The organism is Candidatus Rokuibacteriota bacterium (genome assembly GCA_016188005.1).
Classification (GTDB): domain Bacteria; phylum Methylomirabilota; class Methylomirabilia; order Rokubacteriales; family CSP1-6; genus UBA12499.
In genome coordinates this window covers 56,164-103,733 of the sequence record JACPIQ010000056.1, presented here as the reverse complement: position 1 = coordinate 103,733, position 47,570 = coordinate 56,164, and the positions used below count along the sequence as shown (strand labels likewise).

General features: G+C 71.0%; 46 protein-coding genes (1 of these 46 running past the window's edge). 32 read left to right on the top strand and 14 right to left on the bottom strand.

What is annotated here, in order from left to right; genetic code table 11:
• The 4 genes from HYV93_11095 to HYV93_11080 all read right to left on the bottom strand — a co-directional run.
• On the bottom strand, positions 1–450 hold a 450-nt coding region (locus HYV93_11095; protein ID MBI2526522.1), incomplete at its 3' end, for a branched-chain amino acid ABC transporter permease.
• A gap of 80 nt (positions 451–530) precedes the next feature.
• Positions 531–1,241, bottom strand: a complete 711-nt coding sequence (locus HYV93_11090; protein MBI2526521.1) for an ABC transporter ATP-binding protein — start codon at positions 1,239–1,241, stop codon at positions 531–533.
• Positions 1,238–1,969 carry an ABC transporter ATP-binding protein gene (locus HYV93_11085; GenBank protein MBI2526520.1) on the bottom strand — a complete coding sequence of 244 codons (732 nt, stop codon included), beginning with the start codon at positions 1,967–1,969 and terminating at the stop codon, positions 1,238–1,240. The genes HYV93_11090 and HYV93_11085 overlap by 4 nt, the downstream gene beginning before the upstream one ends.
• Before the next feature lie 61 nt (positions 1,970–2,030).
• On the bottom strand, positions 2,031–3,320 hold the full coding sequence (locus HYV93_11080; protein MBI2526519.1) for an ABC transporter substrate-binding protein: 1,290 nt from the start codon (positions 3,318–3,320) through the stop codon (positions 2,031–2,033).
• Positions 3,321–3,507: 187 nt separating this feature from the next.
• Between HYV93_11080 and HYV93_11075 the strand changes: the two genes are divergently transcribed.
• Positions 3,508–4,374, top strand: coding sequence for an EamA family transporter (locus tag HYV93_11075; GenBank protein ID MBI2526518.1), 867 nt, complete (start codon positions 3,508–3,510; stop codon positions 4,372–4,374).
• A 93-nt stretch (positions 4,375–4,467) separates the two neighbouring features.
• On the opposite strand, the gene HYV93_11070 is transcribed toward HYV93_11075, so the two are convergent.
• Genes HYV93_11070 through HYV93_11050 form a run of 5 tightly spaced genes read right to left on the bottom strand, consistent with a single transcriptional unit; the run spans position 4,468 to position 8,246 of the window.
• Complete coding sequence (locus HYV93_11070) at positions 4,468–5,079, bottom strand: methyltransferase domain-containing protein (GenBank protein MBI2526517.1); 612 nt, start codon at positions 5,077–5,079, stop codon at positions 4,468–4,470.
• Positions 5,076–5,729 carry an HAD family phosphatase gene (locus HYV93_11065; protein MBI2526516.1) on the bottom strand — a complete coding sequence of 218 codons (654 nt, stop codon included), beginning with the start codon at positions 5,727–5,729 and terminating at the stop codon, positions 5,076–5,078. The genes HYV93_11070 and HYV93_11065 overlap by 4 nt, the downstream gene beginning before the upstream one ends.
• Positions 5,729–6,358 (bottom strand): DUF1054 family protein, encoded by a 630-nt coding sequence (locus HYV93_11060; GenBank protein ID MBI2526515.1) that lies wholly within the window; start codon positions 6,356–6,358, stop codon positions 5,729–5,731. Before HYV93_11060 ends, HYV93_11065 begins: the two co-directional genes overlap by 1 nt.
• A 20-nt stretch (positions 6,359–6,378) precedes the next feature.
• Positions 6,379–6,771 (bottom strand): cupin domain-containing protein, encoded by a 393-nt coding sequence (locus tag HYV93_11055; protein MBI2526514.1) that lies wholly within the window; start codon positions 6,769–6,771, stop codon positions 6,379–6,381.
• A complete protein-coding gene (locus HYV93_11050) occupies positions 6,768–8,246 on the bottom strand; it encodes a M81 family metallopeptidase (GenBank protein ID MBI2526513.1) in 1,479 nt (492 codons plus the stop codon). Before HYV93_11050 ends, HYV93_11055 begins: the two co-directional genes overlap by 4 nt.
• A 194-nt stretch (positions 8,247–8,440) precedes the next feature.
• Between HYV93_11050 and HYV93_11045 the strand changes: the two genes are divergently transcribed.
• On the top strand, positions 8,441–8,806 hold the full coding sequence (locus HYV93_11045; GenBank protein MBI2526512.1) for a cupin domain-containing protein: 366 nt from the start codon (positions 8,441–8,443) through the stop codon (positions 8,804–8,806).
• Between the two features lie 69 nt (positions 8,807–8,875).
• Here HYV93_11045 and HYV93_11040 read toward each other — a convergent pair whose 3' ends face one another.
• The 3 genes from HYV93_11040 to HYV93_11030 all read right to left on the bottom strand — a co-directional run bounded on the left by HYV93_11040 (position 8,876) and on the right by HYV93_11030 (position 12,352).
• Positions 8,876–9,724, bottom strand: coding sequence for an ABC transporter permease (locus HYV93_11040; GenBank protein ID MBI2526511.1), 849 nt, complete (start codon positions 9,722–9,724; stop codon positions 8,876–8,878).
• 71 nt (positions 9,725–9,795) lie between these two features.
• A complete protein-coding gene (locus HYV93_11035) occupies positions 9,796–10,716 on the bottom strand; it encodes an ABC transporter permease (protein ID MBI2526510.1) in 921 nt (306 codons plus the stop codon).
• Between the two features lie 97 nt (positions 10,717–10,813).
• Positions 10,814–12,352, bottom strand: coding sequence for a hypothetical protein (locus HYV93_11030; GenBank protein MBI2526509.1), 1,539 nt, complete (start codon positions 12,350–12,352; stop codon positions 10,814–10,816).
• Between the two features lie 184 nt (positions 12,353–12,536).
• Between HYV93_11030 and HYV93_11025 the strand changes: the two genes are divergently transcribed.
• The 10 genes from HYV93_11025 (at position 12,537) to HYV93_10980 (ending at position 26,075) form a co-directional block, all read left to right on the top strand.
• Positions 12,537–13,499 carry an NAD-dependent epimerase/dehydratase family protein gene (locus HYV93_11025; GenBank protein ID MBI2526508.1) on the top strand — a complete coding sequence of 321 codons (963 nt, stop codon included), beginning with the start codon at positions 12,537–12,539 and terminating at the stop codon, positions 13,497–13,499.
• Positions 13,496–15,010, top strand: coding sequence for an ABC transporter substrate-binding protein (locus tag HYV93_11020; GenBank protein MBI2526507.1), 1,515 nt, complete (start codon positions 13,496–13,498; stop codon positions 15,008–15,010). Before HYV93_11025 ends, HYV93_11020 begins: the two co-directional genes overlap by 4 nt.
• Positions 15,011–15,035: 25 nt before the next feature.
• Positions 15,036–15,980: an ABC transporter permease gene (locus tag HYV93_11015; GenBank protein MBI2526506.1), complete on the top strand. Its 945-nt coding sequence runs from the start codon at positions 15,036–15,038 to the stop codon at positions 15,978–15,980.
• The gene (locus HYV93_11010) at positions 15,973–16,815 is read left to right on the top strand and encodes an ABC transporter permease (protein MBI2526505.1); all 843 of its coding nucleotides are present in this window, start codon (positions 15,973–15,975) and stop codon (positions 16,813–16,815) included. The genes HYV93_11015 and HYV93_11010 overlap by 8 nt, the downstream gene beginning before the upstream one ends.
• Positions 16,812–19,355 (top strand): hypothetical protein, encoded by a 2,544-nt coding sequence (locus HYV93_11005; GenBank protein ID MBI2526504.1) that lies wholly within the window; start codon positions 16,812–16,814, stop codon positions 19,353–19,355. The genes HYV93_11010 and HYV93_11005 overlap by 4 nt, the downstream gene beginning before the upstream one ends.
• A 127-nt stretch (positions 19,356–19,482) precedes the next feature.
• Positions 19,483–21,147 carry a hypothetical protein gene (locus tag HYV93_11000; GenBank protein ID MBI2526503.1) on the top strand — a complete coding sequence of 555 codons (1,665 nt, stop codon included), beginning with the start codon at positions 19,483–19,485 and terminating at the stop codon, positions 21,145–21,147.
• A 39-nt stretch (positions 21,148–21,186) separates the two neighbouring features.
• The gene (locus HYV93_10995; protein MBI2526502.1) at positions 21,187–22,176 is read left to right on the top strand and encodes an SDR family oxidoreductase; all 990 of its coding nucleotides are present in this window, start codon (positions 21,187–21,189) and stop codon (positions 22,174–22,176) included.
• Between the two features lie 10 nt (positions 22,177–22,186).
• Positions 22,187–23,719 (top strand): adenylyltransferase/cytidyltransferase family protein, encoded by a 1,533-nt coding sequence (locus tag HYV93_10990; GenBank protein MBI2526501.1) that lies wholly within the window; start codon positions 22,187–22,189, stop codon positions 23,717–23,719.
• A complete protein-coding gene (locus tag HYV93_10985; GenBank protein MBI2526500.1) occupies positions 23,716–24,282 on the top strand; it encodes an SIS domain-containing protein in 567 nt (188 codons plus the stop codon). Before HYV93_10990 ends, HYV93_10985 begins: the two co-directional genes overlap by 4 nt.
• A gap of 107 nt (positions 24,283–24,389) precedes the next feature.
• A complete protein-coding gene (locus HYV93_10980; protein MBI2526499.1) occupies positions 24,390–26,075 on the top strand; it encodes a B12-binding domain-containing radical SAM protein in 1,686 nt (561 codons plus the stop codon).
• A 5-nt stretch (positions 26,076–26,080) separates the two neighbouring features.
• Here HYV93_10980 and HYV93_10975 read toward each other — a convergent pair whose 3' ends face one another.
• A complete protein-coding gene (locus HYV93_10975; GenBank protein ID MBI2526498.1) occupies positions 26,081–26,956 on the bottom strand; it encodes a class I SAM-dependent methyltransferase in 876 nt (291 codons plus the stop codon).
• 101 nt (positions 26,957–27,057) lie between these two features.
• Between HYV93_10975 and HYV93_10970 the strand changes: the two genes are divergently transcribed.
• The 11 genes from HYV93_10970 to HYV93_10920 all read left to right on the top strand — a co-directional run bounded on the left by HYV93_10970 (position 27,058) and on the right by HYV93_10920 (position 37,202).
• Entirely contained in the window at positions 27,058–27,600 is a 543-nt protein-coding gene (locus HYV93_10970) for a hypothetical protein (GenBank protein ID MBI2526497.1), read from the top strand.
• Positions 27,601–27,602: 2 nt separating this feature from the next.
• Positions 27,603–28,127 carry a hypothetical protein gene (locus tag HYV93_10965; protein ID MBI2526496.1) on the top strand — a complete coding sequence of 175 codons (525 nt, stop codon included), beginning with the start codon at positions 27,603–27,605 and terminating at the stop codon, positions 28,125–28,127.
• A gap of 122 nt (positions 28,128–28,249) precedes the next feature.
• Positions 28,250–29,251: an SDR family oxidoreductase gene (locus tag HYV93_10960; protein ID MBI2526495.1), complete on the top strand. Its 1,002-nt coding sequence runs from the start codon at positions 28,250–28,252 to the stop codon at positions 29,249–29,251.
• 1 nt (position 29,252) lies between these two features.
• Positions 29,253–30,368: a DegT/DnrJ/EryC1/StrS family aminotransferase gene (locus HYV93_10955; GenBank protein MBI2526494.1), complete on the top strand. Its 1,116-nt coding sequence runs from the start codon at positions 29,253–29,255 to the stop codon at positions 30,366–30,368.
• The gene (locus HYV93_10950; protein ID MBI2526493.1) at positions 30,365–31,297 is read left to right on the top strand and encodes a DegT/DnrJ/EryC1/StrS family aminotransferase; all 933 of its coding nucleotides are present in this window, start codon (positions 30,365–30,367) and stop codon (positions 31,295–31,297) included. The genes HYV93_10955 and HYV93_10950 overlap by 4 nt, the downstream gene beginning before the upstream one ends.
• A gap of 72 nt (positions 31,298–31,369) precedes the next feature.
• Positions 31,370–31,480 carry a hypothetical protein gene (locus tag HYV93_10945; protein ID MBI2526492.1) on the top strand — a complete coding sequence of 37 codons (111 nt, stop codon included), beginning with the start codon at positions 31,370–31,372 and terminating at the stop codon, positions 31,478–31,480.
• Positions 31,481–31,602: 122 nt separating this feature from the next.
• On the top strand, positions 31,603–32,526 hold the full coding sequence (locus tag HYV93_10940) for a thiamine pyrophosphate-dependent dehydrogenase E1 component subunit alpha (GenBank protein ID MBI2526491.1): 924 nt from the start codon (positions 31,603–31,605) through the stop codon (positions 32,524–32,526).
• A gap of 16 nt (positions 32,527–32,542) precedes the next feature.
• Positions 32,543–33,586 carry an alpha-ketoacid dehydrogenase subunit beta gene (locus HYV93_10935; protein MBI2526490.1) on the top strand — a complete coding sequence of 348 codons (1,044 nt, stop codon included), beginning with the start codon at positions 32,543–32,545 and terminating at the stop codon, positions 33,584–33,586.
• A gap of 447 nt (positions 33,587–34,033) precedes the next feature.
• Complete coding sequence (locus HYV93_10930; protein MBI2526489.1) at positions 34,034–35,587, top strand: radical SAM protein; 1,554 nt, start codon at positions 34,034–34,036, stop codon at positions 35,585–35,587.
• 24 nt (positions 35,588–35,611) lie between these two features.
• Positions 35,612–36,445, top strand: coding sequence for a methyltransferase domain-containing protein (locus tag HYV93_10925; GenBank protein MBI2526488.1), 834 nt, complete (start codon positions 35,612–35,614; stop codon positions 36,443–36,445).
• Positions 36,426–37,202 (top strand): glycosyltransferase family 2 protein, encoded by a 777-nt coding sequence (locus HYV93_10920; protein ID MBI2526487.1) that lies wholly within the window; start codon positions 36,426–36,428, stop codon positions 37,200–37,202. Before HYV93_10925 ends, HYV93_10920 begins: the two co-directional genes overlap by 20 nt.
• A gap of 31 nt (positions 37,203–37,233) precedes the next feature.
• On the opposite strand, the gene HYV93_10915 is transcribed toward HYV93_10920, so the two are convergent.
• Positions 37,234–38,184, bottom strand: a complete 951-nt coding sequence (locus HYV93_10915) for a class I SAM-dependent methyltransferase (GenBank protein MBI2526486.1) — start codon at positions 38,182–38,184, stop codon at positions 37,234–37,236.
• A 164-nt stretch (positions 38,185–38,348) separates the two neighbouring features.
• Between HYV93_10915 and HYV93_10910 the strand changes: the two genes are divergently transcribed.
• The 9 genes in view from HYV93_10910 to HYV93_10870 are tightly spaced (at most 23 nt apart) and all read left to right on the top strand, a layout consistent with a single transcriptional unit that may run on beyond the window.
• Complete coding sequence (locus HYV93_10910) at positions 38,349–38,981, top strand: winged helix-turn-helix transcriptional regulator (GenBank protein MBI2526485.1); 633 nt, start codon at positions 38,349–38,351, stop codon at positions 38,979–38,981.
• A complete protein-coding gene (locus tag HYV93_10905) occupies positions 38,978–40,837 on the top strand; it encodes an ABC transporter ATP-binding protein (protein ID MBI2526484.1) in 1,860 nt (619 codons plus the stop codon). The genes HYV93_10910 and HYV93_10905 overlap by 4 nt, the downstream gene beginning before the upstream one ends.
• A 23-nt stretch (positions 40,838–40,860) precedes the next feature.
• Positions 40,861–41,175, top strand: a complete 315-nt coding sequence (locus tag HYV93_10900) for a hypothetical protein (GenBank protein ID MBI2526483.1) — start codon at positions 40,861–40,863, stop codon at positions 41,173–41,175.
• Positions 41,150–42,199, top strand: coding sequence for a DUF115 domain-containing protein (locus tag HYV93_10895; protein MBI2526482.1), 1,050 nt, complete (start codon positions 41,150–41,152; stop codon positions 42,197–42,199). The genes HYV93_10900 and HYV93_10895 overlap by 26 nt, the downstream gene beginning before the upstream one ends.
• On the top strand, positions 42,192–43,745 hold the full coding sequence (locus HYV93_10890; protein ID MBI2526481.1) for a B12-binding domain-containing radical SAM protein: 1,554 nt from the start codon (positions 42,192–42,194) through the stop codon (positions 43,743–43,745). Before HYV93_10895 ends, HYV93_10890 begins: the two co-directional genes overlap by 8 nt.
• 14 nt (positions 43,746–43,759) lie before the next feature.
• Entirely contained in the window at positions 43,760–44,743 is a 984-nt protein-coding gene (locus HYV93_10885) for a Gfo/Idh/MocA family oxidoreductase (GenBank protein ID MBI2526480.1), read from the top strand.
• Between the two features lie 4 nt (positions 44,744–44,747).
• Positions 44,748–45,476 carry an acylneuraminate cytidylyltransferase family protein gene (locus HYV93_10880; GenBank protein MBI2526479.1) on the top strand — a complete coding sequence of 243 codons (729 nt, stop codon included), beginning with the start codon at positions 44,748–44,750 and terminating at the stop codon, positions 45,474–45,476.
• Between the two features lie 7 nt (positions 45,477–45,483).
• Positions 45,484–46,128 (top strand): NeuD/PglB/VioB family sugar acetyltransferase, encoded by a 645-nt coding sequence (locus HYV93_10875; protein MBI2526478.1) that lies wholly within the window; start codon positions 45,484–45,486, stop codon positions 46,126–46,128.
• Positions 46,125–47,570, top strand: the 5' portion of a protein-coding gene (locus HYV93_10870; GenBank protein MBI2526477.1) for a hypothetical protein. Its footprint extends 519 nt past the window's final position; only the first 1,446 of its 1,965 coding nucleotides appear in the window; the start codon lies at positions 46,125–46,127; its stop codon lies off the right edge, out of view. The genes HYV93_10875 and HYV93_10870 overlap by 4 nt, the downstream gene beginning before the upstream one ends.

Sequence of the window (47,570 nt, the reverse complement as noted above, 5' to 3'; positions counted from 1 at the left end):
GATCGCCACGACGAAGGCGATCAGCCGAGCGAAGGAGAGGAACATCCCGGCCACCTCGATGATGGGCAGATTCAGGCGCACCGTCCGGTGGTCGGTGGTCCAGAGAAAGGTGGCGAAGGACTGGAGGAAGAAGAGGAGCCCGCCTGTGGCCAGGAACTGGTTGATGGCGGCGCTGGTCAGGATCGGGGAGATGATCAGCAGGTGCACGGCGACACCCAGGACGGCCCCGAGTGCCACCGAGGCGAGCCCGCCGAGCCAGATCGGCCAGCCGTAGCCCGTCACCAGGAAGTAGACCAGGTACATGCACAGCATGACGAGCTCCACGTAGGCGATCCAGACGATGTCGAGGACACCGAAGATCAGGTTGAGGCCCAGCGCCAGGAGCGCCATCACCCCGCCCAGCAGGAGGCCGTTGAGCGCCGCCTCCGCGATGAAGATCGGATCGATCACGGCTCGATCACGCTCGCGCCCTCGCTCCGCTCGGGAGGTCTCCATATCCGCTCGGCTCGCCTGCCGCTGCGCCTCGCCAATCAGATGCCCACATAGGCCTTCCTGACGAAGTCTTGCTCGGAGAGGTCGTCGGCGCGGCCTTCCATCTTGATGCGCCCCACCTCGAGGAGGTAGGCGCGGTCCACGAGCTTCAGCACCTGGCGGACGTTCTGCTCCACGACCAGGATGGTGTAGCCCTCCTCCCGCACGCGTCGGATCAGATCGAAGAGGCGCAGGACCATCACCGGCGCCAGCCCCAGGGACGGCTCGTCCAGGAGGATGATCCTGGGGCGCGACATGAGCGCCCGCCCGATGGCGAGCATCTGCTGCTCGCCGCCCGAGAGGCTCCCCGCGCGCTGCTTCTGCCGCTCCGCGAGCACCGGGAAGAGCGCGTAGACGCGCCCCAGGCTGTTGCGGTAGTCGCGGCGGGCGCTCGGGAGGAAGGCGCCCATCTTCAGGTTCTCGGCCACCGTCAGCATGGGGAAGATCCGGCGCCCCTCGGGGACGTGCGCGATCCCGTGCGCCACGATCTCGTGGGCCGGCCGGCGCACGAGCGACTGGCCGTCGAAGGTGAGATCGCCCTCGCGCGGCGGCACCAGTCCCGAGATGACGCGCATGAGCGTGGTCTTGCCGGCCCCGTTGGGCCCCACCACGGCCACGGCCTCGCCGGCCGACACGCGCAGGCTCACGCCCCACAGGGCCGTGAACTCACCGTAGCCCGCGGTGACGCCGCGCAGCTCCAGCAGGCTCATGCCAGCACGATCTTCTCGCCGAGGTAGGCCTCGATGACCTTCGGATCCTCCGCCACGTCGACCGGCCGGCCCTCGGCGATCTTCTCGCCGTGGTCGAGCACCACGACGCGATCCACCACCCGCATGAGGGTGGCCATGATGTGCTCCACCCAGACGATGGTGATCCTGAGCTCGTGACGGATCCGCCTGAGCATGTCCGCGGCGGCGGCCATCTCGCCGGGATCGAGGCCGCCGAGGATCTCGTCGGCCAGCAGCAGCGTCGGCCGCGTGGCGAGCGCCCGGGCCAGCTCGAGCTTCTTCAGCCCCGCGGCGCCCAGGAGCGCCGTGGACGCGCCGTCGTCGGTGGGCAGGCCCACCAGCGCCAGCACCTCGCGCGCGCGGCCGCGCGCCTCGCCCTCCGTGCCGCGCTCGTTGCTCCCGTAGTGGGCGGCGACGGCGACGTTCTCCAGGATCGTGAGCTTGCGGAAGGGGCGCGGGATCTGGAACGTCCGGGCGATGCCGCGGTGGCAGATCTTGTCGGGCGTGAGGGCGGAGATCTCATCGCCCCTGAACCGGATGGAGCCGGCCGTGGCCGGAAAGGCGCCCGAGATGCAGTTGAAGATGGTGGTCTTGCTCGAGCCGTTGGGGCCGATGAGACCGAGGATCTCTCCCTCGGCCACGTCGAACGACACCCGGCTCAGGGCGGTGAAGCCGCCGAACCGCTTGGTCAGGCCCGAGACGGTCAGCACGGGGCGGAGGGGGTGCCGGCGCCGGGGAAGGTTCCGCCCCCGGCGCCGGGTGGAGTTCAGTTCAGCGGGCCGCCCACGGCGAGGCGGCCGGAAGCGGCAGGATGGGCGCGGCGGTGGCGACGGTCTTGGGGTAGACGACCTCGAACTTCCCTGCCACGACCTGGAATACCACCGGGAAGGCGCGCCCGTTCTGGCCGCGCATGGGGTGCCCCTCGCCGAAGAACTTCACGCCATACCCCATCATCGTGCCGGCCTCGGGGATGTCGGTCTCCCGAGCGGCCTTGGCGAGCGCCTCAGGGCTCCACCCGCCGTGCTTCTGGATGGCCCGGGGCAGGACGTCGTTGAGCAGGATCCAGAGGTTATTGAAGCCCATGGATACGTGCGGGGCGATGGCGGCCACCGCCATGTTGGGCTCGAACTCGCCCTTGTAGCGCTTGACCATCTCGGCGGTGAGGGCGCCCACGCCGGGCTTGAGCGTCTTCGGGTCCAGGAGCTGGGAGGCCACCGGATCGACGGTATGGAAGGCCTCGATCTCGTTGCCGAAGGCCTCCTTGAGCTTGTCGAGCTGGCTGTGCCCCGCGCCGTGCCCCATGTAGGCCTTGACGCGCAGGCCCTGCTCCTTGGCCTGGCGGAGGAAGAGGGCGATGTCGGGGTTGTACCCGGTGTGGAAGAGCACGTCGACCCGGGCCGCGCGGAGCTTGGTCACCAGGGACGACAGGTCGGGGGCGCTCACGGAGTAGCCTTCCTTGAGCACCACCTGCATGCCGAGCTTCTTGGCCTCGGCCTCGTTGGAGGCCGCGACGCCGGCCCCGTAGGGGCCATCCTCGTAGATCACGGCGACGCGGAGGTCCTTGGCCGCCTTCTTGAGCTTCTCCTGCGAGTTGGCCGCGATGTACTGGACCGAGACGGCGCCGAAGAGCCCACCGTTGGGCTGAGGGCGGAACACGTACTGCAGGTTCCGGTCCTTGAAGACGGCATCCGAGATGGCCGTCGTGATCCAGAGGAACTTCTTCTGCTTGTCCACCTTCTCGGCCAGCGGCACGGCGTGGGCGCTGGAGTAGATGCCGGCCAGGATGTCCACCTTCTCGACGTTCAGCAGCCGCTCGGCCTCGTTGATGGCGACCTCCGCCTTGGACTGGCTGTCGCCGTCCACGCGGACGATCCTGTGCTTGCCGAGCACGCCGCCGCGCTCGTTCACGTAGTCGATGATCAGCTTGGCCCCGCGCCAGCAGTTGAGCGATCCGGCCGCGGAGAACGGGCCGCTCTGATCGAAGAGGACGCCGATCTTGATCGTCTGGGCCCAGGCCGGCTGCAGAGAGCCGCCCAGCAGTGCCAGGGCACCCACGAGCATGAGGGTCAGCGCGACGCGGAGAGCGATCATGGTCCGACCTCCCTCGGGCAGTGGATGCCCGCGCACGGATGACCACGGCGGCGGAAAGGTGGCCAACCTTAGCACGGGCTCCCGGAGACGGTCAACCGCCCGCCCGCTCGCGCGCGGCCGCTTGTGGGGCGGCGGCGCGGCGCCTACACTGGCGCGGATGCCCGCCTCCGCGCTCGCGCTCGTCCTCGCCGCCGCGCTCTTCCACGCGGGGTGGAACGCGCTGACCAAGCGGGCACGCGATCAGCTGGCCTTCCTCTGGTCCTCCCTGTCGCTGGCGACCGTGCTCCTCGCGCCCTTCGGGATCGCGTACCTGCCGGACGCCGGGGTGCCGGCGGCGGCGCTGCCGTACCTCGTGACGACCTCGGTCGTGCACGCCGCGTACTTCTTCGCGCTCGGGAAGGCCTATGCCACGGGGGAGCTGTCCCTCGTGTATCCGATCGCGCGGGGCCTGGGCGTGGCGCTGGTGCCGGTGGGGGCGCTCCTCGTGCTGGAAGAGCGGCTGTCGCCGCTCGGGGCGGCGGGAATCGCCCTCGTCGTGCTGGGCATCGTCACGATCACGGCCGGTCCCGCTGCGGCGGGTGGCGCGGCGAGGGTGCGCCGCCACCTCGGCGCGGGGGCGGGCTGGGCGCTGGTGACCGGCGTGACCATCGCGTCGTACTCGCTGGTGGACAAGGCGGGTGTCGCGCGGCTCCACCCCGTGCCGTACCTCGCCGTCATGGGGGTCGCCATGAGCCTGCTCCTGGCCGTGCCGGTCCTCGCGCGCCGCGGGGCCCTCCGCCGCGAGTGGCAGCTCAACTGGCGCACGATCCTGATCGCGTCCACGATGAACTTGACGAGCTATCTCCTCGTGCTCTTCGCCTTCACGCTCTCCAAGGCGGGCTACGTCGTCGCCTCACGGGAGATCTCCATCGTGCTCTCGGTGCTCATCGGCCGGCTGTGGCTCGGTGAGAGGCAGCTGGGCCGGCGGCTCGTCGGCGCCGCCGTCGTCGTGGTCGGCGTCATCTGCGTGGCGCTGGCCCGCTGATGGAACTCTCGGAATCCACTACCCGCGAGGCGCCGGGGTCCGGAGGGCGGGCCCCCTCTCCGGACCCGGTGGGCGCCGGGCCGGCGGGATCCGTCACCCGAGGCGGTGGGCGAGCACCAGCCACTCGAGGCCGCGCCGGCGCTCCACCGACTCCGCCGGCGGCCCCGCCTCGAGGATGCCGAAGTGCGGGGACAGCACGCGCTCGACCTCCGCCACCGACACGGGGAAGGGAGGCCCGTCGGTGCCCTCGCGGAGCGGATAGAAGCAGGCGAGCAGCCGGCCGCCGGGCCGCAGGATGGCGTGAATCACCCGCGCGTACTCCTCGCGGCGGGCCGGTTCGATGGCGCAGAAGCACGTGTACTCCCACACCCCGTCGAAGAGGCCTTCGCAGTCCCCCGCCAGCGTGAAGACGTCCCGCTGCTCGAGGGTGACCTCGACGCCGTCGGCCTGGGCCAGCGCCCGCGCTTCGGCGATCGCGGCGGGCGCGAAGTCGAAGCCCGAGACGCGGTAGCCCGCGCGGGCGAGGAGGCGCGCGTCGTGTCCGCGGCCGCAGCCGGGAACTGCGACGGAGGCAGGCCCGGCGCGGGCCGCCGGAAACGCGTTGCCTGCGGAGAGCCAGGAAGTCAGCGGCGGGGCGGGGTGGCCCAGCTCCCAGCCGTCGCTCCGGGAGGCGTAGAGCGCCTCCCAGAACCCCGGGGTGCTCACCGCCGGGCGATCGCTTCCCACTGGAGCCCCTCGAAATCCGCGACGACCGCAAGTGCGCCGGCGGCACGGAGTTCCTCCTCGCCGTACGCCGTCGTGACCCCGATGGCGCGCATACCCGCCAGGCGCGCCGCCTCGACGCCGACTACCGAGTCCTCGAACACCAGGCAGGCGTCCGGCGTCGCCCCGAGCCGCCGTGCGGCGAGCGCGTAGACCTCGGGATCCGGCTTGCCGCGTCGCACGTCCTCGGCGGTGACCACCACGTCGAAGTGACGCCTGAGCCCGACGGCGCCGAGCATGCGCTCGACGTCCGGCCGTGAGGCCGAGGTTCCCACGGCGCGGGGCACGCCCCGGCGCTCGAGCGACTCGACGAAGGCCGGCGCGCCGGGCACGGCGCGGAGCCCCTGGCGGGCGAGCCCCACATAGAGATCGCGCTTGCGCCGCGCGAGGCGCCACGCCTCGCTGCCGGACAGCGTCTTGCCGAGGAGCAGAGGCACCGCCTCCTCGGCGGGCCGCCCGATGGTGAGCCTCCAGAAGTCGGGCCGCGCCGGCGGCACTCCCAGCTCGGCGAGCAGGGCCTGCCAGGCGGCCCGGTGCCAGACGCCGCTGTCGATGAGGACCCCGTCCATGTCGAAGATCGCCGCGCTGTCCACTATCGCAGCCTGTACAGCGGAGCGAGCAGGTGGAACGTCTCCCGCGCGACGCGCGCGCAGTCCCCCGGCCTCCACCGTGCGGCCTCCTCGGCTGGAACGGCGCGGCCCAGGACGAGCTGCCCGTCACGCCTCCGCAGCAGCTCCTCGCCAAGGCGGGCGACCGCGTCCCCCGGCAGGTCGCTCAGGACGGCAGCGGGAGCGTCATCGTGCTCGTTCCTGAACCACGCGAGTCCCCTGGCGCGCCTCAAGACGGGCACCACCTTGGGCGCGTCCCGCTTCCACGCCGCCACCCAGCGCTTCTTCGCGGCGTGCTCGGGGCCTGCCTCGAAGAGGAAGCGCAGGGCCCCGCGCGACAGCGCGACCTTGAAGTGGCAATGCTTCTTGTATCCGCGCCGGTCCACGGCGAAGGCCACCCAGGTGTCGTCCGGCGGGTTCACGGTGCGGCGGGCGTGCCGGGCCACGTGCGCGAAGGCCTGTGCGCCGCCGACGCGCGTGACGTCCGGCAGGAGCGCACGGCCCGCCGCCTCGAGCTTCGGGCGGAGGCGCCGCCTGATGGCCTCCATGCGGGGAGCGAAGCCCTCGATCTCGAACACCTTGAAGTCCGCCGCCGTGAAGTCCGGGAACGCCATTGCGGATGTCCTCGCTCTGCTCAGTGGGCCGGGTCGAGGTGGATCGCCAGTGCCCGCGCCGGACCCGGCCCGGGGTTCCTGACATTGTGCTCGTGGCTCGCTGAACGCCAGACGGCCTGCCCTCGCTTGAGCGTATTGGTGCCCTGCCGGGTGGCCTCCGACAGCTCGCCCTCGATGACGTAGAGGATCGTCGGCCCGGGGTGCCGGTGCCAGCCGCCCTCGGCCCCGGGGTCCCAGTGATCGTCGTTGACCCGGAGGGAGACCTTGCGCGGGATCTCGCTCGTCGTCCGCGTGAGGAGCACGTCGGCCCACATCCGCGGCCCGGCCGCGGACAGCGCGCTCCCGGCGAGGAGCCCTGCGGCGGCGCCGGCCGTGAACACCGCAACGGCGCAGAGGGCGAGGCGGCGGGTCATGGGTAGGTCGCCTCCCGGTCGAGAGGGAAGATGGGCCGCCGGAGGCGCTTGAAGTCGAAGCGCTCGAGGTTCGACGAGGACAGCCCCGGAGCGTCGACCTCGATGATCTCGCTGGCGAGGGGCTCGAAGGCGGCGCGGTAGTGGATGGTGGACTTGACCACCAGGATCTTGTCCTCGAGCGGGTCCAGCCCGACGAAGCGGATCATCTCGGGGTCCAGCGTCTGCCAGCGATGGGAGATGAGGATGATCTTCACGCCGTTGACGTCGAGCACCGCGGTGGTGCCGAGCCGCCCCGGCAGCCCCCGCGCCATGGGGCCCTTGTGGACGAAGCGGCCATCCGACAGCGTCCGCACCACTCCCGTGACGCGCAGCGGGGCGCCGTGCCTGTCGTCCACCTTGCCGCCCACCTCCAGCGTCACGCTCTGGCCCACCCCGGCTCGCGCGCACTCGCGGACGGCCAGCGGATCCCAGAGGCAGGCCACGACGGCGGAGCGCGCGCCCACCCGGAGCAGCTCGCGGAGGATCTCGGTGCCGTCGCCGGCCGCGCCGCCACCGGTGTTGTCCGCCATGTCGGCGAGCACGATGGGGCGCCCCTCGGCACGGAGCGCCCGCTGCACCGCCTCGGGGACGGGAGCGCCGTGGTGGATGAACTCGTGGCGGTGCTCCCACGCGACGGCGGCCAGGCGGTCCGCCAGCTCTCCGGCGAGCGCCTGGTCTCCGTCGGTGACCACGTAGATCCCGAGCCCCGCGTCGGGGATGTCGGCGTGAGGGAAGCCCGCGAACACCGAGATGGAGATCACCCGGGGGTCCTTCTCCATCTCGCCGGCCAGATCGTAGAGGCGCCGCATCGGGCCGCGCGCCGTGCCCTGGTTGCCCAGCGGCGGCAAGAGCGGCGGTTTCCTGTGCGCGGCCGTGGGCCGGATACGCCCGGCAATTGCGTCGAGCAGCCGTTCCGTGGCCTCCACACCGCGCTCCGCCATGTCCACGTGTGGGTAGGTCTTGTACCCGTGGAGGAGATCGGCGCCCCTGACCATCCCCTCGGATAGATTGCCGTGCAGATCCAGCGTCACGGCGATGGGGACGTGCGGCCCCACTGCCTGGCGCACCGCCTCGATGACGTCGCCCTCGCCGTCGTCGATCCCCTCGGGCACCATGGCGCCGTGCAGATCGAGGAGCACGCCGTCCACGGCGCCCGCGGCCCGGAGATCGGCGAGCAGGCGGGTCCTGACGTGCGCGTAGATCTCGCTCGTGACGCACCCGGCGGGCGAGGCGGCGGCGGCCACCGAGGGGACGAGGCGGACGCCCCGCCGCTCGGCCGCCTCGATCATGCCGCCCAGGCAGGTGCCCGTGCCGCGGAAGGCCTCCACGACGTCGTCCCCGTAGTGGAGGCTGCGCGCCTCGAACTGGGCCCGATCGGCGGGCACGTTGCTGAACGTGTTCGTCTCGTGGGACAGCATGGCCAGGAACACTCTCAAGGCAGAGCCTCCAGGGTATGATACGCGATGGGCGACCGGGGGCGGGCCGGTGGTCCCGATCGAGTTGGCCCACGGTCAACATGCCGCCAGGCATGGCGCGGCTGGGGGCGGGGGATGGGGCGGGCCGGTGGTCCCGATCGAGTTGGCCCACGGTCAACATGCCGCCAGGCATGTTGAGGATAAAGGAGCCGCCCATGGGCGACGACGCGCAGCGCTTTCACAACATCACGACGGGCGGCATCCCGCGCCAGCTCACCGAGGGGATCCGCGCCCGCGTCTTCCCCGGCGTACACCTCATGCTCTCGGTGGTGGAGATCGAGCCGGGCTCGGCCTCGCCGGTGCATTCTCACCCCAACGAGCAGTGGGGGGTCTGCCTCGAGGGCGAGTGGATCCGCATCCAGGACGGCGTCGAGCACCACGTCAAGGCCGGAGACTTCTGGCAGACACCGCCCAACGTCCTCCACGGCGGCCGCGCCCTCCCCGGCACGCGGGCCCTCGTGCTGGACATCTTCTCGCCGCCCCGCGAGGAGTACAGGCAGGCTGGCTCCGGCTACAAGTAGTCCCATCACGCCGGGTTGCTCCGCTCGGGGGATTGTCATCTCCGCTCGCCTCGCCTGCGGCTCGCCCGACTAGAGTTTCATGTGCGGGTCGAGCCAGTCGCGCAGCGCATTGCCCATGAGGTTGATCACGAGCGTGGTCACGAAGATCGCGAGCCCGGGGAAGGCCGCGATCCACCACGAGTTGAGCATGTAGACGCGCCCCTCGCCCAGCATGTTGCCCCAGGCGGGCGTCGGCGGCTGGACCCCGAGCCCCAGGAAGGAGAGGAACGACTCCAGGATGATCACCTGGGCCACCTGGAGCGTCGCGATCACGACGACGGCGGAGACCAGGTTGGGGAGGATCTGCCGGAACACGATACGAAGGTGGCTCGTGCCCAGCGCCCGGCTGGCCACGACGAAGTCGCGCTCGCGGATGGACAGCGTCTCCGCCCTCACCACGCGGGCGTAGATCGGCCAGCCGGCCGCGCCCAGCACGGCGATCATGTTCGGCAGGCTCGGGCCGAGGACGGCGATCACCGCCAGGGCCAGAAGCACGAACGGGAAAGTCAGCATGACGTTGACCCCCGTCATGATGATCCAGTCCACGCGCGATCCGAAGTAGCCGGCGCCGAGCCCCAGCAGCACGCCGATGGTGGCCGACAGGAGCACGGCCGCCACGCCCACCACCAGCGACACCCGCCCTCCGTAGATCACCCGTGAGAGGAGGTCGCGGCCCACCTGGTCGGTCCCCAGCGGGTGCGTGAGCCCGCCCCCCTCCATCCAGGCGGGCGGAGCGAGCCGGTGGCGGATGTTGACGCTGATGGGGTCGTGCGGCGCCAGCCAGGGCGCCAGCACGGTGGCGCCCACGATCGCCGCCATGATGACCGCCGCCGCCACGCCCCACTTGAGCCGCCACAGGCGGCGCAGCGAGCCGTGCATCGCGCCGGGGAGCCCCGCGCGAGCGAGGTCGCCCGGCGCCACGGCCGCTCCCGTCTCCGTCCCCGTCGCACTCATCCGCCGACCCGGATCCGCGGGTCGATCACGCCGACGATGATGTCCACGATGAGGTTGACCGTGACGATGACGAGGGCGAGCAGCACCACGGCGCACTGCACCACCGGGAAGTCCTGGTTCCGGATGGACTCCACCGTGAGCGTCGCCACCCCGGGCCAGGCGAAGACGGTCTCCGTCACGATGGCGCCGCCCAGGAGCTGGCCGAACTGCAGCCCCACCACCGTGATGACCGGGATGCAGGCGTTGCGGAAGGCGTGCTTGACCACCACCATCCGTTCGGCCACGCCCTTCGCCCGGGCCGTCTTGATGTACTCCATGTTCATGACCTCGATGACGCCGGACCGCACCAGACGCATCGTGATGGGCGCCAGGAAGGTGCCGAGGCTGAAGGCGGGCATCAGAAAGTGCTGCCAGGTCCCGTAGCCCGAGGCGGGCAGCGCCTTGAGCCGCACGGCGAAGACGATGATGAGCATGATGCCGAGCCAGAAGATGGGGACCGCCTGGCCCGCCACCGCGAGCATCGTGCAGAGGTTGTCCACGAAGGAGTGACGCTTGAGCGCGGCCAGGATCCCGAGTGGGAGGGCGATCAGCATCGCCGCGGCCAGCCCGGCGAAGGTGAGGTAGACGGTGGGGGGCATACGCTCGAGCACCAGCGCGAAGGCCGGCGTGTCGGCGTACCAGGACTTGCCGAAATCGCCCTGGACGGCCCGGCTGACGAACTTCCAGTACTGGATGTGGAGTGGTTTGTCGAGGCCGAGCAGCCGGTGGTAGCGTTCGTACTCCTCCTTGCCCGCGTTCTGGGGCAGGAGGAGGAGGACGGGGTCGCCGATGACGTGGAGGATGGAGAAGGCCAGGAGGGAGATGCCGACGAGGACGACGACGAGCTGGAGCAGCTGACGAGCGATGTAGCGCCGCATCCGGGGGAAGTGCCGGCGGGGCCGCCCCGGCCGCCCGCTCCCCCGAGCACGGGGAGCGGGCGGGGTGGGGGGCCGCCCCGCGCCGGAGAGGTTCCCGCTACTTCTTGCGCGGGGTCGCGAGGAACATGCGGTCGATCTCGTCGCGCGGCGCCGCGTACTCGATGCGGTTCGAGACCCCCCAGACGCCGCGGAGGCCCCACTTGTACAGGTAGGCGGCATCGTCGAAGAGGAGCTTCTGGGCCTTGACGTAGATCTCGGCCCGCTTCTTCGGGTCGAGGCTGGAGCGCCCCGCGTGGATCAGGTCGTCCAGCTCCTTGTTGCAGTAATAGCTCCACGTCTCGCCGCACTTGAACACGTCGTAGAGGATGGCGTCGGCGTCGAAGATCGAGTAGTAGCCCCAGGACCAGTTGAACATGGGGCTCGCCTTGTTCTCCTTCACGCGGGCGACGAACACCGTGTTGTCGCCCGTGTAGTTGCGCTTGACGCGGAAGCCGGCCTTCGTGAGATCGCTCACGATGGCGTCGTTGGTCTGCTGCGTGGCCGGCTCGACGACGGGTGGGCCCTCGTGGAAGGTGATGTCCAGGCCGTTCGGGAAGCCGGCCTCGGCCAGGAGCTTCTTGGCGCGGCTCACGTCCTGCTTGTAGGGCTTGAGGGTCTGGTCCCAGCCGAAGGCCATGGGGTTGACCCCGGTCGCGGTGCGGTCGCCGAGGCCGTTCAGCACGTGCTTGATGACACCGTCGATGTCCGTGGCCAGGTTGGCCGCCTGCCGCACCCGCCGGTCCTGGAAGGGGTTCGGCCCGCCGCGCCCCGACTGGTCGAGCTGGAGCATGGCGGTGCGGAGGATGGGCGAGGTGGTCGTGCGGGAGGTGCCCGACTTGTTGATGACGTCCATCTGGTCGGGCGGCACGGCCTTGATCACATCGACGCCCCCCGAGAGGAGCTCGGCGATCTGCGTGGCCTGCTCGGGGATGATGCGGATGCGCACGTACTTGAAGTGGGGCTTGGGCCCCCAGTACTCGTCGTTGCGGACGAGCAGGTGCTCCTGCTTCCGGCTCCACTTCACGAGCTTGTAGGGACCGGTGCCGACCGGGTGCTCCTGCATCCACTCATGGCCCTTCTCGGCGATGACCTTGGCCGACTGCATCACCTGCGCGGTCATGCGCTCGACGAAGAGGGGGTAGGGGCCGTCGGTCTTGAAGCGGACCGTGGAGTCGTCCACGACCTCCACGCTCTTGATCTTGGCGTGGTTGCCGCGGGCGGTGAGCTTGTTCTTGGGGTCTAGCACCCGCTCGAAGGTGGCCTTGACGTCCTTGGCGCCGAACGGCGTGCCGTCGTGGAACCTGACGCCCCGCCGCAGCTTGACCTCCCAGGTCGTGTCGTCCAGGGCCTTCCACGAGGTGGCCAGGTTCGCGCCCACCCGACCGGTCTTGACGTCGCGCGCGGCCAGGTGGTCGAAGACGTGGTAGCCGAGGATGATGGCCTCGCGCAGCACGTCGTTGGGCGGGTCCCACGTGGCGATGTCCGACTGGAGCGCGTAGACGATCGTGTCGTCCTTGGTCTGCGCGTCGAGCGCCGCCGGGGCGGCGAGTCCGAGCGTGAGGAGCAGCGCGGTGACAGCCGTGAGGGGGGGACGCATGGCAGCCTCCTTACCTCGTCGGGGCGGAGCAGGGGGGTCACTGTGACACGAGGGCCACATCCTAGCCGCGGGGACCCCGCTTGTCAAACCGTGCTGCGGCGTTCCCGGGGCGCTCCGACCGCGAACCCAAGATTGACAATTCCGGCGCCCCGCCACCATAATTGGGCGCGTTCACGCGCCTGAGATGACAAGGAAATCACTCGCGCTGGTGACCGGCGGAGCGGGCTTCATCGGCTCCCACCTGGTGGAGCGGCTCCTCGCCGACGGCTACCGGGTGCGGGTCTTCGACAACTTCTCCACCGGGAGCCGGGCCAACCTCGACTTCGCGCGAGGCGACCGGGGCCTCGAGGTGATGCGTGGGGACCTCGTCAATCTCGCGGCGGTGAAGCGGGCGGTGGCCGGCGCCTCCGTGGTCTTCAACCAGGCGGCCATGCGCTCCGTGCCGCGCTCCGTGGCCGATCCGCTGGGCGCCAACGCCTCCAACGTCACCGGCTTCCTCCATCTGCTCCACGCCGCCGCCGCGGAGCGTCGGAAGCCGCGCATCGTCTACGCCTCGTCCTCGTCGGTCTACGGCGAGCGTCCCGATCTGCCGAAGCGCGAGGAGCAGCCCACTTCCCCGATCTCCCCGTATGCCGCGACCAAGGTCGCGGGGGAGATCTACGCGGGAGTGTGGAGCCGGCTGTTCGGCGTGGAGACGGTGGGACTCAGGTACTTCAACGTGTTCGGCCCCCGCCAGGACCCCAAGAGCGAGTATGCCGCGGTGATCCCGCGCTTCATCCTCTGGGGCCTGGGGCGCCGCCCGCTCCAGGTCCACGGCGACGGCACCCAGTCCCGGGACTTCACCTACATCGACAACGTGGTCTCGGCCAACCTGCTGGCGGCGCGGGCGCCGGCCGCGGCCGTCTCCGGCAAGTCGTACAACGTGGGGTGCGGCAGCCGGATCACCCTCCTCGGGATGATCGCCATGCTGGAAGGGCTGCTGGGGACCCCGCTCCGGCGGAGGCACCTGCCGCGCCGGGTGGGGGACGTGCCGCACACCCTGGCCGACATCGGCAGCGCCAAGCGCGACTTCGGCTACGAGCCGCTCGTGACCTTCGACGAGGGGCTGCGTCGCACGGTGGACTTCTTCATGGGGGGAAAGCGATGAGTCTCTGGCGCGTGATGCTGGCGCTCGCTCTGGCGCTCGCCGCACTGGTCGCGGGCTCGCCTGCGGCCCAGGCCCAGCAGCAGGCCGGCACGCTCGTGGTGCAGGCCGCGGCGGAGCCACCGGGGCTCGACATGACGGCGAGCCCGGCCACCGCCATCCAGAACACGATCCACTACAACGTCCAGGAGAGCCTGGTGAAGCTCGACAAGCACGGCAAGCTGGTGCCGTGGCTGGCCGAGCGCTGGTACACCACGGACAACCTCAACTACACCTTCTTCCTCAAGAAGGGCGTCCGGTTCCACAACGGGCGGGAGATGCGCGCCGAGGACGTGAAGTTCGTGCTCGAGCGGGCCATGAACCCGGAGACCAAGCACCCGCACCGCCCCCGCTACCTGGGCATCACCAATATCATCGTCAAGGACACCCACACCGTCACGCTCACGCTCAAGGCCATCGATTCCAACTTCCTCCTGACCATGGCGCGCCCGGGCTCGGTGATCTATCCGCGGGAGGCCGTGGACACGCTCAAGACGGCGCCCATCGGCACGGGCCCGTTCACGGTCGCCGAGTGGAAGCGCGGCGACCGGCTGGTGCTCGCGCGGAACAAGGACTACTGGATCAAGGGGCTGCCGCGTCTCGACAAGGTCACCTTCCGCTTCATCCCGGACCCGAACTCGGCGCTGGCCGCCCTCAGGGCGGGGGACATCGACGTGTCGCCCTTCGGGATCGGCCCCGAGAACGCGCCCGACCTCAAGAAGGACCCACGCTTCCAGGTGATCACCGGGGACACGACCAACGACGTGATCCTCGCCATGAACAACGCCAAGGCCCCCTTCTCCGACAAGCGCGTGCGACTCGCCATCACGCATGCGATCAACAAGGACGAGGTGCTCAAGGGCGCGGTCTTCGGCTACGGGAAGGTGCTCGGCTCCAACGTGGATCCGCTGAACCCCTACTACGTGGACCTGTCGAAGGAGAAGTCCCATGACCCCGCCAGGGCCAAGAAACTCCTGGCCGAGGCGGGCTTCCCCAACGGCTTCGACGCCGTGCTGAAGGTGGCGCCGCAGTACTACTACACGGTGCGCACGGGCGAGGTCATCGTCAGCCAGCTGGCCAAGGTGGGCATCCGGGTGAAGATGGAGCAGATCGAGTGGGGCCAGTGGCTGGGGCGCGTCTACTGCCTGCCACCCTGCACGAGCCCCGAGTACGATCTGACCATCATCGGGCACGGCGAGCCCTGGGACATCAACAACTACGCCAACCCCAAGTACTACTTCCGCTGGGACAACGCCGAGTTCCAGAAGCTCTTCAAGGAGTCCGAGGCCACGCTGGAGGACAAGAAGCGGCGGGAGCTGTACGTGAAGATGCAGAAGATGCTGGCCGAGGAGGCCCCGGTGGTCTGGCTCTACATGTACCCGCGCCTCGTGGCCGCCAAGAAGGGCCTCACCGGGCTCTGGAAGGACCTGCCCACCACGGCACTGGACCTGTCCGAGGTGGCCTGGCAGAAGTAGGCGGGGCCGAAGGCAGCCGACAGGCTTGCGTCGCTTCATCCTGAGGAGGGCGGCCGCGTTGCTGGCCACCCTCCTCTTCGTGTCCATCCTCGTCTTCGTGGTGGTGCGCATCCTGCCCGGCGATCCCGCGCTGCTCATCATGGGCACCGAGGCCAGCCCCGAGGCGGCAGGCCGGCTCCGCGAGGCCATGGGGCTCGACCGGCCCATCCCGGTGCAGTATCTCGAGTGGATCGGCCGGGCGCTCACGGGCGATCTCGGCCGCTCCATCCAGTACGACGTGCCCGTGGGCGCCCTGATCCTCTCGCGGCTCCCGGTGACGCTGCCGCTCACGCTCATGGCCGGCGGCCTGATGATCCTCGCCGCCATCCCGCTGGGCGTGTTCGCGGCGACCAGGCACCGCCGCTGGGGCGACTACCTCACGATGACGCTCTCGCAGGTGGGGGTGGCCGTGCCGGGCTTCTGGGCGGGCCTTCTGCTGGTGCTCCTCTTCTCGGTGCGGCTCGGCTGGTTCCAGTCCGGCGGCTTCGACGGCTGGGCTCAAGGCCTGTTGCCCGCGCTCAAGTCCCTCCTGCTGCCGGCCGTGGCGCTCGGGCTCTTCCAGTTCGCCGTGCTGGCGCGCACGACACGCTCGGCCATCCTGGAGGTGCTGCGCGAGGAGTACGTGAAGACGGCCCGCGCCAAGGGGGTCGCCGAGCGCGCGGTGCTCTTCCGCCACACGCTGCGCAACGCGATGATCCCGGTGCTCACCGTGGCGGGCGTCCAGCTCGGCCAGCTCATGGCGGGGAGCATCATCCTGGAGTCGGTCTTCTACCTCCCGGGGCTGGGGCGCCTGGCGCTGGGGGCCATCACCGCCCGGGACCTGCCCGTGGTGCAGGGCGTGGTGCTCTTCGTCGCCTCGGTGATCGTGACGATCAACGTGGCGGTGGACGTCCTCTACGGCCTCCTCGACCCCCGCATCCGCTATGAGTGACCGAGCGCCGTCCCGGCGGCGGCGGCCGCTCCGGCACGTGACGTTCACGCTGGGGCTGGCCGTCACGCTCTGTCTGCTGGGAACCGCCGCGCTGAGCCTGGTCTACACGCCGCGGGACCCGCTGGAGATGTCCATCAGCGGCCGGCTGCAGGGCCCCTCCGCCGACCACCTCCTCGGCACCGACCAGTTCGGGCGCGACCTGCTCTCGCGCATCATGAGCGGGGCCGTCACCTCCATCCTCGTGGGGGTGATCGCGGTGGGGCTCGGCATGGGCGTGGGCGTGCTCCTCGGCATGCTCTCCGGCTATTTCGGCGGGTGGCTCGACGAGGGCTTCATGCGTCTGATGGACGCCGTCCAGGGCTTCCCGGCCATCCTCTCGGCGCTCCTGATCACGGCGGTCTTCCGCCCGAGCATCACCATCAGCATGGTGGCCATCGGCGTGGCCTTCCTCCCCGTCTTCGCGCGGCTCACCCGGGCGGCCTTCCTGGAGCTCCGCGACCGGGACTTCGTGGTGGCCGCCCGCGCGCTGGGCGCCGGGGACGCGGCCCTCATCGCCCGCCACATCCTGCCCAACACGCTGTCGCCGCTCATCGTGCAGGCCACCATCAGCTTCCCCGTCGCCATCCTCGCCGAGGCGGGGCTCGCCTATCTCGGGCTCGGCACCCAGCCGCCGCACCCGTCCTGGGGGCTCATGCTCCGTGAGGCCCAGGCCTTCCTCGGCATGAACCCCTGGTTCGCGATCTTTCCCGGCGGCGCCATCGCGGTGACCGTGCTCGGGCTCAACCTGCTGGGGGACGGGCTCCGCGATCTGCTGGACCCGAAGCTCGCGCGATGACCGAGAGGGAGACGCTGGCCGGCCGCGACGCCGCCGGGTCGCGCGCCCTCGACGCGGTCCTCTTCCTCGCCCCGCTCGCGGTGCTGGCGCTCTTCTTCCGCGACCTCTGGTGGGCGGCGCAGGCCTTCTCCGTCGAGAGCGCCGACAACCTGGATCTCGTCTACCCGCTCTTCGACCGCTTCTTCGCCGAGCTCAAGCAGGGCCGGCTCGCGGTCTGGAACCCCTTCCTCTGGGGCGGCATGCCGCTGGTGGGCAACCCCAACTTCGCGCTGAGCCCGCTGCACCTCCTGGCCGGCTGGTGGCTCGACCGGGGCGGCTTCATCTGGTTCATGAGCGTCTTCTCCTTCCTCGAGCTCCTGGCCGCCTTCCACGGCTTCCACCTGCTCGCGCGCGCCCTCTGGCCCGGCCGGCCGGTCGTCGCGCTGTGGGCTGCCACGCTCTACCTCTTCTCGGGCGGGGTGTTCACCGCGTACGTGTTCTTCTCCACCTCCTTCCACTTCGCCGCCATCCCGTGGACCCTCCTCCTGCTGGCGCGCATCTCGCGCCCCAGCTGGGTCCGCACGGTGGGCTGGCTTGCCCTGCTCCTGTGGTTCCAGCTCACCTGGGGGCAGCTCCAGTTCACGCTCTACTCGATCTACCTCTACCTGGGCTTCGCCCTCTTCGCGGCCGGGCGGGGGCGCCGGCTCCTCGGCCTGGGCGCGCTCTGCGCCGGCGGCGCCGTGGCCGGGCTCCTGAGCGCGGCGCACCTGATGCCGCTCCTCGAGAGCCTCAGGATCGCCGCCGTGGACGAGCCCCGGCTCAGCGTGGCCTTCCACCCCGCCCATCAGCGCGTGCCCGTCTTCTACGCCCTGCGCCTGCTCTACCCGAGCCTCGTCGGCGGCGTCTTCCCGGAGCCGCTGGCCCTCCGCGAGACTCCGGGCATCCCCTGGTGGCCCGTCTGGCGCGATGGCTGGTCGCTCTGGGAGTCCTTCACGGCGTATCAGGGCATCGTCGTCACCGTCACGGCGGCCTTCGGGACGCTGTTCGGACCGTCGCGGCTCTTCTGGAAGGTCCCGTACGTGGCCATTGCGCTGGCCACCACGACGACGGCCGGCGTCGGGCTCCTCTACTACGTCCACCTCGGCATGAGCGTGCCGTACGGCCGGCTCACGGTGCTGCTGAGCCTCTTCGCCACGGTGCTCTGCGTGGACACCGTGCTGGCACTCCCGCGTTCGCGGCGGCTCTGCTGGGGCTACATCGTCTTCCTGGCCGCCGTGCTCGCCTGCTCCGCCGCCTGGAGCGCGAGCCCGCTCCTCGCGCGCGTGGTGGAGCGGGGCTTCGCCGAGGCCTACCAGCGGCCCGAGCCGTTCATCGCTCAGTACCTCCCGGCCCTGAGGCAGAACGTCACCAACCACAACGTCTTCCTCGCAGCCGCCCTCGCGGCGGTGGCCGCCTACCTCCTCGCGACGCGGCGGCCCCTGCCGCCCGGGGGCCTGCGCGCGCGCTGGATCCCCCGCAGCCTCGTCCTCACGCTGGCGCTGCTCGCCTCGTCGGACGGCATCGCGTTCCTCGAGCGCGGTCGCGAGCAGTCCCTCACCACGCTCCAGACGCTGGGGATCTTCCGCCCTCACCCGCTGGAGCGCGCGCTCCAGGCGGATGCCCCCGACTGGATCTCCCACCGCCTCCACCTCGACATCCCCTTCTTCTTCCACCGGGGCGCCGTGTCCCTCCGACGGACCCGCGCCTCGCCGGCGGGGGCCGAGAACGCCTTCCGGCTCCTCCCCAACGCCACCATGCTGGCGGGCATTCCCATCACCACGGGCTACTCGAGCCTCGTGGCCGACAACCGCGCGATGACGGATCTCTTCTTCTGGGAGCGGGGGGCCGGCTACATGTTCCGCACGCTCGAGTCCCACGCGACCCTGCATCCCGGGCTCGCCGACATCTTCGCCATCCGCTACGTCCTGCGGCACCGGGGCTGGGACTATGCCTACCGCCGCACCGACGTCTCCGATCCCGATCACTGCGCCGGCTGGTTCGACGCCCACGCGAGGCTCCTCGCCGAGCAGGACGGCTTCCGGCTCTACCGGGTCGACGGAACGCAGCCCCGCTTCCACGTCCCGGAGCGGGTCGTCCGGACCCAGGACACGCTCGGCGCCTTCTCGGCGGGCGGCTGCCGGGAGGAGACGAGACCGAGGCTGGGCGCGCTCGACGCGGACGGCCCGCGGCGGGAGACGCGCCAGTCGGGGCGGGTCACGCAGGTGGAGATCGCGCGGGGGGAGGAGGTACGGCTCCGCGTCGAGGCGGAGACGCCGGCCCACGTCTTCCTGGGTGTCCGCCGGCACCCGTGGTGGGAGGCCCGCGTGGACGGTCGCCCGGCGCCACTCCTGCGCGCCAACGCGGTCTTCATGGCGGTGGAGGTACCGGCCGGGACGCATCTTGTGGAGCTCCGCTGCCGGGCCCGCAGCCTGCTCGCCGGGCTCTGGGTGAGCGGCCTGTCGCTGGTGGCCTTCGCGGCGTTCTTCGCCACCCGCGGCCTGACGCGGCTCCGCCCCCGGTAGGACCGGAGGCGGAGCCGTGTACCATCCAACGACGGCCTCGCAATTGACTTGGCCCATGCCCGCCTGCTAGCGTGCGCGGGTGACTGACGGTGCCCTGGCCAGCAGCCCGCCTGCGGATGACCCTCGGATGGTCCCGGCGACGCGTCCGGCACGGATCTTCACGCTCGGGCTCGCTCTGATCACGGCCGCGTTTCTCGCGCAGGCCGTCTACGCGGCCCGCGTGCTCGTGCCGTACCACGACGAGACGTCGGCCCTCTTCTTCGGCTACCTCGCCGCCGCGGGGGAGATCAGCCTCTACCAGGACGACATGGTGGGGCACCGGCCGCCAGGAGCCTACTACGTCCTGGGGGCCACCCAGGCCTGGTGGGGCCGAGATCTGCTCGTGGCCCGCATGACGAGCGTCGTCTTCGGCGTGGCGCTCGTTCTCCTGACGGCGATGCTGGGGCGGCGGCTCGGTGGCGACCTGTGTGGGCTCCTCGCGGCGGCCTTCCTCGCCGCCCAGGGCGCGATCGTGGGCTACTACGCGACCGCCCACTACCATGCGTTGACGGCGATGACCATGGTCGCCGGCCTGCTCGTGTGGCTCGGGGCGGAGACGCCCCTGCGCAACGTGGCCGGCGCGGCAGTCCTGGGCTCCCTCTTCTTCCTGCGGACTCACATGTGGCTGCTGCTCCCGGTGGTGCTCGTCTGCGCCGTGCGGCGCGCCCGGAGCCGGGGCGAACGGCTCCTCGTCGGGGCCGTCATGATCCTGCCGCCGCTCGCCTTCTTCCTGTGGGACCTCCGGCGTCTGAAGCTCCTGGCCTCGATGCCCTTCGTGGGCCAGCTCGTCCGCCCGCTGGGGTACGTCCCCTTCGCCGTGCTCGACGCGCGGCCCTACCAGGGCGTCGGGTTCCAGCTGCAGGCCCTGGTGCATCTCGCGCGCCGCTACGAGTTCCTCGTCCTCGCCGTGGCCGGGATCCTCTGCCTCGCCCTGTGGCGCGGCCGCCGCGCGGGCTGGCGCGGCGTCTATCTCATCGACCGGCGGGTGTCCCTGCTCGCGATGCTGTTCCTCTATGTGCTGGCCTGCCTGTTCGTGTTCTTCCGGATCAACTTCAAGTGGATCGGGCTGTATATCGCCTCGCTGGCGCCCCTGCTCACGCTCGTCCTCGGCTACCTGGCGAGCCGCCTGGCTGTGGATCCCGGGTTCACGCCGCGCGCCCGGATGGTCCTCGCCGCCGCCCTGGCCGCCGTGCTGGTGTTGCCGATCTACTACAACCGCAACCCGCTCCTTCCGCTGGGGGTCTGGCGCGCGGCCGATCCGATGCGCCGGGCCCGCCTCGCGGGCGAGCACCTGGCTCGCCTGGTGCCCCGGGAGGCCCGGGTCTTCTTCTTCGGCCAGGTCGACGTCTTCTATCTGTCCGGCCTGCCCCCCACCCACCTCCAGCAGATCGCCAACTACGATACGCTGGCGGTGAGGGACGACGACAACTGGGCGACGATGCGCAGCGGCTACTACGGCATGCCGCAGCTGGAGCGGTGGCTCGGCGTCGAGGCCGACTACGCCGTCATCTCCCCGGAAGGCTTCAACGAGTTCGCCGAAGGCTTCCACAAGCACCCCGAGGTCAACCGGCCGAAGGTGGCGCGGATGGGGGCGCTCCTCGCGGAGCGCTTCGAGAAGGTCGACCGCGTCGGGGAGTACCCCTATTACTCCTACGAGGTGTATCGCCGGGTGGGCCGGCCCGTCCCTTCGGTCGCGGGCGGCGCGCCGCCGGCGGGCCGGGCGACGCCAGCGCGCGCGCTCCGCTCGCCATGATTTGATTGCGGGGCCCGGCCGTTGGGGTAAGATTCCCGCATGCGGGCAATCGTGACGGGCGGCGCCGGGTTCATCGGCAGTCACCTCGTGGACCGGCTCGCGACCGACGGGCACTCGGTCCTGGTGCTCGACAACCTCGCCACGGGACGCGCCGAGAACCTGGCGCACAGGGCCGGGGACGCGCACGTGAGGCTCGAGCGGGTGGACGTGGCCGAGCCGGAGCCGCTGGGCGCCCTCTTCGAGGGAGCCGACTGGGTCTTCCACCTGGCAGCGCTCGCCGACATCGTACCGTCCATCGAGCGGCCGCTCGACTACCACCGCGCCAACGTGGACGGGACGGTGGCCGTCCTGGAGGCGGCGCGGCGGTCCGGGGTGCGGCGCTTCTGCTACGCGGCCTCTTCCTCGTGCTACGGCATCCCCGACCGCTTCCCCACGCCCGAGGACGCGCCCCTGCGCCCGCAGTATCCCTACGCCCTCACCAAGCTCCTGGGGGAGCAGTGCGTGCTGCACTGGGGCCGGGTCTACGGGCTTCCGGTGGTGAGCTTGCGCCTCTTCAACGTGTACGGTCCGCGCGCCCGGACCTCGGGGACCTACGGCGCCGTGTTCGGCGTGTTCCTCGCCCAGAAGCTCCGGGGGCGCCCGTTCACGGTCGTGGGCGACGGCACGCAGGCCCGCGACTTCACCTTCGTGAGCGACGTGGCCGACGCCTTCGTCACGGCGGCCGAGTCGGAGGCGGCAGGCGAGGTGTTCAACGTGGGCACCGGGAGCCCCGTGACGGTGAACCGCGTGGTGGAGCTCCTGCAGGGGGAGGCGGTCCACGTGCCCAGACGGCCAGGGGAGCCGGACCGGACCCACGCCCACATCGGCAAGATCTGCCAGCGGCTCGGCTGGCGGCCGAAGGTCTCCATCGAGGAGGGCGTCCGGGTCCTGCTGGAGCGGATCGACGACTGGCGCGCGGCGCCCCTGTGGACGCCCGAGAGCATCGAGGTGGCCACCCGCGACTGGTTCCGGTATCTCGGACAGGCGTGACGCCGCCCCGATGACGCCGACGCCGGAGCGGAAGGTCAAGAGCCTGGACGACCTGGCGCTGACGCTCCGGGCCCTCCGCGCCCGGGGCAGGCGGGTGGTGCAGTGCCACGGGGTCTTCGACCTGCTCCACCCGGGGCACATCCGCCACTTCGAGGCCGCCCGCGCGGAGGGCGACGTGCTGGTGGTCACCGTGACGCCGGACCGCTTCGTCAACAAGGGCCCGGGCCGTCCGGTGTTCAACCAGCGGCTGCGGGCCGAGTCCATCGCGGCGCTCGAGAGCGTGGACTACGTGGCGGTCAACGAGTGGCCCACGGCGATCGAGGCGATCCGGCGGCTCGAGCCGGCCGTCTACGTCAAGGGCAGCGACTACGCCGACGCGGGCGACGACCTCACGGGCCAGATCGTCGAGGAGCGACGGGCCGTGGAGGAGCTGGGGGGCCGCATCCACTTCACGACCGAGATCACCTTCAGCAGCTCGGGGCTCCTCAACGTCCACTTCGACGTGTACCCCGAGGAGTCCCAGTCCTTCCTTCGCGACTTCCGCCGGCGCCACTCCGCCGACGAGATCATCGGGCTGCTCCGGGAGCTGAGGGGCCTGCGCGTCCTCGTCATCGGCGACACCATCATCGACGAGTACCACTACGTGCAGTCGCTGGGGAAGTCCCCCAAGGAGCTGCTCGTCACCACGCGCTTCCTGCGGGACGAGCAGTTCGCGGGGGGCATCCTCGCCTGCGCCAACCACGTGGCCGGCTTCTGCGACCAGGTGGACCTCGTGACCTGCCTGGGGCGGCAGGACTCCCGGGAGGAGTTCGTCCGCTCCCACCTCAAGGACAACATCGCGCCGGCGTTCTTCTACCGCGAGGACACCGGCACGGTCGTCAAGCGCCGGTACGTGGAGCAGGCCTTCCTGAGCAAGATGTTCGAGGTCTCGTTCCTCGACGACACGGACCTGCCCGAGGCGGTGAGCCGGCAGGTGGAGCGGCACCTGGCCGGGACCCTGTCCGGCTACGACCTGGTCCTCGTCGCCGACTACGGCCACGGCTTCCTGGGCCGCGACCTGATCGGGCGCCTGGCCGCCGAGGCGCGCTATCTCGCCGTCAATGCGCAGACCAACAGCGCCAACACGGGCTTCAACCTCGTCACCAAGTACCCGCGCGCGGACTACGTCTGCATCGACGAGCCCGAGGTGCGCCTGGCGGCCCACGACCGGCGGACGGATCTCGAGGAGATCATGCGCGACCTGTCGAAGGACCTCGCGTGCCGGCGCATCGCGATCACGCGCGGGCACAACGGGTGCATCGCCTACGCGGAGCACGAGGGGTTCCACCACGTCCCCGTGCTGTCGCGCGAGATCGTCGACCGCGTCGGGGCGGGCGACGCCTACCTCTCCGTGACGGCGCCGTGCGCCGCGGCGGGCTACCCCGCGGAGGTGATCGGCTTCATCGGCAACGCCGTCGGGGCCCTGGCCGTCCGGATCATCGGCAACCGGACGCCGGTGGAGCCGGTGCCGCTCTTCAAGTTCGTCACCGCGCTGCTCCAGTGAGCCTGCAGTCCCTGGTCGGGCTGGCGGGGCTGCTGACCCGGATCGAGGCGACCGACGCCAGCGGCGCGCCGCTGGCGCTGGACGAGGGGCTGGCCCGGGCCGTGGACATCGTCAGGACCCAGACCGCGGCGGGGCGCAAGGTCATCTTCATCGGCAATGGCGGCAGCGCGGCCATCGCCAGCCACCAGGCCGTGGACTACTGGAAGAACGGCGGCATGCGGGCCGTGGCCTTCAACGACCCCTCGCTCCTGACCTGCGTCAGCAACGACTTCGGCTACCCGCACGTGTTCGAGAAGCCGATCGAGATGTTCGCCGACGCCGGGGATGTGCTCGTGGCCATCTCGAGCTCGGGGAAGTCGGAGAACATCCTGCGCGGCGCCGAGGCCGCGGGGCGGACCCCTTGCCGGATCATCACGCTCTCGGGCTTCCAGGCCGACAACCCGCTGCGGCGGCTGGGCGAGCTGAACTTCTGGTCTCCCTCCAGCTCCTACGGTCACGTCGAGATCACCCACCACGCGATCTGCCACGCGGTCGTCGACGCCATCACGGCCGGCCGGGGCTGACGGGCGCGCGCGTGCCGCGTCGCGTCGGCCCCGGCGCCCCGCTGAGGCAAATGACCCAGGAAAGTGTTGACATCCCGGTGGCGGGGATCTAGCGTTACGCGGGAGCGATGCTGTTCATCAACCCGGCTCAGGAGAAGTTCGGGGGGTTCCTGTCGCGCTACGTTCCGGTGGGCATCCCCGTGGCGATCGGCTGCCTGTCGGCGTACCTGACGAAGCACGGCATCAAGTGCCGCGTGGTCGACGAGGAGTTGACCGCGCTCACCCCCTCGGTGCTGCGGGAGCTGGTGGACGGGCTCGACCGGCCCTACCTGTTCGGCCTGTCGTGCCTGACCGCCCACGTCGCCCGCGGCTACCACCTCGCCGCCATGCTCAAGGCGGAGTTCCCCGACTCGGTCGTGGTGGCCGGCGGGCTGCATCCCACGGCGTGCCCCGACGAGGCGCTCCGGACCGGGAACATCGATTACGTGGTGCGGGGCGAAGGCGAGGAGGTGATGCTCCAGCTCCACCGAGCGCTCCGCGGCGCCGGCGACCCGACGGCGCTCCGGGGGGTGAGCTTCGTGCGCGACGGGCGGATCGTCCACAACCCCGAGGCGCCGCTGATCCCCGAACTGGACGACATCCCCATGTTCCCGTACGAGCTGTTCGACCACCCCAAGTACGACATGGCCTTCATCACCTCCTCGCGCGGCTGCCCCTACAAGTGCACCTACTGCAGCCAGCGCATGCTGACCGGGACGACCTACCGCTACAAGTCCGCCGGCCGCATCGTCCAGGAGCTGGACGTGCTCGTCAACCGGTACGGGCAGAAGCAGATCGTCTTCTACGACGACAACTTCTGCTTCAAGGCCAGGCGGGTGACCGAGGTGTGCAAGGCCATCATGGACGCGGGGCTCCACTCGAAGTGCACGTTCTCCGTCCAGACGCGGGCCGACAACTTCCCGCCCGAGCTGGTGCCGATCCTGGCGGCGGCGGGCTTCACGCACGCGGGCTTCGGGATGGAGACGGGCGTCAACCGGCTGGCTCGGCTCATCGGCAAGGGCGAGACCGTGGAGCAGCACCTGGACGCCGTGGCGCTGGGCAAGAAGCACGGCTTCGACGTCTCGCTGTTCATGATCTTCGGGCTGCCCACCGAGACGGCGACGGACCGGGCCACGAGCTTCAGGGTCGTGCAGGGGGCCCGGGTGCAGGCCTCCAAGTACAACAACCTGATCCCGTACCCGGGCACGCCGATCTTCAACGACGTGAAGGACAGCAACCGGATCCACATCGAGCCGGGCTGGAGCAACTTCAACAGCACCCTGTCGGTCACGCGGAGCATTTTCGACACGACGCCGCTGCCCTACGTGCCGGAGACGACCTCCGAGTTCGAGCTGAAGCGCGACATCATCAAGTTCAACATGAAGACCTACGTGACCCCGCGCGCGGTCCTGGCGATCCTGCTGGGCAAGAAGGGGCCGGGCTGGTACCAGCTGCCGGCGCGCTGGTACCTGAAGCCGCGCGAGCTCTACCACATCGGCCGCATCGGCGCCAACGTCCTGCTGAACATGGCGGTGGCCTTCCTGCCGCTCCGGATCACGGAGCCCGTCATGAACTGGCTCAACCCGGCCATGAAGGCGCGGCCGCGCGTCGCGGGGTACGACGCCTCGGCCTTCAGCGCCTCGCACTGGGACAAGGACTCGGCGAAGCAGAAGACCGCGGTGCTCAGGGCCGCGCAGGAGGAGCGGAAGGCCACGGGAGGCGTGAGCATCGGGCTGCCCCCCGTGGAGCGGTCGGCGCAGAAGATCGGAGTCTGACCGCCTCAGCGCTTCCGGGCCAGGACGAGCATCTCGTTCGTCGGGATCCTGACGCCCAGACGCCCCACTCCCGCCCGGTCCAGCGCCCGGGCCACGCCCGCCGCGCCCGGCAGCCTCCAGTACCGCCAGAGCCGGGCCGCCAGGTCGGAGACCGAGTACCACGCCCAGTACCACCGGCGCCACCGCACCTCGAGGCCGGCTGCCTCCACCAGAGCCGCCAGGGTCCGGAAGGAGAAGTAGTAGAGGTGTTCCGGCGGCTTCCACTCGTAGTGGCGGAGCGTGCCCTCGACGTCCAGCGTCGTCATGAGGAGATGCCCGCCGGGCCTGAGCAGGCGCGCGGCGGCCCCCAGCGTGCGCAGGGGATCGGGCAGGTGCTCGATGGTGCCGATCAGCGTGACGGCGTCGAAGGCGCCCGGCTCGAGCCCGGCCTGCTCGATGTCTCCCTGGCGCACCGCGAGCCCCAGCCTCTCCCGCGCGTACCGGACGGCGTCCGCCGAGACGTCCACGCCGTACCCGGTCCAGCCGCGCTCACGAGCCGCCGCGAGGAAGAACCCGTGCGCGCAGCCGATGTCGACGATCTGCCGGCTCGGCCCCGGGATCTCGCGCTCGAGGATCGTCAAGAGCGCCCGGGCATTCCTCAGGTGCAGGGCCCTCTGGGCCAGGTAGTCTCCGTACCCGACGGACGATCTGCCCTCGTGCCGGAAGTACGCGGGGCTGTACAGGCCGGCGAGGTCCCCGAGCGTCTGGCAGCCGTGGACGAAGATGAGACCGCACCGCCGGCAGCGGACGATCCGGAAGCCGTCTCGCATCTCCACGGGGATGGCCGGGACGGGCCCGCAGAGGACGCAGGTGGTCGAGTCCATCGGGTCGGACGTGGTCACGGTCAGGCACCGATCATACACCCGGCTCGAGCCCGCTTCCTCGCAGGTGGCTCACCGGACGCGCAGCGCGCCCGGGATTGGCAGGATCCGAAGCCGCCGCCATGCTACGATTCCCTGTGCTCAAGGGACTCCTGCTCGCCGCCGGGGCGTTCTGCGCCTTCCTGCCCCTGCACGTCACGGTCTTTCACCTCCTCGCGCCGCAGCGTCGCTTCGGCGCCATGGTGCGGCTGCACGTGGCCTTCGCGCTGGCCCTCACGGGCGCCTACCTCGCCACTCCCCCGGACCTCTGGGTGATCCCCGCCGGCTGGGCGGGGGCAGGCTGGCTCCTCGACGTGGCCAACGGCCTCCTCGTCCACAGCCTGCTGTTCGTCGGGTACAGCATGTTCTACTTCCTCGTCGACCGCGGCTTCTCGGCCCGCATCCTGATCGAGATCGAGCGCGCCCCGGGCCGGGCCCTCTCCGCGGAGGGAGTCGCCGGGATGTACTCGCTCGATCAGGTCGTGGAGCGCCGGCTCGACGAGATGCTGGATATCGGGTCGCTGACCAGGGAGGGCGCCCGGTACCGGATCACGCCCCGTGGACGCCGGGAGGCCCGACTGTTCGCAAGGATGAAATCGTTCTTCAGGATGGGGTCCGGAGGATAGCGGTGCGCGGGCTCCTGGCGGCGGCGCTGACCTTTCTCGTCTTCCTCGGCGTCCAGCTCGCCGTCTTCCACTTCGTGGCGGTCCGGCGGAAGCTCTACGTGATGCTGTGGCTCTGGCTCGGCGGGTACCTGGCGTACGCGTCGGCGTTCCGCCTGCTGCCGAGCGATGGCACCTGGCTGGCGCCGCTGCTGTCGGCCCCGACGCACGCCGTCACCTGGGTCAACGGCGCCGTCGTCTACTGGTTCCTCTTCGCCGGCTACTACCAGCTGTTCAACATGGCCGACAACTCCGTCGGTGTCCGGAGCCTCATCGAGCTGTCGCGCGGCCCGTCGCGGGGCATGACGCTCGAGGAGCTCAAGCAGCACTACTCCTTCGAGCTGATGCTGGGCAGGCGGATGGAGCGCCTCGTGGTGGCGGGCTACCTGGAGCGGGACGGCGAGCGGTACCGGTGCACCGGGAAGGGGCGTGTCGCCGCGCGGCTGCTGGGGCGGCTCAAGCGCCTGCTCAATCTCGGCCCCGGGGGCTGAGGCGCCCGGGCGCCGGCGAATTCCTTGCAGACCCGAAAGCCCGCCCATAAGATCGAGGCACGGGTGGACCGCGGGCCGATCCGGCCGTTCGGACGCATCGGGGTCATGTCGAGGGGGCAGCGATGGTGACGCAGTCGCGGCACGTGCTGGTGACGGGTGGGGCGGGGTACGTGGGGGCGGTACTGGTGCCCAAGCTCCTCGCCCGGGGCTACCGCGTCACGGTGGTCGACCTGTACCTCTTCGGCGAGGACGTGCTGAAGGCGGTGGGCGCCCACCCGCGCCTCCGCCAGGTCAAGGGGGACATCCGGGACCGGGCGCTCCTCGAGCGCGAGCTCGCGGGCGTGGACGCGGTCATCCACCTCGCCTGCATCTCCAACGACCCGAGCTTCGAGCTCGCCCCCGCGCTGGGGAAATCCATCAACTACGACGCCTTCCTGCCGCTGGTGGAGATCTCGAGGGACCAGGGCGTGAGGCGCTTCATCTACGCCTCCTCCTCGAGCGTCTACGGCATCAAGGCGGAGGAGAACGTGACGGAGGAGCTGCCGCTCACCCCGTTGACGGACTACTCGAAGTACAAGGCGCTCTGCGAGGAGGTGCTCCTGCGCGCCCAGGCGCCCGGCTTCACGACGCTGATCCTGCGTCCCGCCACGGTGTGCGGCGACTCGCCGCGGCTCCGGCTGGATCTCACGGTGAACATCCTGACCAACCTCGCCGTGAACAGGGGCCGGATCACCGTGTTCGGGGGCGCCCAGAAGCGCCCCAACATCCACATCGAGGACGTCACCGACCTCTATGCGCACGCCCTCGAGTGGGACGACGCGCGCATCGCGGGGGAGACCTTCAATGCGGGCTACGAGAACCACACGGTGGCGGCGCTGGCCGAGATGGTGCGGGACGTGGTGGGGCGGGAGCGGGTGACCATCGAGACGACGCCCACGGACGATCACCGCTCGTACCACATCTCCTCCGAGAAGATCAAGCGCACGCTCGGCTTCGAGCCGCGTCACACGGTGGAGGACGCGGTCCGTGACCTCACGCAGGCCTTCCGCGCGGGACGGATCCCCGACTCCATGGACGACCCGCGGTACTACAACATCAAGACCATGCTGGCGGCCCGGCTGTAGCATGCGGGTCCCCTACTCCTACCTCGAGGAGCAGTTCGCCGACTCCGAAGCGATCCTCCGCGACATCAAGGGGCTGCTCGAGTCCGCGCAGTACACGCTGGGGCCGGCGGTGGCGCAGTTCGAGGCCGCCTTCGCCCGGCTCTGCGGCGCCCGCTTCGCCGTGGGCGTGGGGACGGGCACGGACGCCCTCTTCCTCTCCCTCAAGGCCCTCGGCGTCGGGCCCGGCGACGAGGTCATCACCGCGGCCAACACCTTCATCGCGACGGCGGGGGCCATCGTGGCCGCGGGTGCCCGGCCGGCCTTCGTGGACGCGGGGGACGACTTCAACATCGACCCGGCCGGCATCGAGCGGGCGATCACGCCGCGCACCCGGGCGATCATACCCGTGCACTACGCAGGGCAGCCCGCGAAGATGGGCGCGATCCTTCCCCTCGCGGCCGCCCACGGGCTGCCCGTCGTGGAGGACGCCTGCCAGGCCATCGGCGCCGCCATCGACGGCCACCTCGTGTCGAGCTTCGGCGTAGCCGCGGGCTTCAGCCTGCATCCGCTGAAGAACCTCAACGTGTGGGGTGACGGCGGCGTCGTCGTCACCAGCTCCGAGGAGCTGGACGCCACGCTCCGGCTCCTCCGCAACCATGGGCTCCGGGGCCGCGACGAGGTGGAGGTCTTCGGCTACAACAGCCGGCTCGACACACTGCAGGCCATCGTGGGCAACCACCTCATCAAGGACGTGGAGGCCATCACGGCCGCCCGGATCGGCAACGCGCGGGCCCTGGACGCCGGGCTCGCGCCCCTCGCGCCCCGGGTGCGCATTCCCACGCGGCGCGCCGGGGAGCGCCACGTCTTCCACCTCTACATGTTCGAGGCGGAGGACCGCGACCGGCTGCTGGCCCACCTCCTCGCACGCGGGGTGGAGGCCAAGATCCACTACCCCGTGCCGCTGCATCTGCAGCCGGCCGGCCGGCGCCTCGGCTACCGGGAGGGCGACTTTCCGGAGGCCGAGCGCCAGGCGACGCGCATCATCACGTTGCCGGTCCACCAGCACCTGAGCCGGGAGCAAGTGGACCACATGATCGAGGCCGTGACCGACTTCTACCGGAAGGGCGCGCCCCGGTGACCGGACCCGCCCGCCGCGTGAAGTACATGGAGCTGCCCCGCCAGTTCGCCGACGGGGAGGTGGCGCGGCGGGTGGCCGAGGAGTTCGGGCGCTGCCAGTTCGTCCTGGGCCCGCAGGTGGCCGCCTTCGAGGCCCGCTTCGCCCGACTCTGCGGCACGGCCCATGCGGTGGGCCTCAACTCCGGCACCGATGCGCTCGTCCTGGCGCTGCGGGCCCTGGGCGTGGGGGCGGGGGACGAGGTCGTCACCGTCTCCAACAGTTTCATCGCCACGGCCGGCGCCATCGTCATGGCGGGCGCGACGCCCGTGTTCGTGGACGTCAACGCCGAGTACCTCATGGACCCGGTGCTCCTGGAGGACGCCATCACGCCCCGGACCCGGGCCATCATCCCGGTCCACCTGACGGGCGCGCCGGCGGACCTGGACGCCATCGGCGCCGTGGCGGCCCGCCACCGCCTCCCGGTGATCGAGGACGCAGCGCAGGCCGTGGGCGCCTCCATCGGCTCGCGCCGCGTCGGGGCCATCGGCGCCGCGGGGGCCTTCAGCCTCTTCCCGCTCAAGAACCTCGGCGTGGCGGGGGACGGCGGGATGCTCACCACGGGCTCGGGCGAGATCGCCGACCGGGTGCGCCTCCTGCGCCATCACGGCCTCCGCACCCGCGACGAGGCCGAGACCTGGGGCTGCAACAGCCGGCTCGACACGCTCCAGGCCATCGTGGGGGATGCCCTGCTGGACGGCGTGGAGCAGGTGGCCGAGACGCGGAACCGCCACGCGGCCTTCTACGACCGCGCGCTGGCGGCCCTGGGGCCCCGGGTCATCGTGCCGCCACGGAGGGCCGGAGTCCGCCAGGTCTTTCACACCTACGTGGTCCAGGTGGAGGAGCGCGACCGTCTCGTCCTCTTCCTCGACGCCCGCGGGCTCGAGACGTAGATCCACTAGCCGGTCACCATCCACATCCTGAAGTCGGCTCAATCCCTGGGCTACAAGCGGGGCTCCTTCCCCGTGTGCGAGGCCCAGAGCGAGCGCATCCTGTCCCTCCCCGTCCACGAGTACCTGACCGAGGACGACCTCCAGTACGTGGTGGCGGGGCTCACGGAGTTCTACCGCCGATGAGCGCGGTGGGGCGCACGGGCCCGCCGCGGGACTCCCGGGCCCGCCGGCGGTCGGCGCCGGGCCGGGGGGATGCGGCCCTCCGGGGCCTGTCAGTGGCGCTCCTCACCGATCTCTACGTCACCATGAGGCGCATCCGGCGGGCGGAGGAGATGATCGTCGAGCGCTACCCCGAGGAGGAGATCCGCTGCCCCACGCACCTGTCCATCGGCCAGGAGGCGGTGGCCGCTGGCGTCTGCTTGGCGCTGCGTCCGGGCGACACGGCGGTCAGCACCCACCGCTGCCACGCCCACTACCTCGCCAAGGGCGGCGACCTGCGCGCCATGTTCGCGGAGCTCTACGGCCGGGCCACGGGCTGCTGCGGCGGGAAGGGGGGCTCCATGCACCTCACGGCGCCGGAGGTCGGCATGCTCGGGGCCTCCGCCATCGTCGCCGGCTCCATCCCGCTGGCCGTGGGGTGCGCGCTGGCGGCGACTCTCACCGGCAGCGACGAGGTGGCCGTGGCCTTCTTCGGGGACGCGGCGGCCGAGCAGGGCGTGACCCACGAGAGTCTGGGGCTGGCCGCCCTGCGGCGCCTCCCCGTGCTCTTCGTGTGCGAGAACAACCTGTACGCGACCCACTCGCCACTGCGTGCCCGCCAGGTGAGCGAGGACATCGCGCCCCGGGCCGCGGCCTATCGCATGCCCGGCGTCATCGTGGACGGCACCGACGCCGTGGCCGTCTACCGCGCGGCGCGCGCCGCGGTGGCGCGGGCGCGAAAGGGTGGTGGGCCGACGCTCATCGAGGCCAAGACCTACCGCTGGCGCGAGCACGTCGGACCCAACTTCGACATCGCGCTGGGCTACCGGAGCCAGGCAGAGCTCAGCCGCTGGATGGAGCGAGATCCCCTGGAGGGCGTGGCGCGGCGGCTCCTGCAGGCGGGCGTGATGGAGGCCGCGCACCGGGAGCGAATCGACGCGGCGGTCGAGGCGGAGGTGGCTCAGGCCGTGGCCTTCGCCAAGGCGAGCCCCTTCCCGTCCGCTGAACAGCTCTGCGCGGACGTGGAGTAGGCCCGACCCCCCGCCCATGCGGCAGCTCAAGTACCGGGAGGCCATCGACGAGGCCACGCGCCAGGCCATGGCGAAGGACGAGCGCATCATCGTGCTCGGCGTGGGCGTGGACGACGCCAAGGGGATCTTCGGCACCACGCGCGGCGCCTTCGAGCGCTTCGGGAGCGCGCGCGTCTTCGACACGCCGCTCTCGGAGGCGGCGCTCACCGGCATGTGCGTCGGCGCGGGGCTCAGGGGGCTGCATCCGCTCCTCGTGCATGCGCGGAACGACTTCCTGCTCCTCACCATGGATCAGATCGTCAACAACGCCGCCAAGTGGCGGTACATGTGCGGCGGGAAGCTGCGCGTGCCCGTGACGATCCGCGCCATCATCGGGCGCGGGTGGGGCCAGGCGGCGCAGCACTCGCAGAGCCTGCAGGCCCTCTTCGCCCATGTCCCCGGGCTCTCCGTGATCATGCCGGCCACGCCCGCCGACGCCAAGGGCCTCCTCATGACGGCCCTGTCCACGGACGGCCCGGTCATCTGCCTCGAGCACCGCTGGCTCTACGAGAAATCGGGGCCGGTGCCCGAGGAGCCCTACCAGATCCCCCTCGGCCAGGCCGGCCTGCTGCGCGAGGGGAGCGACGTGACCATCGTGGCCGTCTCCCACATGGTGCTGGAGGCGGTGCAGGCGGCCGAGGCGCTGGCGGCCGACGGGATCCAGGCCGAGATCGTGGACGTGCGGAGCCTCCGCCCGCTCGACTCGGCGACCATCGTCCGCTCCGTGGCGAAGACTGGACGCCTGGTGATCGCCGACACCGGCTGGAAGAGCTTCGGGGTCTCCGCGGAAATCGCCGCCCGGGTCGGCGAGGAGCTGTTCGGCCGGCTCCGGGCGCCCATCCGCCGCGTGGCGCTGCCGGAGGCGCCCACGCCGGGCTCCTCCGCGCTGGAGCAGGTCTATTACCCGGGTCCGCGGGAGATCGCGGCGGCAGCGCGTCTCTGCCTCGAGGCCGCCCACCCCGCGGCGCTCCCCGAGCGCCCAGCCCCCGCCCGCCCCAGGGACTTCCATGGGCCCTTCTAGTCGGCCGCTGAAAAAGGCCCATCTGCGGCGGTGGCGCCCTCGGCCGCACGCTCGACGCGGCTCGCTCACGCTCGCCGGGATCTCCGGGGTCCGCTCGCCTCGCCTCCGGCTGCGGCTCGCCAGGCGCAGTACGCCTCGCGTGCGGCCGTCGGGCGCCGCCTTGCATCTGGATCTTTTTGATCGGCCTCCGGGGTTCGTTCGCATGCCGCTGGGGTCGTGTCGCGGGACTTCGGCGCCCACCTCCGAGGGGCGGGGCCGGGGGCGCCCTCCCCGGAACCGTGGCTTCTGCGCGCTGACGGAGCCGGAGCGCGGCATATCGTGGCCCGTCATGGAAGGGCGCAACGGGGCGCGAGCTAGCGTGTTCCGGGGAGGGCGCCCCCGGCCCCGCCCCTCGGGCCGGCGGGGGATTCCCGGGGCAGGACGCCGCGTCGAGTGGAGGAGCCCGAGGTGAAGGTGCTGTTCGTCGAGCGGGATGTCGAGTACATCGACCCGATGAACATCCAGCTCCTGTCGGCGCTGGCCAAGCAGCGCGGGCACTCGACCTTCCTCAGCATTCTCAGCGCGGACGATCTCGACGCCGACCTCCGGCGCATCAAGCCGGACCTCGTGGCCTTCAGCGCCAAGACCGGCGAGCACACGACCTACTTCCGCGCCAACGAGCGGGTGAAGGCGTGCTCGCCGGGGATCTTCACCATCATGGGCGGGCCGCACCCGACCTTCTTCCCGGGCCTCATCCAGACCCACCCCTTCGACGCCGTCGGGGTGGCCACCCGCCGCGCCTCCGAGCTGGCCCAGCTCGGCGCGGCGGGGGCCGCCGTCCGCCCCGAGTACGACCTCGAGGTGGACCCGACGCATCTCCGTCCGCGCCGCACGGTGCTGGACAGCCTCCCCTTCTACGACCGGGAGCTGGTCTACCGGAAGACGCACCTCGCCCGCTTCCCCCTTCGCTCGTTCATGTCCTCCCGCGGCTGCCCCTACCAGTGCACGTACTGCTTCGAGCCCAGGTTCAACGTCATGTACGCGGGCAAGGGGCCCATCTACAACCGCTACAGCGTGAGACGGTTGTGCGCGGAGCTGGCCGAGCTCAAGGCGCGCTGGCCCACGCAGTTCATCAAGTTCTACGACGACATGTTCATCCTCGACCGCAAGGTGGACGCCTGGCTCGAGGAGTTCGCCGAGGTGTACCCGCGGGAGGTGGGGCTGCCCTTCTTCTGCCTCACGCGGGCCAACGTGCTCACGCGAGAGAACCTGGGGGCGCTCAAGCGGGCGGGGCTGCACTCGCTGACCATGTCCATCGAGGCGGGCAACGAGTACGTCCGGAACACCATCGTGAAGCGGCGCATGCGGCAAGAGCAGCTGGAGGCGGCCTTCGACCTCTGCTGGGAGCAGGGGATCGTGACCTTCGCCAACACCATCCTCGGCATCCCCGTGCGCCGGGAGATCATGGCCCAGCAGGGCAAGGCGGCCATCGACTACGACGTCGAGTCGCTGGACATCAACATCCGCTGCCGCGTCACCTACGCCGACTTCCCGGTGCTGCACCCGTACCCGGGCTGCGAGCTGACCGAGTACGCGGTGAAGAACGGCTTCTTCGACGGCGATTTCGACCGGCTCTTCTGGAGCTACCAGGCCGAGAGCCCGTTCACGTGCTTCACGCCGAAGGAGGCCCTCCAGCAGAAGAACCTCTCACTGCTCGGGCCCATCTGCGTCATGTTCCCCCGCGCGCGGTGGCTCCGGAACCTGACGGTGAACGTGCTGATGAAGCTGCCCCTGACGAAGCTCTACTTCTTCCCGTGGTACCTGGCCAAGGGCTACCTCAACATCTTCCGCGTCTATCCGCTGAAGCTCTCGCTCTGGAGCCTGGCGCGAAACCTCGCCTACAGCATCCGGCGGGAGTGGCGGAAGCGCTCCCCGAACCGGCTCATGTACCGCAAGCCGCTCAGACTGGACCGTCCCATGGGCCAGACCCTCGGCGGGCCGCCGCCGGATCCGGGCGCCTGAGGGGGGGCGCCGGGGCGGAGGCCCGTGGGCGTCTCTGATCGGCATCACTTCGCCTGGCTCCGCGAGGCGCTCGGCCGCTTCGAGCGCGACACCGGGCGCCTGGCCGCGATGCGCGGGCGCGGGGAGCCGCTCGCCCTGTGGGGCCTCGGCGCGCAGCGGCTCGATCCCGTCCTCACCCAGCTCCGCGACGCCCTCGGCGAGCGCGCCACGGTGGCCTGCTTCGACCGCTTCCCGGACGACGAGACGGTGCGGCGGGTGGAGATCAACGCGCTCGAGAGCCTCCCGGACGCGGGGTGCGATGTGCTCGCGATGTTTCGCGCCTCCTACTTCATCGCCGAGCCCGCCGTCTTCCTGGCCCAGGCGCGCCGGATCCTCAGGCCCGGGGGGCTGGCCATGGTGGACTGGCTCCACGGCCTCTCGAACGCGCCGGTGCTGAACCTCGCGGGAGATCCGCGCCACGGGGCCACCCCGACGCCCTTCATCACGACATACGCCGATCCGGCCTTCCTCGCCGAGTTCCCGGCGGCATTCGACGCCTTCATCCGCCACGTGAACCGGCCGCCGCGCTGGGCCAATGTCGCCAGGCCCGGGGCGCCGGTGCCCGCGGGGGAGCGGTGGCGTCGCCTCGTCGGCGGGGGCCCGCGGCGCCAGATCCGGCGCGAGAGCTACCTCGACGCGCTGCGGGCGGACTTGCGCTCCGCCGGGAAGCGCCTCATCGAGCCGGGACTGATGGACCAGTACTTCAGGGTGGTGTTCCGTGACGCCCGGTACTTCTATCCGCTGGTGCGGAAGTTCAACCTCTACCTGCTGACCGTCCTCGAGCCGGCGGGAGCCTCGCATGTCCGGCGCTCCGGGTGACCTGGCCCCGCCGAGTTTCTCCGTCGTGGTTCCCGCGCTCGACGAGGAGGCCAACCTCGGGCCCACCGTCGAGGCCATCCTGCGGGAGTTCGGACGCGCCTGCGGCCGCCCCGGCGGCTTCCTCGAAGTGCTCGTCTTCGACGACGCCAGCAGCGACGGCACCGGGCGCGTGGCTGACGAGCTGGCCCGGCGGGACCCTCGGGTCCGGGCCTTCCACAACCCCCGGCGGCTCAACATCGGCGGGATCTACAAGGCGGGACTCCGGGAGGCGCGCGGGGAGCACTACCTCCTCGTCCCGGGCGACAACGAGATGCGCGTGGACGAGATCGTCCGTGGGGCCCGGCACGCCGCGGGGGCCGACCTCGTCGTCTTCTTCGTCACCAACACCGCGGTCCGCGGCACCGTGCGGCGGCTCCTCTCGCGGCTCTACGTCTGGACGGTGAACGCCCTCTTCGGCACGCGCTTCCGCTACACCAACGGGACGAACATCTTCCGCACGGCCGTCCTCCGGCGCATCCCGATCGCGACCGACGGGTTCTCCTACCAGACGGAAGCGGTGGTCAAGGCCGTGCGCAGCGGGGTGGACTGGGTCCAGGTGGGCATCGAGCTGCAGGCGCGCCGGCACGGCGCCTCCAAGGCCGTGTCCTGGAAGAACCTCCGCTCGGTCATCCGTGCGCTGACCGCCCTCTGGTGGGACGTGACGGTGACGGAGCGCAGCCGGTACCGGCGCCGCGGCCGCCGCCTCGGCAGCGTCTGACCCGGCCCGGGCGCCTGCCCCGCCGGAGCTCTCATCGCTTGCGGGCCACCGCGGGAGACACGTGCTCGCCGTCGGTGGCGACCATCCCCTCGACGACGTCGAAGCGCTCCAGGATGAACTGCAGGGCGGGGATCCGGTCACGCAGCGAGCTGGCGGTGTCGAGCCCCGTGCCCTCGGAGCGGACGTAGTCGAAGATCAGGGCGCCGCCGGGGCGGAGCCGCTCGTGCAGGTGGTGGAGCACCGGCAGCGGGCGGGGCAGGTGCTCGAGGACTTCCAGACAGAAGATCGCGTCGTACTGGCCGGGCAGGGGGGCGTCGTCGCCGGCGTCGATCTCCACCATGCTCACGAAGCGGGTGTCGCGGAACCGCCAGCGGGCGAAGTGGAAGAGGAGATGGGGGAGATCGGCGCCGACCAGCCGGAGATCGAGATGGCGGTAGCGGCGGGCGAGGGCCGCGATGATGGGGGCGCTGCCGCAGCCGTACTCGGCCACGCGCCCGCCCCGCCTCAGGTGGCGCACGAACGGGTGCACACGGAGCGGGGCCAGCGCCTCCCGGTAGGCGTGGGCGAAGAGGTAATAGACATGCCGGGGATCGCGCCAGGCCTCCAGGTGCTTCGCGTCGGAGGTGGGATCGAGGCTCTCCAGGCTCTCGAAGGAGGCGCTCTGCAGCCGCTGCCGGTACACGCCGAGGAGGTAGTAGAAATCGTGGGGGTGAATCGGTCGGTTGCCGAGCTCGCCCACCCAGTACGACTGGAACTCGTGGAACCAGGCGAGCTTGAGGTCGGCGTAGACGAGGCGCCGGTGAAGCCCGAGCCTCACCTGGGCGCCCAGCGCGTACAGCCGCGCCAGGCTGGCGAGCCGGCCCAGCGGACCCAGGCCGTCGGCACTGCGGGCGCCTGGGTCAGGCAACGGAAGCTGCTCGGCCTGCCGCGCGAGGAGCGCGGCCACATCGGGCCGCACATCGTCGTAGAGGTTGCTTGCCATTGCGGGGTCTCCGGCGCGCGCGGGCCGTCGCGTCACGTCCGTGGACGACATGACCTCGGCACCGCGTGAGCCTAGCGTGGCCATCTCGCCAGTGTCAAGGCAAGCTCAATCTTCTTGACCCGTTGGCACGACTATGTTCAGATGTTGAACAGAATTATCCAGCCATGGAACGTCAGCTCGAGCGCGACCTCGAAATCCTCACCGCCATTGACGAAGGCCGTCCCTTGACCCAGCGCGCCCTGGCCCAGCGACTGGGGCTCGCCCTTGGCCTGACGAATCTCTATGTCAAGCGCCTGGCCAAGAAAGGCCTGATCAAGATCGTCGACTTCCCGCGCAAGCCGGCTGCGGGAAAGCGATTGAGGTACCTCCTGACCCCTCAGGGAGCGTTCGAGAAGACGCGGCTCACCTATGAGCACATGGCCTACTCCCTGAGCCTCTACCGCCGCGCCCGCCAGACCCTTCGCGAGCATCTGGCTCTTCTGCCCGAGAGCGGCATCAAGCGCATCGCCCTCTGCGGGACCGGTGAGGCGGCCGAGCTGGCGTATCTCACGCTGCGAGAGCTCGGGCTCGAGCCGATGGGCGTCTTCGCCCGCGAGGCCGGAGGCCAGTTCCTCGGCTTTCCGGTGCGGCCGCTCGCCGAGATCGCTGACGAGGAGTTCGACGGCCTCGTCCTGGCGACATTCGAGCCTCCCGAGCAGCCCGTGGCCGATCTGGTGCGCCAGGGGATCCGGCGGGAGAAGATCCTGGCCCTGCGCCGGCTGCAGCAGCCGGGGTCCGGCGGGGAGCCCGGCGCGTGACTCGACCCGCCGATCTCCGTCGGCTGGGCTGGCTGCTGGGCAGGTATCTGGCCCCCCACTGGCGGGCCGTGGGGCTGCTCCTCCTCGCGAGCTACCTGGCGATGGGGCTCGCCGGCCTGCTCCCCGTCCTGATGGCGCCGATCCTCGACCTGGCGCTGGGGGCGCCCGCGGGATCGCCCGTGGCCGGCGGCGGCGTCACGCTCGGGGATCTCACGCTGAGGAATCTGGGGGCGGCCGTGCTCCACGGCCTGGGTGTGCAGGCGGTGAGCGACAGGTTCCAGGCCATCGTCGTCCTCGCCGGGCTCTACGTGGCGGCAGGTGTCCTCAAGGGCTGGGCCGATTTCGGGAACTACCTCCTGGCGCTCTGGATCCGGATCCGCGCGGGCGCAGCCATGCAGATGGACCTCTTCCAGCACCTGCTGGGGCTGTCCATGGGGTTCTTCACCAAGCAGCGGGCGGGGGAGCTCGTCTCCCGGCTCGACGCCGACACCCGCGGGGCCACCAGCGGACTCGAGACGATCGTGGGCACCTTCCTCACCGCCCCCGTGCTGCTCGGCTTCTACGGCTACCTCCTGGTCCGGACGAGCCCGAAGCTCGTCGTGGCGGCGCTGGGCGCCGGCGCCCTGCACTACGGCATCACGCGGGCCGTGAGGGGGCCGATCCGGCGGCTGGCCACGGACCAGTTCTCGGTGTTCGCCGACCTCGCCGCGCGCTTCCAGGAGGCGCTCACGAGCATCCGGGTGGTCAAGTCGTTCGGGGCCGAAGCCTTCGAGCGGGCCGGCGCGGCCAGGATCCTGGCCGACGTGGTCCGGCTCAACGTGAAGTTCGGCGTCTACAAGCACGTGGAAGAGCCCGCCCGGAGCGTGGTCAACTACGTCGTGGAGGCGAGCTTCCTCGTGCTGGCCGCCTATGAGCTGCTGGCTGGCCGGATGGCTGTCCCCACCTTCTTCCTCTTCCTCTATGTCGGGCGAGCGCTGATGGCGCAGCTCGGGCTCCTGGGGTCGGCCTACACGCAGCTGCAGTCCGCCCTGGCGGCCTCGACCCGGGTGAGCGAGCTCTTCGCGCAGCGGCCCGCGGTCGAGGACGGGCCGGAGTCCATCAGCGCGTTCCGGGACCGGATCCGTCTCCGCGACGTGTCGTTCCACTACGGCGGCGAGCCCGTGCTGGAGCGGGTGAGCTTCGAGGTCCTCAAGGGTGAGGTCGTGGCCCTCGTCGGGCCGAGCGGGGTGGGCAAGTCCACGCTGGCCGATCTGATCCTCCGTCTCTACGACCCGGTGGCAGGCGCCATCACCATCGACGGCCGCGACCTGCGGAGTCTGCGGCAGGCCGCGTACCGGCGGCTCTTCGGCGTGGTCTCGCAGGAGGCCCTCCTCTTCAACGCCAGCATCCGTGACAACATCGCCTACGGGCGCGAGGGGCTGTCGGAGGCCGACATCGTCCGCGCGGCCACGATCGCCAACGCCCACGAGTTCGTCACGGAGTTCCCCGAGGGGTACGAGACCGTGGTGGGGGACCGAGGTATCCGCCTGTCCGGGGGGCAGCGGCAGCGGATCGCCATCGCGCGCGCGATCGTGGCCCGCCCCGCCCTCCTCGTTCTCGACGAGGCGACCAGCTCGCTCGACAGCGAGTCGGAGCGGCTGGTGCAGGAGGCCATCGACCGCGTCATCGAGGGGACCACGTCCATCGTCATCGCGCACCGGCTCTCGACGGTGCTCCACGCGGACAAGATCATCGTCCTCGGCAAGGGAGGCATCGAGGCCATCGGCCGCCACGGCGAGCTGCTCGACTCCAACGAGACGTACGCACGGCTCTACCGGCTGCAGTTCACCGAGCGGGAGACGGCGGCGCGGCCCTAGCCCGCGCGGCCCGGGGGGACAGCATGAGCGACTATCTGAAGGGCAACTACGAGCTCGATGCGAAGATCGAGGCCGATGCCGCCGAGGGGACCGCCGACGCTGCCGACGCGTTCGAGCGCAAGGCGCTCTCGCGGCTCGGCGGCAGCATCTGCTTCGTGAGCAAGAAGCGGCTGATATGGAAGGGCGAGCCGCAGCCGGAGGCGAGGCGAGCGGAGATGGGGATGTCCCGAGCGGAGCGAGGGGGCGAGCCGGAGCCGGAGGCGAGGCGAGCGGAGATGGGGACCCGAGGCGGCGAGCCACCGGAAGTGGGCGATGGACCTGGGCCGACGAATAGCTAGCGCGCTCGAGGCGGCGACGTTCGAGCGCGTGGCGGCCGTCGGGCTCGCCAATGCCGAGCGGAACCGGCCCCGTATCGTGCGCTCCGTCCTCGAGCTCGCCGAGGCCTCCCTCGGGACCGGGAGCGCCGCGGTGGTCGTGGCGGCCGGGCCCAGCCTGGCCCGCCGGCGGAGCCTCGAGCGCCTGCGGGCCTCGGGCTTCGCAGGCACGATCGTGGCGGTGGACGGGGCCCTCGGCGCCTGCCTTCGGGTCGGCGTCCTCCCGCACGTCGTGGTGAGCGTGGACCCGCATCCGGAGCGCATCGTGCGCTGGTTCGGGGACCCCCGGCTGACCGCGCCCTCCGCTGACGACTACTTCCGCCGCCAGGAGATGGACCCCGTGCACAGCCAGGACGAGGTCGCCGCCAACCAGGCCCTCATCGAGCTCGTGGACGCCTGCAGCCCGAAGATCAAGGTCGCCGCGGCGACATCCGTCGCGCCCGCGGTGGTGGACCGCTGCGAGCGGGCGGGCCTGGAGATCTTCTGGTGGAACCCGATGCCCGACGACTACGAGCGCCCCGGCAGCCTCTCTCGCCGCCTCTGGGAGATGAACGGCCTGCCCTGCCTCAACGGCGGCGGCAACGTGGGGACGGCGGCCTGGGTGCTCACCCATGCCGTGCTCGGCAAGCGGCGGATCGCGCTGGTGGGCATGGACCTGGGCTACGCGCCGGGCACGCCCTATGCGAAGACCCAGTACTACCCGGAGCTGGTCGAGCTCCTGGGCGCCCGGTACCCCGAGGCCTTCATGCACACCGTGCATCCCGCGACGGGCGAGGTCTGGTTCAGCGACCCGGCCTACCACTGGTTCCGCGAGGTCTTTCTCGAGCTGGCCGCCGGCTCCGACTGCGAGACGCACAACTGCACCGAGGGCGGCCTCCTCTTCGGGCCCGGAATCACGCAGACGCCGCTCGAGGCGTTCCTCGCCACTGCAGCCGCCGATGGCTCTCCGGCGCGTCGCGCCGGCGCGCAGGATGCGCGACATGGCTAAGGTGCTCTTCGTCAACCCCGTGATGCGCGAGGAGGACGAGCCGCGGCACGTGCCCTACGGCATGGCGCTCCTGGCCGCCCTCGCCGTGCGGGACGGCCACCAGGTGCAGGTGTACGACCACAATGCCTGGCGCCCCTCGGACTCGGTGGTGGCGCAGGTGCTCCGGGCGGACCGCTGGGACGTGGTGGCGCTGGGCGGCATCACCACCGCCTACCGCTCGATCAAGCAGATCGTGGGCATGGCGAAGGCGGCGGCGCCCCAGGCACTCGTGGTGGCGGGCGGGGGCGTCCTGACGAGCATGCCGCACGACATCATGCGCTTCCTGCCCGAGGTCGACGTCGGCGTGGTCGGGGAGGCCTTCGTCTCCTTCCCCGAGCTGCTCCGCTGCGTGGACGCCGGCGCCCGCGACTGGGCCCAGGTGAAGGGGCTCGTCTGGCGCGAGCGCTCGGGGACGACCACGCTCAACCCGGAGCAGCCGCTCATCGCCGACCTGGACAGCCTGCCGTACCCGGCCTGGGAGCTCTTCCCGCTCGAGGTGTACTTCAAGAACAGCATGGCGCTCTTCTCCGAGGAGGGCATGCTCGCGCGGCGGCGGCTCGACATCAACGCGAGCTACGGCTGCTCGCTCATCTGCCGCTTCTGCTTCCATCTCGGTATCGCGGGCGACATGAAGCAGGCCCCGAACGAGCGCGGAGAGAACGACGTCACCTTCACCCACGACCGCAAGATCCGTTACCACAGCCCGCGCTACGTCGTGGACCTCGTCAAGTACGCGCGGCAGCGCTTCGGCGTGGACTTCATCGGGTTCCTCGACGAGAACCTGATGACCATGCACCAGTTCTCGGGCAAGACGTGGCTCACCGACATCGCGCGCCTGTGGATCGAGGAGGGGCTCCAGCCCCGGTGCGTCCGGGACGGCGTTCCCCACGACCCGGAGAAGTGCACGGGCGTCCACTGGGGCGGCACGAGTCACGCCACCCTCTGCTCGCCCGACGTGCTCCGGGCGATCAAGCACGCGGGGTGCTCGCACCTCGTCTACGGCTACGAGAGCTTCTCGCCGCGGGTGATGAAGACCATCGGCAAGGGCGCCACCCCCGAGACCAACGAGCGCTCGCTGCGCTGGACGCTCGAGGCCGGCATCCGCCCCATCCCGAACCAGATGATGGGCTTTCCCGACGAGGACTTCGACAGCCTCAAGGACAACATCCGCGCCTGGAACCGCCTGGGCCTCGCCGTGAAGCCCTTCTTCGCCACGCCCTATCCCGGGACCGAGTGGTACTACGCCCACAAGCAGCGCATCCTCGAGCAGTACGACGGAGACCTCGAGGCCTTCCTGCTGGACCTGGGCGACGCGACGCGGGTCACGGCCGTGATCTCGAAGAAGTTCAACGCCGTCGAGCTCTACGGGCTCCGGGAGCTCATGGTGCTCCGTGACATCCGCCGCATCGAGCAGTACGAGGCCGAGTGGAACCGGCTGCACGCCCATGATCCCGGGGCCGCGCTCGCGTCGGCCCGCCCGCCCGCGCTCGACACCGCCCGGAGCTGAGGAGACACGCCCCCGTGAAGCTCGCGATCATCGGACTCGGATCCATCGGCCGTCGCCACCTCGGCAATTTCCGCGCCGTGGGCGTGGAGACCCTCGCCGGCTACGACGCCTCGCCGGCCCAGCGGGAGGCGGCTGCGAGGGACTTCCCCTTCGCGACCATCGCGCCGACGGTCGAGGCGGCGCTCGAGGGGGCCCAGGGCGTGGCGATCTGCACGCCACCCGACTCCCACCTGGCCATCGGCCGCCTGGCCGCGGAGCGGGGCGCCCACCTCATGGTCGAGAAGCCCTTCGCCCACTCGGTGGCGGGCGTGGAGGAGCTCCTCACGCATTGCGATGCCAGGCGACTCGTGGTGCTCACCGCCTACAACTGGCGCTACTGGCCGCCCATGCGCTTCGCGAAGCAGCTCCTCGACGAGGGGCGCATCGGCCCGGTGCGCGCCGCGCGCACCGAGTACGCCTACCACCTGACCATCCGCTACCCGGGCAAGGACTACCGCAACTTCTACATGGCCGACGGCGCGCAGGGCGGGGGCTGCGTGCTCGACGAGAGCCATGCGATCGACTACATGCGCTGGCTCTGCGGCGAGATCACGCAGGTCAGCGCGGTCGTGGACCGGATCTCGAGCCTTGAGATCAGCACGGACGACATCGCCGACCTGACCGTCCGCTTCGCTTCGGGGACGGTGGGCAACATCCACATGAACCTCTTCGCCTGGAACATGCACGGCCATTTCGAGCTCATGGGGGAGCAGGGGGTGATCCAGTGGCGGCGCTTCGAGAACGAGATCCGCCTCTTCGAGCCCGCCGCCAACCGCTGGGAGGTCTACCCCTTCGCCTGCCAGCTCAACGACATGTACGTCGAGGAGGCCCGGCATTTCCTCGCGTGCATGCGCGGCGAGGCCACGCCGGCCTGCGACGGCTGGGACGGGCTCAAGACCATGCGCGTGATCGCCGCGGCGCAGAGGGCCTCGGTCGAGCGCCGCTGGGTCCAGGTGTAGCGCGATGGCGGCGGCGCGCCCGTACGCCTTCGGTGTCATCCCCGCCCGCGGCGGCTCCAAGGGGCTGCCGGGGAAGAACCTGCGGAAGCTCGGCGCGCTGTCGCTGATCGGGCAGGCCATCGCATCGGCCCGGGAGGCGCGCCTGCTCAGCCGCGTCGTCGTCTCCACCGATAGTGCCGAGATCGCGGAGGAGGCGCGGCAGCACGGCGCGGAGGTGCCCTTCCTGCGCCCCGCCGAGCTTGCCAGCGACCAGGCGGGCATGCTTCCCGTGCTCCAGCACGCGGTCCGGTGGCTGGAGGGGGCAGCGGGCGTGCGTCCCGACCTGGTGGTGACGCTGCAGCCGACCTCGCCGTTCCGGGCCGGGGAGGAGATCGACCGCGCCATCACGAAGGTGCTCGAGACCGGCGCCGACTCCGCGCAGACGCTCTGCGAGGCCTCGTACCACCCCTACTTCATGAAGACGCTCGACGGCGACCGCACGGTGGCGCTCTTTCCGGCGGGCCACACCTTCGTCCGGCGCCAGGACGCGCCGCCCGTCTACCAGCCGTCCGGCGCCGTCTACGTCACGCGCTACGCCACCCTCATGGGGCGCGGGCACATCCTCGGCGAGGACAATCGGGGGGTGGTGATGGGGTTCGAGGCCTCGGTCAATATCGACACGGAGTGGGACTTCCTCCTCGCCGAGCTCATCCTGCGCGAGGGGCGGGCGCCCATCCCGCCGGCGCGCCGCTGAGAACGCGGTGGCCGGTCGACTGCTGATCCTGGGAGCGGGCGGGCACGCGCGCGCCGTGGCCGACCTGGCCGCCGCGTGCGGGTGGACGGTGATCGGCTTCACCGACCCGGCGGCGCCGCCGGCAGGAGCTGCGGGAGGCCGCCCGGCCGTGATCGGCGACGACGTGGCCGCCGACGCCCTGGCGCGCGCCGGCGGCCTCGACGCCGGGGTGGTCGGCGTGGGCAATTCCGCGCTCGGCCGGCGGGCCGAGCTGTTCCAGCGGCTCGTGGGGCTCGGCGTCACCGTGCCGGCCCTCATCCATCCGCGCGCGGCGTGCTCTCCCTCGTGCCGGGTGGGCGCGGGCGCCGTGGTCTTCGCAGGGAGCGTGCTCGGAGCGGGAGTCGAGGTCGGCGCCAACGCCGTGCTCTACAGCGGCGTGCTGGCCGAGCACGAGTGCCGGATCGGGGAGCACGCCTACCTCTCCCCCGGCGTCATCCTCTCGGGCGCGGTCGTGATCGAGCCCGGCGCCTTCCTGGGTGCCGGGGCCGTGGTGCTCCCGGGTCTCACCGTGGGGAGGCAGGCGGTGGTGGCGGCCGGAGCCGTGGTCACACGGGATGTGCCCGCCCGCCAGACCGTCATGGGTGTGCCGGCGCGGCCGCCAGGCAGCCGATGAGCCGGATCCTTCTCGTCACCCAGTCAACCCGGAGCCACGGCGAGTTCCGCCGTCCGTGGGTGCGCGCGGCCTACCGTCGCTACGTGAGGCGCTATCGGGACCGCGTCGCGACGGCCCTGGCCAGGCTGGCCCGGGAGGGCCAGGTGACCTTGCTCAGCGCCCGCGAGCTGGTGGACCCCGCCCGCGTGCCGGCGGGCGTCGCGATCCGCTTCTACGACGAGGAGTCCCTGAAGGTCGACTCCGAGGAGGTGGCGGACCTGACGCGGCGCCTCACCTCGGCCTGGTGGCCGGAGCCGGAGGCAGAGCCCGACCTGTCGTACCGCGGCGTGTGGCTGCCCGATCTCCTCCCCCTGGCCCGTGGCATCGTCCTTCGGATGGATGTCGCCGAGCCGCTCGGGATCGTGGAGCGCGCGTGGCAGGACGCCAGGCCCACGCGGCTCGTCCTGCTGAGCGGGGCCTCGAGTCTCGAGCGTCTGGCGGGCCTCGTGGGACGGCGCGAGGGTCTCGCCGCCGAGATCGCGGCCCCGCGCTTCCTGGGGGCGCGCCTGTACGCGCGCGCCTACCGGGCGCTGCAGCCCCGGGAGGAGCGGCTCCGGCTCCGGACGGCGCTGACATTTCCGCGGCGCCCGCGCCGGGCCAGGGCGCCCGCCGCCGGCCGGCGCATCGTGTTCGCGACCTGCCGGCCGCGCCATCACTTCGTCGTGGATCCTCTGGCGGAGGCCGTGCGCGCCGCGGGGGGGAACCCGCACGTCGTGGCCTCCCCCGCGGTCGACCCGGAGCTCGTGGCCAAGCTGACGGGGCTCGGCGCCGCGGGCGTGACCTGGGACTATCTCAGCGACTTCCTGCCATGCGCCGCCGCCGCCCGTCTCGTCCGCCGCTACCGGCGCAGCTTCCGCGCCATGTGGCGGCGGATCACCGCCGGGCGCGCCCTCGAGCGGGAGCTCCGGTGGCGGGGGCTTTCCCTGGCCGAGGTGGCGCGGCCGCTCCTGCGAGACTCCGTGGAGCGGACTCTGCTCGTGGCCGTGCTCTTCCAGGAGGCGGCCTTCCGGGCTCTCGACGCGCTCCAGCCGGTCGCCGTGGTCGTCACCAGCAATCGGCGCTACGCCGAGCGGGCGCTGGCGCTGGCCGCGCGGGAGCGTCACATCCCCTGCCTGCTCTTCTCCGGCAGCCTCCTCATGGGCCGCGACCAGTCGCGGATGTTCGACATCGCCGACCGCATGCTCGTCATCGGCGAGGACCTCAAGGTGCGGCTGGTCAGGGAGCAGAAGGTGGACCCCGCGCTCGTGTCGGTGGTGGGCGATCCCCGCTCCAATGCCGCGAGGCTCTTGCCGCCGGAGCGGCTCCGCGAGGAGGTGTTCAGGGACTTCGGCCTCGCTCCCGACAGGCCGCTCCTCGTGATGGTCTCCAAGTACGTGTCCCTCCTCTTCTCGAGCGAGGAGAAG

Excerpts from the sequence above, each read along its gene's own strand:
- HYV93_11080 (MBI2526519.1), bottom strand. The coding sequence starts at position 3,320 with ATGCTCGTGGGTGCCCTGGCACTGCTGGGCGGCTCTCTGCAGCCGGCC.
- HYV93_10935 (MBI2526490.1), top strand. The coding sequence starts at position 32,543 with ATGCGGCAGCTCAAGTACCGGGAGGCCATCGACGAGGCCACGCGCCAG.
- HYV93_10910 (MBI2526485.1), top strand. The coding sequence starts at position 38,349 with ATGGAACGTCAGCTCGAGCGCGACCTCGAAATCCTCACCGCCATTGAC.
- HYV93_10920 (MBI2526487.1), top strand. The coding sequence starts at position 36,426 with ATGTCCGGCGCTCCGGGTGACCTGGCCCCGCCGAGTTTCTCCGTCGTG.
- HYV93_10995 (MBI2526502.1), top strand. The coding sequence starts at position 21,187 with ATGCGGGCAATCGTGACGGGCGGCGCCGGGTTCATCGGCAGTCACCTC.
- HYV93_11025 (MBI2526508.1), top strand. The coding sequence starts at position 12,537 with ATGACAAGGAAATCACTCGCGCTGGTGACCGGCGGAGCGGGCTTCATC.
- HYV93_10890 (MBI2526481.1), top strand. The coding sequence starts at position 42,192 with ATGGCTAAGGTGCTCTTCGTCAACCCCGTGATGCGCGAGGAGGACGAG.
- HYV93_11005 (MBI2526504.1), top strand. The coding sequence starts at position 16,812 with ATGACCGAGAGGGAGACGCTGGCCGGCCGCGACGCCGCCGGGTCGCGC.
- HYV93_11035 (MBI2526510.1), bottom strand. The coding sequence starts at position 10,716 with ATGCGGCGCTACATCGCTCGTCAGCTGCTCCAGCTCGTCGTCGTCCTC.
- HYV93_11020 (MBI2526507.1), top strand. The coding sequence starts at position 13,496 with ATGAGTCTCTGGCGCGTGATGCTGGCGCTCGCTCTGGCGCTCGCCGCA.
- HYV93_10895 (MBI2526482.1), top strand. The coding sequence starts at position 41,150 with ATGGACCTGGGCCGACGAATAGCTAGCGCGCTCGAGGCGGCGACGTTC.
- HYV93_10960 (MBI2526495.1), top strand. The coding sequence starts at position 28,250 with ATGGTGACGCAGTCGCGGCACGTGCTGGTGACGGGTGGGGCGGGGTAC.
- HYV93_10955 (MBI2526494.1), top strand. The coding sequence starts at position 29,253 with ATGCGGGTCCCCTACTCCTACCTCGAGGAGCAGTTCGCCGACTCCGAA.
- HYV93_10880 (MBI2526479.1), top strand. The coding sequence starts at position 44,748 with ATGGCGGCGGCGCGCCCGTACGCCTTCGGTGTCATCCCCGCCCGCGGC.
- HYV93_10900 (MBI2526483.1), top strand. The coding sequence starts at position 40,861 with ATGAGCGACTATCTGAAGGGCAACTACGAGCTCGATGCGAAGATCGAG.
- HYV93_11045 (MBI2526512.1), top strand. The coding sequence starts at position 8,441 with ATGGGCGACGACGCGCAGCGCTTTCACAACATCACGACGGGCGGCATC.
- HYV93_10970 (MBI2526497.1), top strand. The coding sequence starts at position 27,058 with ATGCTACGATTCCCTGTGCTCAAGGGACTCCTGCTCGCCGCCGGGGCG.
- HYV93_11040 (MBI2526511.1), bottom strand. The coding sequence starts at position 9,724 with ATGCACGGCTCGCTGCGCCGCCTGTGGCGGCTCAAGTGGGGCGTGGCG.
- HYV93_10940 (MBI2526491.1), top strand. The coding sequence starts at position 31,603 with ATGAGGCGCATCCGGCGGGCGGAGGAGATGATCGTCGAGCGCTACCCC.
- HYV93_10990 (MBI2526501.1), top strand. The coding sequence starts at position 22,187 with ATGACGCCGACGCCGGAGCGGAAGGTCAAGAGCCTGGACGACCTGGCG.
- HYV93_11000 (MBI2526503.1), top strand. The coding sequence starts at position 19,483 with ATGGTCCCGGCGACGCGTCCGGCACGGATCTTCACGCTCGGGCTCGCT.
- HYV93_10980 (MBI2526499.1), top strand. The coding sequence starts at position 24,390 with ATGCTGTTCATCAACCCGGCTCAGGAGAAGTTCGGGGGGTTCCTGTCG.
- HYV93_11075 (MBI2526518.1), top strand. The coding sequence starts at position 3,508 with ATGCCCGCCTCCGCGCTCGCGCTCGTCCTCGCCGCCGCGCTCTTCCAC.
- HYV93_11060 (MBI2526515.1), bottom strand. The coding sequence starts at position 6,358 with ATGGCGTTCCCGGACTTCACGGCGGCGGACTTCAAGGTGTTCGAGATC.
- HYV93_11090 (MBI2526521.1), bottom strand. The coding sequence starts at position 1,241 with ATGAGCCTGCTGGAGCTGCGCGGCGTCACCGCGGGCTACGGTGAGTTC.
- HYV93_11030 (MBI2526509.1), bottom strand. The coding sequence starts at position 12,352 with ATGCGTCCCCCCCTCACGGCTGTCACCGCGCTGCTCCTCACGCTCGGA.
- HYV93_10915 (MBI2526486.1), bottom strand. The coding sequence starts at position 38,184 with ATGGCAAGCAACCTCTACGACGATGTGCGGCCCGATGTGGCCGCGCTC.
- HYV93_11010 (MBI2526505.1), top strand. The coding sequence starts at position 15,973 with ATGAGTGACCGAGCGCCGTCCCGGCGGCGGCGGCCGCTCCGGCACGTG.
- HYV93_11055 (MBI2526514.1), bottom strand. The coding sequence starts at position 6,771 with ATGACCCGCCGCCTCGCCCTCTGCGCCGTTGCGGTGTTCACGGCCGGC.